Annotated in this window: 45 protein-coding genes and 1 riboswitch (2 of these 46 running past the window's edge); of the genes, 36 read left to right on the top strand and 9 right to left on the bottom strand. The window is 52.9% G+C overall.

The window, feature by feature from the left end; genetic code table 11:
- The 10 genes from PXC00_RS10505 to PXC00_RS10460 form a co-directional block, all read left to right on the top strand.
- On the top strand, window positions 1-432 hold the 3' end of the coding sequence (locus tag PXC00_RS10505; RefSeq protein WP_316934951.1) for a sensor histidine kinase. The gene continues 1,419 nt to the left of window position 1, outside the view; only the last 432 of its 1,851 coding nucleotides appear in the window; its start codon lies off the left edge, out of view; it ends in the stop codon at window positions 430-432.
- Window positions 425-1,936, top strand: a complete 1,512-nt coding sequence (locus PXC00_RS10500; RefSeq protein WP_275845495.1) for a response regulator transcription factor — start codon at window positions 425-427, stop codon at window positions 1,934-1,936. Before PXC00_RS10505 ends, PXC00_RS10500 begins: the two co-directional genes overlap by 8 nt.
- Before the next feature lie 246 nt (window positions 1,937-2,182).
- On the top strand, window positions 2,183-4,009 hold the full coding sequence (locus tag PXC00_RS10495) for a sensor histidine kinase (protein ID WP_316934950.1): 1,827 nt from the start codon (window positions 2,183-2,185) through the stop codon (window positions 4,007-4,009).
- 18 nt (window positions 4,010-4,027) lie between these two features.
- Window positions 4,028-5,596, top strand: coding sequence for a response regulator (locus PXC00_RS10490; RefSeq protein ID WP_275845491.1), 1,569 nt, complete (start codon window positions 4,028-4,030; stop codon window positions 5,594-5,596).
- Window positions 5,597-5,768: 172 nt separating this feature from the next.
- Complete coding sequence (locus tag PXC00_RS10485; RefSeq protein ID WP_275845489.1) at window positions 5,769-7,493, top strand: type 2 periplasmic-binding domain-containing protein; 1,725 nt, start codon at window positions 5,769-5,771, stop codon at window positions 7,491-7,493.
- Window positions 7,494-7,649: 156 nt separating this feature from the next.
- On the top strand, window positions 7,650-8,621 hold the full coding sequence (locus tag PXC00_RS10480) for an ABC transporter permease (protein WP_275845487.1): 972 nt from the start codon (window positions 7,650-7,652) through the stop codon (window positions 8,619-8,621).
- A gap of 12 nt (window positions 8,622-8,633) precedes the next feature.
- On the top strand, window positions 8,634-9,557 hold the full coding sequence (locus tag PXC00_RS10475; protein WP_275845485.1) for a carbohydrate ABC transporter permease: 924 nt from the start codon (window positions 8,634-8,636) through the stop codon (window positions 9,555-9,557).
- A 27-nt stretch (window positions 9,558-9,584) separates the two neighbouring features.
- Window positions 9,585-10,730: a glycosyl hydrolase family 8 gene (locus tag PXC00_RS10470; RefSeq protein WP_275845484.1), complete on the top strand. Its 1,146-nt coding sequence runs from the start codon at window positions 9,585-9,587 to the stop codon at window positions 10,728-10,730.
- A gap of 71 nt (window positions 10,731-10,801) precedes the next feature.
- Window positions 10,802-12,352, top strand: a complete 1,551-nt coding sequence (locus PXC00_RS10465; RefSeq protein ID WP_275845481.1) for a glycoside hydrolase family 43 protein — start codon at window positions 10,802-10,804, stop codon at window positions 12,350-12,352.
- Window positions 12,353-12,527: 175 nt separating this feature from the next.
- The gene (locus tag PXC00_RS10460; protein ID WP_275845479.1) at window positions 12,528-12,737 is read left to right on the top strand and encodes a rubrerythrin; all 210 of its coding nucleotides are present in this window, start codon (window positions 12,528-12,530) and stop codon (window positions 12,735-12,737) included.
- Window positions 12,738-12,859: 122 nt separating this feature from the next.
- Here the strand turns inward: PXC00_RS10460 and PXC00_RS10455 are convergent, their stop codons facing one another.
- Window positions 12,860-14,098: a C40 family peptidase gene (locus PXC00_RS10455; RefSeq protein WP_275845477.1), complete on the bottom strand. Its 1,239-nt coding sequence runs from the start codon at window positions 14,096-14,098 to the stop codon at window positions 12,860-12,862.
- A 316-nt stretch (window positions 14,099-14,414) separates the two neighbouring features.
- Here PXC00_RS10455 and PXC00_RS10450 point away from each other — a divergent pair, with 316 nt between their 5' ends.
- The 5 genes from PXC00_RS10450 to PXC00_RS14195 all read left to right on the top strand — a co-directional run bounded on the left by PXC00_RS10450 (window position 14,415) and on the right by PXC00_RS14195 (window position 24,403).
- Window positions 14,415-16,193, top strand: coding sequence for an ABC-F family ATP-binding cassette domain-containing protein (locus tag PXC00_RS10450; protein WP_275845476.1), 1,779 nt, complete (start codon window positions 14,415-14,417; stop codon window positions 16,191-16,193).
- Window positions 16,194-16,322: 129 nt separating this feature from the next.
- Window positions 16,323-17,618: a uracil permease gene (gene uraA / locus PXC00_RS10445; protein WP_275845475.1), complete on the top strand. Its 1,296-nt coding sequence runs from the start codon at window positions 16,323-16,325 to the stop codon at window positions 17,616-17,618.
- A 348-nt stretch (window positions 17,619-17,966) separates the two neighbouring features.
- The gene (locus PXC00_RS10440) at window positions 17,967-20,048 is read left to right on the top strand and encodes a methyl-accepting chemotaxis protein (protein WP_275845473.1); all 2,082 of its coding nucleotides are present in this window, start codon (window positions 17,967-17,969) and stop codon (window positions 20,046-20,048) included.
- A gap of 210 nt (window positions 20,049-20,258) precedes the next feature.
- Window positions 20,259-22,955 carry an SEL1-like repeat protein gene (locus tag PXC00_RS10435; protein ID WP_275845471.1) on the top strand — a complete coding sequence of 899 codons (2,697 nt, stop codon included), beginning with the start codon at window positions 20,259-20,261 and terminating at the stop codon, window positions 22,953-22,955.
- Between the two features lie 176 nt (window positions 22,956-23,131).
- Window positions 23,132-24,403: a C40 family peptidase gene (locus tag PXC00_RS14195; RefSeq protein WP_456064452.1), complete on the top strand. Its 1,272-nt coding sequence runs from the start codon at window positions 23,132-23,134 to the stop codon at window positions 24,401-24,403.
- A 43-nt stretch (window positions 24,404-24,446) separates the two neighbouring features.
- Here PXC00_RS14195 and PXC00_RS10425 read toward each other — a convergent pair whose 3' ends face one another.
- Window positions 24,447-25,352, bottom strand: a complete 906-nt coding sequence (locus tag PXC00_RS10425; protein ID WP_275845469.1) for an AraC family transcriptional regulator — start codon at window positions 25,350-25,352, stop codon at window positions 24,447-24,449.
- Window positions 25,353-25,472: 120 nt separating this feature from the next.
- On the opposite strand from PXC00_RS10425, the gene PXC00_RS10420 reads away from it, so the two are divergent.
- The gene (locus PXC00_RS10420; RefSeq protein ID WP_275845467.1) at window positions 25,473-27,452 is read left to right on the top strand and encodes a glycoside hydrolase family 31 protein; all 1,980 of its coding nucleotides are present in this window, start codon (window positions 25,473-25,475) and stop codon (window positions 27,450-27,452) included.
- 88 nt (window positions 27,453-27,540) lie between these two features.
- Here the strand turns inward: PXC00_RS10420 and PXC00_RS10415 are convergent, their stop codons facing one another.
- On the bottom strand, window positions 27,541-29,655 hold the full coding sequence (locus PXC00_RS10415; RefSeq protein ID WP_275845465.1) for a methyl-accepting chemotaxis protein: 2,115 nt from the start codon (window positions 29,653-29,655) through the stop codon (window positions 27,541-27,543).
- A 134-nt stretch (window positions 29,656-29,789) separates the two neighbouring features.
- On the opposite strand from PXC00_RS10415, the gene PXC00_RS10410 reads away from it, so the two are divergent.
- A complete protein-coding gene (locus PXC00_RS10410) occupies window positions 29,790-30,038 on the top strand; it encodes a hypothetical protein (RefSeq protein WP_275845463.1) in 249 nt (82 codons plus the stop codon).
- 243 nt (window positions 30,039-30,281) lie between these two features.
- Here PXC00_RS10410 and PXC00_RS10405 read toward each other — a convergent pair whose 3' ends face one another.
- Window positions 30,282-31,097, bottom strand: a complete 816-nt coding sequence (locus PXC00_RS10405) for a helix-turn-helix transcriptional regulator (protein ID WP_275845461.1) — start codon at window positions 31,095-31,097, stop codon at window positions 30,282-30,284.
- 105 nt (window positions 31,098-31,202) lie between these two features.
- Here PXC00_RS10405 and PXC00_RS10400 point away from each other — a divergent pair, with 105 nt between their 5' ends.
- From PXC00_RS10400 to PXC00_RS10370, 7 genes are all read left to right on the top strand, one after another.
- Window positions 31,203-32,762: a GH39 family glycosyl hydrolase gene (locus tag PXC00_RS10400; RefSeq protein WP_275845460.1), complete on the top strand. Its 1,560-nt coding sequence runs from the start codon at window positions 31,203-31,205 to the stop codon at window positions 32,760-32,762.
- A 51-nt stretch (window positions 32,763-32,813) separates the two neighbouring features.
- Window positions 32,814-32,929, top strand: a riboswitch (FMN riboswitch).
- A gap of 173 nt (window positions 32,930-33,102) precedes the next feature.
- Window positions 33,103-34,203 (top strand): bifunctional diaminohydroxyphosphoribosylaminopyrimidine deaminase/5-amino-6-(5-phosphoribosylamino)uracil reductase RibD, encoded by a 1,101-nt coding sequence (gene ribD, locus PXC00_RS10395; RefSeq protein ID WP_275845459.1) that lies wholly within the window; start codon window positions 33,103-33,105, stop codon window positions 34,201-34,203.
- Window positions 34,204-34,220: 17 nt separating this feature from the next.
- Window positions 34,221-34,826: a riboflavin synthase gene (locus PXC00_RS10390; RefSeq protein WP_316934949.1), complete on the top strand. Its 606-nt coding sequence runs from the start codon at window positions 34,221-34,223 to the stop codon at window positions 34,824-34,826.
- Window positions 34,827-34,837: 11 nt separating this feature from the next.
- Window positions 34,838-36,037: a bifunctional 3,4-dihydroxy-2-butanone-4-phosphate synthase/GTP cyclohydrolase II gene (locus tag PXC00_RS10385; RefSeq protein WP_275845456.1), complete on the top strand. Its 1,200-nt coding sequence runs from the start codon at window positions 34,838-34,840 to the stop codon at window positions 36,035-36,037.
- Window positions 36,038-36,052: 15 nt separating this feature from the next.
- Window positions 36,053-36,520, top strand: a complete 468-nt coding sequence (gene ribH / locus PXC00_RS10380) for a 6,7-dimethyl-8-ribityllumazine synthase (protein WP_275845454.1) — start codon at window positions 36,053-36,055, stop codon at window positions 36,518-36,520.
- Window positions 36,521-36,708: 188 nt separating this feature from the next.
- Window positions 36,709-37,629, top strand: a complete 921-nt coding sequence (locus PXC00_RS10375; protein WP_275845452.1) for an NAD(P)/FAD-dependent oxidoreductase — start codon at window positions 36,709-36,711, stop codon at window positions 37,627-37,629.
- 177 nt (window positions 37,630-37,806) lie between these two features.
- Window positions 37,807-40,080: a glycoside hydrolase family 3 C-terminal domain-containing protein gene (locus PXC00_RS10370; protein ID WP_407654333.1), complete on the top strand. Its 2,274-nt coding sequence runs from the start codon at window positions 37,807-37,809 to the stop codon at window positions 40,078-40,080.
- A 317-nt stretch (window positions 40,081-40,397) separates the two neighbouring features.
- Here the strand turns inward: PXC00_RS10370 and PXC00_RS10365 are convergent, their stop codons facing one another.
- From PXC00_RS10365 to uxuA, 3 genes are read right to left on the bottom strand one after another with little or no spacing between them, the layout of a single operon-like run.
- Window positions 40,398-42,014, bottom strand: coding sequence for a mannitol dehydrogenase family protein (locus PXC00_RS10365; protein WP_275845449.1), 1,617 nt, complete (start codon window positions 42,012-42,014; stop codon window positions 40,398-40,400).
- Between the two features lie 5 nt (window positions 42,015-42,019).
- Entirely contained in the window at window positions 42,020-42,721 is a 702-nt protein-coding gene (locus PXC00_RS10360) for a GntR family transcriptional regulator (RefSeq protein WP_316934948.1), read from the bottom strand.
- A 19-nt stretch (window positions 42,722-42,740) separates the two neighbouring features.
- Window positions 42,741-43,826, bottom strand: coding sequence for a mannonate dehydratase (gene uxuA / locus PXC00_RS10355; RefSeq protein ID WP_275845446.1), 1,086 nt, complete (start codon window positions 43,824-43,826; stop codon window positions 42,741-42,743).
- Window positions 43,827-44,083: 257 nt separating this feature from the next.
- On the opposite strand from uxuA, the gene PXC00_RS10350 reads away from it, so the two are divergent.
- The 9 genes from PXC00_RS10350 (at window position 44,084) to PXC00_RS10310 (ending at window position 53,471) form a co-directional block, all read left to right on the top strand.
- Window positions 44,084-44,944, top strand: a complete 861-nt coding sequence (locus PXC00_RS10350) for a YitT family protein (protein ID WP_275845444.1) — start codon at window positions 44,084-44,086, stop codon at window positions 44,942-44,944.
- 59 nt (window positions 44,945-45,003) lie between these two features.
- The gene (locus tag PXC00_RS10345; RefSeq protein WP_275845443.1) at window positions 45,004-45,588 is read left to right on the top strand and encodes an ArsR/SmtB family transcription factor; all 585 of its coding nucleotides are present in this window, start codon (window positions 45,004-45,006) and stop codon (window positions 45,586-45,588) included.
- A 21-nt stretch (window positions 45,589-45,609) separates the two neighbouring features.
- Window positions 45,610-46,404, top strand: a complete 795-nt coding sequence (locus tag PXC00_RS10340; protein WP_275845441.1) for an HAD-IIB family hydrolase — start codon at window positions 45,610-45,612, stop codon at window positions 46,402-46,404.
- Complete coding sequence (locus tag PXC00_RS10335; protein WP_275845439.1) at window positions 46,401-47,111, top strand: class I SAM-dependent methyltransferase; 711 nt, start codon at window positions 46,401-46,403, stop codon at window positions 47,109-47,111. The genes PXC00_RS10340 and PXC00_RS10335 overlap by 4 nt, the downstream gene beginning before the upstream one ends.
- Window positions 47,112-47,324: 213 nt before the next feature.
- Window positions 47,325-49,415: a glutamine synthetase III family protein gene (locus tag PXC00_RS10330; protein ID WP_275845437.1), complete on the top strand. Its 2,091-nt coding sequence runs from the start codon at window positions 47,325-47,327 to the stop codon at window positions 49,413-49,415.
- 609 nt (window positions 49,416-50,024) lie between these two features.
- Window positions 50,025-50,396: a hypothetical protein gene (locus PXC00_RS10325; RefSeq protein ID WP_275845435.1), complete on the top strand. Its 372-nt coding sequence runs from the start codon at window positions 50,025-50,027 to the stop codon at window positions 50,394-50,396.
- Window positions 50,393-50,872 carry a hypothetical protein gene (locus PXC00_RS10320; RefSeq protein WP_275845433.1) on the top strand — a complete coding sequence of 160 codons (480 nt, stop codon included), beginning with the start codon at window positions 50,393-50,395 and terminating at the stop codon, window positions 50,870-50,872. The genes PXC00_RS10325 and PXC00_RS10320 overlap by 4 nt, the downstream gene beginning before the upstream one ends.
- A 213-nt stretch (window positions 50,873-51,085) precedes the next feature.
- The gene (gene ftsH / locus PXC00_RS10315; protein WP_275845431.1) at window positions 51,086-53,113 is read left to right on the top strand and encodes an ATP-dependent zinc metalloprotease FtsH; all 2,028 of its coding nucleotides are present in this window, start codon (window positions 51,086-51,088) and stop codon (window positions 53,111-53,113) included.
- Window positions 53,064-53,471: a C-GCAxxG-C-C family protein gene (locus PXC00_RS10310; protein ID WP_275845430.1), complete on the top strand. Its 408-nt coding sequence runs from the start codon at window positions 53,064-53,066 to the stop codon at window positions 53,469-53,471. Before ftsH ends, PXC00_RS10310 begins: the two co-directional genes overlap by 50 nt.
- A gap of 58 nt (window positions 53,472-53,529) precedes the next feature.
- On the opposite strand, the gene PXC00_RS10305 is transcribed toward PXC00_RS10310, so the two are convergent.
- On the bottom strand, window positions 53,530-53,997 hold the full coding sequence (locus PXC00_RS10305; protein ID WP_316934947.1) for a hypothetical protein: 468 nt from the start codon (window positions 53,995-53,997) through the stop codon (window positions 53,530-53,532).
- Between the two features lie 73 nt (window positions 53,998-54,070).
- Window positions 54,071-54,247, bottom strand: a complete 177-nt coding sequence (locus tag PXC00_RS10300) for a DUF4250 domain-containing protein (protein ID WP_275845426.1) — start codon at window positions 54,245-54,247, stop codon at window positions 54,071-54,073.
- Window positions 54,248-54,453: 206 nt separating this feature from the next.
- Here PXC00_RS10300 and PXC00_RS10295 point away from each other — a divergent pair, with 206 nt between their 5' ends.
- The 3 genes from PXC00_RS10295 to PXC00_RS10285 all read left to right on the top strand — a co-directional run.
- A complete protein-coding gene (locus tag PXC00_RS10295; protein WP_275845425.1) occupies window positions 54,454-56,577 on the top strand; it encodes a sodium-translocating pyrophosphatase in 2,124 nt (707 codons plus the stop codon).
- A gap of 141 nt (window positions 56,578-56,718) precedes the next feature.
- Window positions 56,719-57,111: a secondary thiamine-phosphate synthase enzyme YjbQ gene (locus tag PXC00_RS10290; protein ID WP_275845423.1), complete on the top strand. Its 393-nt coding sequence runs from the start codon at window positions 56,719-56,721 to the stop codon at window positions 57,109-57,111.
- 251 nt (window positions 57,112-57,362) lie between these two features.
- Window positions 57,363-57,671 carry the 5' portion of an NUDIX hydrolase gene (locus PXC00_RS10285; protein ID WP_316934946.1) on the top strand. Its footprint extends 285 nt past the window's final position, so 309 of the gene's 594 nt are visible here — the first part of the coding sequence; it begins with the start codon at window positions 57,363-57,365; its stop codon lies off the right edge, out of view.

Genomic DNA, 57,671 nt, shown 5'->3' with positions numbered 1-57,671 from the left:
TATATCCAGAATATGCGGTTTGACGACTGCGTCCGCCTGCACTGTCTGGTGGATGCGGAAAGCAGGGATTGTCTTCTGCCGAAGCTGACGCTGCAGCCTTTGGTGGAAAATGCCATCACCCACGGAATTTTAGAAACGGACGCGGGCTGCGGCAATGTCTTGATTCGGACGTTTCATACAGGGGCAGTGCTGTACATCGCGGTGGTGGACGATGGCTGCGGCATGGAGGCGGAAAAGGCGCGGCATATTCTGCAGTACGCGACTTCCAGTCCGGTCACCGGCTCCGGCTACGGCATTAAAAATATCAACGAGCGCATCCGGCTTGCGTATGGGGAGGAATACGGCGTTTCCTTCATCAGTTACCCACAGCGGGGAACCGCTGCTGTTTTGAAGCTTCCATTTCAAAGAAAGGAGAAGAGTGGAAATGTATAAAGTGCTTTTCGCGGAGGATGAGAGCGCAACGCGCAGCGGCATCCTGGCCTCCATTGACTGGCAGTCGCTTGGCATTTCGGAAGTTCGGGCGGAAAAAAACGGGGCGCTTGCGGCTCGTGCGGCAGAAGAGGGCTTCTGCCCCGACATCCTTTTGACAGATATTAAAATGCCCCGCATGGACGGGATTGCGCTTTCTCACAGAATTCGTGAAGAGAATCCGCAGTGTTCCATTCTGATGATCAGCGGCTATACGGAAGTGGACTATCTAAAATCCGCTATTCAGCTGAAGGCGGTCAATTTTGTGGATAAACCCATTAAGCTGGATGAGCTGCAGGAGCAGCTGCGCCGCGCGGTACAGGAGCAGGACGAACTGCGCGAGAAAAAAGCGCTTTTTAAAACGGAGATCGGCTCCATGCTCCGCTACTCTGGCTTTTCCACACAGCGGCTGGAGTTGATTCTGCGGGAACTGTATCCGCAGATGCCGCGTGCGATTTTCTGCCAGGCAGTTCTGGTTCGGATTCTGACGGCAGAGGGCGGTCCGTTTGCGGATGCTGGTCTGCAAGGGGTCTTGGCGGCAGTGCAGGCGGCTCTGCCAAGAACCGGTGCCGTGTGCATTTCGGCGATTCACAAATCCTGTATCCAGCTTTCGTTGTTCGGGGAGCAGCAGCTGCCGCTGCAGGCAGTGTGTGATGCACTGACGGCGGCGCTGCCGCTGTACAGTCTGTATTTTTGCGCGGGTGCGGTTCTGCCGCTGCACGCTTATGAGCAGTCGCTGCAGCAGGCGTCTGCGCTGCTGCAGCAGATTTTTTACGACCGGAACAAACATCTGCTGACTCCCGCGCAGAGCATCAGCTTTGCCGAATCCGTGCAGCTGCCGGATTTGCAGCCGCTGTCGGAGCTGCTGAAAAGCAAGGAGAGGGAAAGTGTAAAAAAATACATATGCAGTCTGCTGCGGGAAACCATTTTCGGGGAAAAGGTTCTTTCTCCGAACAGCGCGTCTGAGCTTTGTTTTCGTATTCTGCTCAAGCTGCTGCCTGGCGAAAACACCCTGCCTGCCGACAATCGGGATTCGGCAGCGGAGTGGATGGCTTCCTGTGTCTTTTTGGAGCAGATGGAGCAGGAACTGCTGCAGGAGGTTGACCGGTGCTTCGACTCCATTGACCGGGAAGCGGGTGCCCCTCTTATTGACCGAGTGCTGGCTTATGTGAAAGAAAACTACCGGGATCGAGAGCTTTCGTTAAATTCGCTGAGCCGGCATTTTTATGTATCGAATGTGTATTTATGCATTCGTTTTAAGGAACGCGTCGGGCAGACCTTTGTGCGGTATTTAACGGAAATTCGGGTGCAGCAGGCCAGCCGGCTTCTGCGTGACAGTGACATGAAAATCAGCGCGATTGCAGAAAGCGTCGGGTTTGATAACGGAAGTTACTTTACAAAAATTTTCAAGCGCGAGGTGGGCGTAACGCCTGCAGAGTATCGGAAAGCCGCCGCACAGGAGGCGTGAGGACAGCTGTTAGAGAGGAGAACCGGCGCAAACGCTCAAACCGGTACCCTCTCTTTTTTTCTGAGAAAAAACCTTTTTTCCTTGCAGAAAGTCCGATGATACCTGGGGAAAACCGATTTTTGGCAGAAGCTGGTGCCGCTTCTGCATTTGAAATTTTTGCGGAGGTGTAGTAATATGATACTAATATTTTCAGATGAAAATAGAAAAACAGGATAATTTATTAGAATTGGAAGGACTTAAGGAAGCATGGGACTGAAGCGGTACATCAAAAGAGCAGTGGATTCCAGTAATGAGATTCTGGACAGCTTTCCGATTAAGAAAAAATTATACTATTTGTATATCATGTGCATCATAATCCCTATTGTTATTTTAGACAGTGTGTTTTTGTCGAATCTTGCGAACAGTGAAGTAAAGAGACAGGAAAACGAAATGGCAAATATCGCGCAGGCGGTGCAGTATAATTTAACGAAGACCATTGACGATGCGGTTTTTATCACAAAGGATTATTATCTCAATGAAAAAATCAGTGTCTTTTTAAATGAGCAGTATTCATCGCCTTATGTCTATTTTGAAAACTTTCAAAAACTTAAAGATAACTCTATCTTTGACGTGAGTTTAGTGGGACGTAACGCAACGTTAAAGATTTATGCAGATAACGACAGCATTATAGATGGCAGCGAATTTGGTAGTTTGAGTATGGTGGAGAATCAGAAGTGGTGCAAATACTATCAGGAACACAATCGAGATTTGGTCGTTTATCCGTATGTTTCCTATGATCGCCCGGAAGCTCCGACACGCAGCATCTGTGTCATACGGAGGTTAAATTACTATGGCGGTTGTGAAAAAATTATGAAACTCAATATTGATTACAGCGTGATTGAGAATGCTTTGCTTAATTCCAAATACGCGGTTCCGGTCTATGTATGTTCTGGAAAAACAATTTTATATGCGAATCGTGGCAATACTTCAACATCTGCGGAGTTTGGAGCTTTGAGTCTAAAAGATTTGGAGGATGTTGGATATACGCAGTCTGTCAGTTTTTATACGCAGGACTGGAATATCTATGTCATGCGCCCGCAGTCTAGTGTGATTTCGATGCTGCAGAATAATATCAGCTTAATTTTGACGATGCTTGCGCTCAGCATCTTTGTGCCCATCTTATTTATGTATTCTTTTAACCGCTCTTTTACACAGCGGTTAGGGGAACTAAGCCGACATTTTAGTAGTATTGATAAAAATGGTGACACGCTAAAACCCATTGGGTCGGTGCGTGGTAAAGATGAAATTGCGGATCTTATGCAGGATTACAATCAGATGGTGCGGCGTATCAATGATTTGATTCAAGTGGTTTATAAGGGAAAATTGAAAGAGCAGGAGGCAGATATTGCGCGGCAGAACGCGGAGGTTCTGGCATTACAAAGTCAGATTAACCCTCATTTTTTGTTTAACGCATTAGAAAGCATTCGTATGCACAGCGTGCTGAAGCATGAGGAAGAAACCGCGGAGATGATCTGTAAGCTGTCGGTGATGATGCGCCAGTCGGTGGACTGGGGGCAGGATGTCGTGACTGTTGCCGAGGAGGTGCAGTTTGCCGAGGCATACCTGCAGCTGCAGAAGTATCGGTTTGGGGAGCAGCTGTCCTATAAAATCAGCGTCGCGCCGGAGTGCCGGAACTGCTATATTCCTAAATTGACGATTGTTACGTTTACGGAAAACGCGTGCGTACACGGCATTGAGGGAAAAAGCGGCCCCGGGTGGATTTTTATTGAGGTCAGCCGCTCCGGTGACAATGTGGTGCTGGAAGTGGAGGATACCGGTATCGGTATGCCGCCTGACAAACTGCGTGCACTGCAGGAGAGTATGCAGAACGCCAGCATTCGCCGCTTGCACCAGGGCGGTCGCGTCGGCGTGGTGAATGCCTGCTTCCGACTCAGGGCTTTCACCGGCGGCAGGGCTTGCTTTCAAGTGGAAAGCGAGGAAAAGGTCGGCTGCACCGTGACCATTCATTTGCCGGTCGACTGTACCCGCAGGCGTACGTATCCGTCTGCAGATTCGGAGGAAACGAGTGGTTGAGAAAAGGAGAGAATACCAATGCTGAAAGTACTGCTGGTGGACGATGAGCCATTTATTTTGCAGGGAATGCGCGCCATGATTGACTGGGAAGCGGAGGGCTTCTGCATTGCCGGTACGGCGGAAAACGGACGGCAGGCCGTTGCATTCCTGAAGCGCGAACCGGTCAGTTTGATTATCGCAGATGTCCGTATGCCGGAAATGAACGGTCTGGAGCTACTGAAAACCGTGCGGGATGAACATCTTTCGGATGCCCGATTTGTGATACTGAGTGGGATGAGTGACTTTTCTTATGCGCAGCAGGCCATTCGCTACCAATGCCTGGAGTATATCCTGAAGCCGGTTCAGAAAGAAAAGCTGCTGTCGCTGCTGCGCAGCATTGCGGGCAGCATCAGCGAGGAACGCCTGCAAAGGCAGAAAAGCGCCCAGATGGAGGAGGCTTACTATGCACGCAGCATTGTGGCACTGCTGATGGGCAAATACGACCAGGCGGACCTTGCCGGTATCCGGAAAAAAGTCGGCCCGGCAAAAAGTTATCGCTACGTTGGGCTGGAAGCGAGAAATGCGGATTGGTCAGAAGAACTGAAACGCACCATGCAGCGCCGCCTGTACCGCACTTGCCTGGACTTTTCGGCAAAGCGCCCCGGCTGCACCTGCATTTTTAATGTATCGCCGCAGAAAGACTGCTATGACATTGGGCTGATCTGCTGCGATACGCAGAGTGACGACCACGCGTTTCTGCAGAAGCTGCGTGTGCAGGTGGCACAGGCCATGCAGGAACCGGTGTGGTTTTACGCCGGCTGCAAGGTGCATGATTTGGCGGAACTTTCAGAGTCTTTCCGCACAGCGGAAATTGCCAAAAGCTGTCAGGCATTTACCATGGAAAAAGATATTGTCTGGTATGAGGAAGAGATGAAGGAGCGCTCCGGCTCCGCATCGCTGCAAAAAGAGGAACTGGATGCGCTGATTAGCGCAGTGGCGGCCAATGACCGTGAAAAAATTACGGACAGTGTGCAGGCAATGTACCGGCAGATTCGCAGAATGAACTTGGAACCAAACCTGATTGACCTGGATATCGATTACATTCTATTTCAGTTTGTGCATCTTGCCACGCAGCAGGACAGCAACGTGAATCAGGAGGAAGTGCTGCATTACATCAGCAACAACGCGTTTATGATGCACGGCAGCGAAAGCCACTTCCGGCGACTGGCGCTGGATTATGCGGGTTACCTTGCTTCGCTGCGCAGCAAATCCGCCAAGGGGGTTCTTGCGGATATCGAGCGGGATATTGAGGAAAACTACGCGCAGGACATTAGTCTAAAGACGCTCAGCGAGAAATATTTTCTGAACAGCGCCTATTTGGGGCAGCTTTTTAAGAAGAAATTCGGCACGAGCTTTAAGAATTACCTCATCTCTCTGCGCATGGAAAAAGCCGCGCAGATGCTGCTTCAGACAGACAATAAAGTTTATGAAATCGCAAATCAGGTCGGGTACCGCGACATTGATTATTTCATTGACCGCTTTGTCAAAATCAAGGGCTGTACGCCGACAAAATTCCGCAGGCAAGCTTGTGAAAAACATAACGACTAGTAAACCATCTATTTCCGGGAGAAATTATAGTGACTTTGCAAAAACTATAGTTTCCCCCGCTTTTTTTAAAACTTTACCCTGTTGTGCAGGTTGCACAGTTTGAAGTATAATTTGTTTGTCAAAATAAAGAAAGTGATTACAATATCACAAAAACTTTTGGGAGGAATCAATAATGAGGCCAGCAAAAAGACTTTTGGCGCTTGCAGTTGCTGCATCGCTAATGGTGACGAGTATGTCTGCCTGCGGTGCCGGTGGAAGCGATTCTACAGGTTCCGGTGCAAAGACCGGCTCGACCGGTACTTCTAGCGTCAAACAGTTCAAGGCGTTTTTCACGGTTGCGGGAACGGAAATCAATGATGACAACGAAGTACAGCAGAAGATTACAGATCTGATTGGTGCGAAGTGCAAAGAAACATGGCTGACAGGTCAAAGTGATACAGAGGCTGTCGGCACAATGATTGCAGGTGGCGAGTATCCGGACTTTATCGAAGGCGGCGGTGCTACAAATGCACTGGTAGAAGCCGGTGCCTTGATTGAACTTGATAATTACATCGATAAATACCCGAATATTAAGAACTATTTTACACAGCAGCAGTGGGATCAGCTGAAGGCTGCACACGGTGGCCATATCTATTATTTGCCTCAGTTCAGCGTTACGCATGACAAGAAAACAAACACCATTCACAATGATGAGGCGTTCTGGATTCAGACTCGCGTGCTGAAATGGGCAAATTATCCGAAGGTCACTACAATGGATCAGTACTTTGACCTGATCGAGCGGTATCTGAAAGCTAACCCGACGATGAAAGATGGAACGAAGAACATTGGCTACACGACTTTGACCGATGGCGGCAAAATTTTCTGTCTGAACAATGCACCGATGTTCTTGGACGGTTATCCGAACGATGGTAGCTGTATTGTGGATCCGAAGACACAGAAAGTGATTGATTACAACACTTCTGATACAGCAAAACTGTACTTCAAGAAGCTGAACGGAGAGTACAAAAAGGGCGTTGTGGATCCGGAAGCTTTCACACAGAAATATGACCAGTATATTTCCAAGCTTTCCACAGGCCGCGTACTGGGTATGATTGATCAGTACTGGGACTTCAGCAGCAATGTGAATGCTTCCTTGAAAACACAGAAGCTGGATGAGCAGGGCTGTGAATATGTACCACTGCCGATTACGATTAAAGAGGGAATTCACAACCAGTGGCATACTACGTACTCGGTTATGAATGTTTCTTCTGGCGTTGGCATTACCACAAGCTGCCAGGATGTTGACGGCGCATTGAAGTTTATCAACGACCTGCTCAGCCCGGAAGTAGTTACTCTGCGTAACTGGGGTGTCAAGGGTGTTGATTACAACGAAGATGCCAACGGTATGTTTACCCGCACACAGGCGATGCGCAACAAGGCAAACGATACAAAGTATAAGGCGTCTCATCTCTGCTCTTACAGCTATTTCCCGAACTACGGCGGTATGCTGTTGGACAACAAAAATGCAGCAACTCCTGATGAACAGATTAGTGAGTTCCAGAGCGGCCTGAGCCAGAACATGAAAGATACGCTGAAGGCTTATGGCGCTAAGACATTTGTGGATATGATTGGCGACAATGACGCACCGGGTGCATGGTATCCTCTCTGGACATTTGCAAACACGCTGGCTTCTGATGATCCGGCTAAGACGGCCAGTGCAAAGATTGACGACACGCAGCATCAGTATTTGCCGAAGATTTGCATGGCGAGTGATTTCGACTCCGCATGGAATTCGTATATGACTGCCTACAAAGCCTGCAAGCCGGAAAACTACTTCAATGCAGCGCAAAAAGAAGTGACCAGCCGCGTGAACGCAGCAAAGAAATATGAGACATCCTCTTCTGCCTCTTCCAAGTAAGCATTACGGAAGGTTGCATGCATTGTTGTTAGCCTTTGGTTTTGGCGAAGTGATACAGTAAAAAAATTGTTTGAAGCAAGCGGCCGCGGCTAAGCAATATGAGATGCCGGGCCGCTTGCTTTTGAACAATGAGTAAAATAGCGTGAGGTGATTCCAATGGCTGAAAATGCCGGAGTATTAACAAACAAACAGCTAAAAAAGCAGCAGAAAAAGGAACGACGCGCTGCGTGGCGCAGGGCTGCGAAGAATCAGAAGATTCTCCTGATTCTTTCCGTACCGTTTTTTGTGTATGGTTTTATCTTCTGTTACCTGCCTTTGGTTGGCTGGATCATGGGTTTTGAACACTATACAGCAAGAGGCGGCCTGTTTGGATCTAAATTTGTAGGTCTGGATGTATTTAAGAAGTTATTTGACGACTCGGCATTTTGGCTCACCGTGCGCAATACACTGGCAATGAGCATTTTGAACCTCGTTTTGGGAACGTTTTTTGCAATCCTTTTTGCCATTCTGCTCAACGAAGTGCGTTGCCTACCCGGCAAGAAAGTTGTGCAGACAGTTTCTTATCTGCCACATTTCCTTTCCTGGGTTGTTGCTTGTGGAATCATCCTTGATACCTTAAGCGGAACAGGTATTATTAACGACTTGCTCGTCAAAATGCACGTAATTTCTTCACCAATCAACTTTTTCTCTCACCAGACTTGGTTCTGGTGGATTGAAGTGTTAGCGATGATCTGGAAAGAAACCGGTTGGAACGCAATCATTTATCTGGCGGCCATTGTTTCCATTGATCCAAGCCTGTATGAGGCCGTGGCAATCGATGGTGGCGGACGCTGGGCAAGAATTAAGTACGTCACGCTGCCGGGCATTGCCAACACCATTATCATTCTGTTGATTATGAATATCGGCAATGTTTTGAATGCCGGTTTTGAGGTGCAGTATCTGCTGGGCAATGATGTCATTCGGGATTATTCCCAGACGATTGATATCTATGTTTTGAAGTGGGGCATTGGCCAGAATGACTTTGCCCTGGGTACTGCGGCTGGCATTTTCAAGAGTGTGGTCAGCATTGTTCTGATTGTCATTGCAAACCGCATTGCCAAGCGTTACAGTGACACCAGACTCTTTTAAGGAGGGAGAAAAATGGCAGAGGAAGTTTTATCCTATAATAAAAAAAGAAAACATACAAAAGGTGACCGTGTATTTACCATTTGTAATACCGTTTACATGGTGCTATTCTTATTAGTAACCTTGTATCCTGTACTGAATACATTGGCGATTTCTTTCAACGATGCAACAGATTCTCTACGCGGTGGTATTTATCTGTGGCCGCGTGAATTCACGCTTTATAACTATCAAACCGTTTTGTCACAGCAGAATCTGGTTACCGGCCTTTGGATCAGTGTGGCACGTACAGTATTAGGTACGGTCTTGGGACTGCTTGTAACGGCACTGCTGGCCTTCATGTGCAGCCGCCCGAAGTATCTGCTCAAAAAGCAGATGAACCTGTTCTGGGTCATCACAATGTATGTTGGCGGCGGTTTGATTCCGGTTTTCCTGCTCTTTAAAGGTTTGCAGCTGACCAACTCTTTCTGGGTATATATTATCCCTGGACTGACAGGAGCATTTAACTTATTGGTCATCCGCAGTTACATGGAAGGACTTCCGGTCAGCTTGGAAGAGTCTGCGCAGCTTGATGGAGCCGGATACATGACCATTTTTGCGCGAATCACACTTCCGTTGTGCACACCAGTTTTGGCTACAGTGGCGCTGTTCATCGCGGTTGGTCACTGGAACAGTTGGTTCGATGCCATGCTGTACAACCGCATGAGCCCGCAATATACCACGCTACAGTACGAGTTGATGAAACTGCTGTCGGCAGTAACGACGATGAATTCCTCCAGTGGAGCGACCATTGATTCCATGAAGAGTTCTGCCAATGCCGTAACACCGACTTCCGTTCGGTCTGCTGCTTCCATCATCACCATGGTGCCGATTGTGTGTCTGTATCCGTTCCTGCAGCGGTACTTCGTCACCGGCATGACGCTGGGCGCGGTAAAGGAATAAAACAGAGAAAGAGGGAGGAAACCACCCATGAATGGTGCGTTTGCAACCGGCCACTACCCGAATGTCTTTGCACAGCTTGGTTATCCGCAGCAGGAGATTGAAGACCGATTGAACCGGATCTTTGAGATTTTGTTTTACGGTACGCCGGAACAACGGATCTATCACCCAGTTGGTGACGATATGGGCTATATGGAGGACACCGGCAATCACGATGCGCGCACAGAGGGAATGTCTTATGGCATGATGATGTGCGTACAGCTGAACAAAAAAGAGGAATTTGACCGCCTGTGGAAGTGGGCAAGAACCTATATGTACATGGAAACGGGCGCAAACGCCGGGTATTTTGCCTGGTCCTGCGCAACGGACGGTACCAAAAATGCTTACGGCCCCGCGCCGGACGGCGAGGAATTCTTTGCGATGGCACTGTTCTTCGCATCACACCGCTGGGGCGACGGCGAAGGAATTTTCAATTACAGCGCCGAAGCGCGCTCGCTGTTGCACACTTGCATCCACAAAGGAGAAAACGGGGAGCCCGGTCGTGCCATGTGGGATCCGCAGAATAAACTGATTCGGTTTATCACGGAAGTTGATTTTACGGATCCTTCCTACCATTTGCCGCATTTTTATGAACTGTTTGCGCTGTGGGCGGAGGAGGCAGACCGTCCGTTTTGGAAATCCGCCGCCGAGGCAAGCCGGGCTTACCTTAAAAAAGCCTGCCACCCGGTGACCGGTTTGTGTGCGGAGTATGCAGAGTTTGACGGCACACCACATCAGGACAATCCCGAAACCTGGGGTGGACGCCACGACTGGTATTTCAGCGATTCTTACCGCACTGTGGCAAACATCGCGCTGGATTACAGCTGGTTTGCTGTGGATGACTGGGCCTGTGCGGAAGCGGACCGCCTGCAGAAGTTTTTCTGTGAAACGGTGCAGGAACATCCCTTCGGCATTTATGAAGTGGACGGAACTGTGCTGGAAAGCAAAGCGCTGCATCCGGTCGCGATTACTGCGGTGAATGCACAGGCGAGCCTTGCGGCAAAAGGTACCTTTGCCGTGCAGTGTGTGAAAACCTTTTGGGATACACCGCTGCGCACGGGTGACCGCCGCTATTACGACAACTGCCTGTATCTGTTTGCGTTTTTGGCGCTCAGCGGGCACTATCGCATTTGGTAATCACATTTTGCAGAGTGTTCTCAGCGGAGAATGCTCTGCTTTTTTATACTTGGAAGGGTGGCTTAAAAAATATGCAGGAACAGAATAATACCGTTTGTCAGAACCCCATCCTGTGGATGGATTTTCCCGATCCGGACGTCATCCGGGTGGGCGATACATACTATATGGTCAGCACCACCATGCACTTTATGCCCGGCGCGGTGATTCTGCGTTCGTATGATTTGGCACATTGGGAAACGGCGTCTTATGTTTACGACACACTGGACAGCACACCGGCGCAGCGGTTGGAGGGCGAACAAACCGCATACGGCAAGGGAATGTGGGCGGCATCCATCCGCTGGCATAACGGAAAGTTTTATGTTTGCTTTGTGGCGAATGATACACACAAAACCTACCTGTATCAGGCGGAAAACGTGGAGGGACCGTGGGAAAAGCAGACGATTGCTGGATTTTATCATGACAGCTCTCTCCTGTTCGATGATGACGGCAGGGTCTATATTGTGTACGGTAACACCGAAATTCATTTGACAGAGCTGAATCGCGAACTGACCGGCCCCGAGCCGGGCGGGCTGGATCGTGTGATTGTTAGGGAACAGGAAAATGTCTGCCTGGGTTACGAGGGTTCGCATTTTTACAAAATCAACGGCAGGTATTACGTGTTTTTCATTCACTGGCTCAAGGACGGCAGCAACCGCCGCGTGGAGGCCTGTTTTGCGGCGGATTCACCGGACGGAACGTTCCGCGGCGGCAATGTGCTGGATGATGATCTCGGCTTCTGTAACTCCGGCGTGGCGCAGGGTGGTATTGTCGATACGCCGGACGGCAAGTGGTACGGCGTGCTGTTTCAGGACCGCGGCGCGGTGGGACGTGTGCCGGTTCTGGTGCCGGTCGAGTGGAAAGATGGATTCCCGGTGTTTGGCATTGACGGAAAAGTGCCGCAGCAGCTTTCTGTTTCCAGCACACGCCCCGGATACACCTACCGTCCGGTGGCTGGCGGAGATGATTTTCAGGTTCAGCCAGACAGGCAGGGGCGTATCCGTTTGAAGGATTTTTGGCAGTGGAATCATGAGCCGGATAACGCGCTTTGGTCTGTTACCGAACGTCCGGGTCACCTGCGTTTGACAACCGGCAAGTGCAGCAGCGACGTGGAGCACGCAGTCAACACACTGACGCAGCGGATGCACGGCCCTGCCTGCAGCGCCAGCGTTACGCTGGATGCCTCTCAGCTTCAGGAGGGTGACTTTGCCGGCTTGTGCGCTTTTCAGGGCTGCTACGGCTACCTTGCGGTAACCAAAGAAAACGGTAGGCTTTACTTGGTTATGACGGCAAAAGAAGCCCAGAACGCTTCTCTGCAGGCAGATCCTAAGCGGGCGCCGACCGAGTATGCGCGCGTTGCGCTGAACAGCACGGAGGTTCGCTTGAAGCTGTCCTGTAATTTCGCCGATGAACAGGACGAGGCGGCGTTTTTCTATGAGGACGGCGGCGCGTGGAAGCAGCTTGGCCCCACGCATAAGCTCTACTTCAAGATGGATCATTTTACAGGATGCCGCTTTGCGCTGTTCCAGTTTGCCACGAAAACAGCCGGCGGAACAGCCGATTTTTCCGCGTTTCAGTATGACTGAGTAACACGCAAATCTTTTCAATATAGCAAAGCAGGCAGACTTTTTTAGGGTTCTGCCTGCTTTGCTATATTTACGCCTAAAAAAGTAAAAGCACAAACGCTTTTGCACAAAGGGTATAAGAAACGGCGCGGCGGGGAAAACTGTTCCTACTTCAGTGACAATCAGGAGGCAGCTAATGCAACACGAAAAGGATATTTCCATTACCACGCACGACCGGCTTCTGCGCGCGTGGGAAAACTCGATGGAACTGGTACGGGACTTTGAGTCTTACGCCAAGGAGATCACGGACGACCCCAAAACGGCGGATGTGTTCGCAAAATTTGCGGAGGATGAGGGGCAGCACGCCTCCCGCCTGCGCGAGATTTTGCACCAATACCAGAATTGACCGGAGTGGAAAGCGCGGGCTTGCAGGCGTACATCGCTGTGTCTGGTGAGCTGCGTTTCCGTATCAAAAAACCGCGGGCCTTTTTAAAAAGCCCGCGGTTTTTATGTCTGCATGGTTACGGCTCACAGTCTGCCGTATGCGTAGAAATGCTGCAGATTATAGGAGGATTCGGTGGAGCATTCGGAAACGCCGCCGTTTTCTGCGTCAATCATCATGTTGCTGCCGATATAAATACCAACGTGCGTGACAGTGTCGCCGCAGTTATATGTACCGCTGAAGAAGATTAAATCACCGGGCTGTCTGTCAGAAACAGAAACCCGTGAGGATTCATTGTAAAGTCCCTGCGCTGTGGTACGGGAAATTCCGTAAGCCCAACAGATCAGACCGGAGCAGTCGAATGCGTTCGGCCCGGCGGCGCCCATGACATACGGTTTGCCGAGTGCGGACTCCGCTTTGGCAATTACACTGGAGAAAGAAGAAGAGGAAGCGGAAGAGGAAGAACCGGAGCCGCTGCTCTGGCTGTTGCTGCCGCTGTCATTGTCATCGGTTTCGCTGTTGTCACTTGCCGCAGCGGCTTGCTGACTGTTCTGCTTTGCAGAAGAAGACGAAGCGGAACTTTGTGACTGCGACCAGCTGGCAATTGCGGTAGAAAGTTTGGCAGTCTGCGCTTCCAAGGTTGTGCTTTGGCTCTCCAAATCAATCTCCTTCTGCCCGAGGTCAGCAAGAAATTGGTTGGTTTCTGAAAGTGTGTCAGTCAGCTGCTGCTGCTTGGTGTTCACATCCGCCTTTAAGGCCACTACTTGCTGCTTTTTTGCCTTGATGCTTGCGGCCTTTTTCTGTACGGCTTCTTTTTCCGCTTTCAGCTGGTTAATCAGCTGAGTGTCGTGGTCGGTCACAACGGAAACCGCTTCGGACTTGTCCGCTAAATCAATCAGACTTTTGGAGGAGAGCAGCACCTCCAGCCGGCTGGCACCGCCGCCTTTGTACAGGGCGCATAAACGCTCCTTCAGCTTATCGGTGTCCTGCTGGATGGATTTCTGCGCGGCGTTGATTTCGGTTTGTGCTTTCTGTGCCTGCAGATCCAGATCCGTAATCTGGTTATTGTAATTGTTGACCTGCTCTTCAATGGTGTCCAGCTGCGCCTGCAGGGCGGCCGCATAAGCGGTTTTTTCGGATTTGTTTTGCCGCAGCGCTGCCAGATCGCTGTCATTCTGCTTCTGCTGTTCCGCCAGGGAAGACTGCTTTGCCTTCATCGAGTCGGTGCTGTCTGCTGCGGAAACAGGGAGAAAAGAGGCCGACGCAGCAACGGCGAGTGCCAGCGTTCCGGTTAAGATGCGTTTTACCAGTGTTTTTGATTCCATAGTATCCTCTTTTGTCAAATCATTTTCTTTTTCATCAGTTTATTTCGAAACTTTTATGTCGAAGAATAAGACCGTTTCAAACTTGTAACGATTCGTTACACCTTTGTAATAGTATAGCACACTTGCTGTGTTTGTCAATTTTCAGAGGCACTTTTTTGTGAAGAGTTTGTAAATTTTCGCGGAAGTCGTCTTTTCTCGCCGCAGGCAAAAGTTGTGTAACTGCGCGCGGCTTGTTATAATAAAAAGAATAAGTATTTCGCAAACCCCAATCGGGCGGGCCTGCGCCGGTGAAAACGCGGGCTCGGAAGGAGATTTCATGTTACTGTCTGCAGAGCATCTTTTCAAGAACTACGGAACGAAGCAGCTTCTAAATGACGCTTCCCTTTATTTAAATGAAAAAGATAAAATCGGCATCATCGGTCTTAACGGAACCGGAAAAAGCACCCTGCTGAAGATTCTGGCGGGCATCGAGCCGCCGGACGCAGGCGCTGTTTCCGTGCAGCGCGGCGCCTGTGTTTCCTTTTTGCCGCAGAATCCGGAGATGAACGACCGCAGCACGGTTTTGGAGCAGGCGCTGCAGACTGCCTCCCGCAGCGGCACTGCGGGAAACGAATACGAAGTCAAATCTGCGCTGACCAAACTGGGCATGGCGGATTTCGGTGCGCAGGTTGGTACGCTGTCCGGCGGTCAGCGCAAGCGCGTGGCACTGGCTGCCGTGCTGAGCAGTCCGGCGGACATCCTGATTCTGGACGAACCAACCAACCACCTGGACAGTGAGATGGTTCTTTGGCTGGAGGAGCGCCTGACCCGCTTTTCCGGCGGCTTGCTGATGGTTACGCATGACCGTTATTTTCTGGAGCGCGTGGTCAGCCGCATTACAGAACTTTCGCGCGGCAGCCTGTATATGTATGAAGCCAACTATTCCCGCTACCTGCAGCTGCGGGCGCAGCGGCAGGACATGGCGCAGGCGAGCGAGCGCAAGCGGCAGGCGTTTCTGCGCCGGGAGTACCAGTGGATTATGCGCGGCGCCAAAGCGCGCGGTACCAAAAGCCGCGGCAGAATGGAAAAGTACAGCGCGGTGCAGGCACAGGAGGCTCCCGTGGCGGAAGAGCGCGTGCAGATGATGACGCTGTCCAGCAGGCTGGGCAAAAAGCTCATTGAGCTTTCCGGTGTTTCCAAGTCCTTTGACGGGAAGTGCGTGGTCAGTGACTTTTCCTATCTGATTAAGTGCAGCGACCGCATTGGCATCATCGGCCGCAACGGCGCGGGCAAGTCCACACTGATGAACCTGATTGCTGGCACGGTGCAGCCGGATACAGGCACCGTTTCCATTGGTACAACCGTGAAAGTCGGCTACTTCACGCAGGAGGGGCGCGAGCTTGACCCTGCCAAGCGAGTTTACGATTTTATCAGCGAAATCGCGAGCGAGGTCAAAACTGCCGAGGGTACGTTTTCCGCGGCGCAAATGTTGGAACGCTTCCTGTTTCCGCCTGAACTGCAGTATACGGAAATCGGCAGGCTCAGCGGCGGGGAGCGGCGGCGGCTGTACCTGCTCAGCGTTCTGATTGAAGCGCCGAACATCCTGCTGCTGGACGAACCCACCAACGACTTAGACATCGAAACGCTTTCGATTTTGGAGGATTACCTTTCCTCGTTTTCCGGCGCGGTGCTTGCTGTGTCGCATGACCGCTACTTTTTGGACAAAGTTGTCCATACCATTTTTGATGTGACTGACGGTGGCACGGTGGTTCCCTACAACGGCGGCTTTGCGGACTATCTGGAGCAGCGGCCCGCCGCCGCGCCGGAAAAACCGGCGGCTCCCAAACCAAAAAAGGCTCCCGCCGCGCCGCAGCCAAAACTGCAGAAGCTGACTTTTCGGGAACAGTATGAGCTGCAGCACATCGACGGCGAACTCGCCGAGCTGGAGGAAAAGGTGCGGCAGAAAGAAAAAGCAGTGCAGGACGCTGCAAGCGATTATGCAAAGCTGTTGGAGCTTTCGCAGCAGTTGGAGGAACTCCGGCGGCAGCTGGACGCGAAGAGTGACCGGTGGGTATATCTGAATGATTTGGCAGAACAGGAGCACACGCAGGGCTGACCGGCGGCTTTTTTCGCGGGCGGTGCGCTTGCCGAAAGAAACTGTATTTTTCGGTTGAATTTGAACAGACGCTGCGGTATAATTGCAAATGGTCTGTATTTGCCGAATTTTAAGAGAGTAGGTACCCGCATGAAAAAACACGTGATTCAAGTGGAGGAAAAGCCGCCTTTGCACCAGGCTGTTCCTCTTAGTCTGCAGCATTTGTTCGCGATGTTCAGCGCTTCGGTTTTGGTTCCGAATCTGTTGGGCATCAACCCCGCGGTTGTTCTGTTTATGAACGGCGTGGGCACGCTGATTTACATCCTCGCTACAAAAGGAAAAGCACCGGCTTACTTAGGCTCCAGCTTCGCGTACATCGCTGCGGCACAGGCGGTCATTGCCGCCACTGGACTCGGCTATGCTTACGCGCTGGGCGGCTTCGTGGTGACCGGCGCTTTGTTCTGTGTGGTCGCTCTGGTCATTAAGCTGTGCGGCACGAAGTGGATTGATGTCATTCTGCCGCCTGCCGCGATGGGCGCCGTCATCATGCTCATCGGACTGGAGCTTGCCGGCAACGCCGCGCAGATGGGCGGTCTGGTGCTGCACGACCAGTACCAGCAGATTGACGGCAGGCAGGTGTTCGTGTTCCTGCTGACGCTCTGCGTGGCAGTTTTCGGTTCCGTTTTATTCAAAAAATTCCTTGCTGTGATTCCAATTTTAATTGCCATCGCAGTCGGCTACGCTGCCTCCGCCGCCATGGGCATGGTGCGGTGGGACGTGGTGAGCGCCGCGCCGTTTTTCCAGCTGCCGCAGTTTCAGCTTGCCAAGTTTGACTGGAAAGCGATTTCCGTGATTCTGCCCGCCACCCTGGTGGTGGTTTCCGAGCACATTGGGCATCAGCTGGTCACCGGCAAAATCGTCGGCCGCGACCTGGTGAAAAACCCCGGTCTGCACCGCACCCTCATGGGCGATGGCCTTTCCACCATGCTTTCCGGTTTGGTTGGCTCTGTGCCCACCACGACTTACGGCGAAAACATCGGCGTCATGGCGATGACCGGCGTGTACAGCGTGTGGGTCATCGGCGGCACGGCGGTCATTTCCATCGTCATTGCCTTTTTCGGGAAAGTTTCTGCGCTGATTCAGCAGATTCCCGACCCGGTCATGGGCGGCGTCAGCTTTTTGCTGTACGGCATGATTGCCACCTCCGGCATTCGGCTGCTGGTGGAGCAGAAGGTGGATTACAGCCGCTCGCGCAACCTTGCCATGACCAGCGTGGTGTTGGTGACCGGCCTTTCCGGCGCGTTTGTGCAGATGGACCAAGTGAAGCTGTCCGGGATGTCGCTGGGCGCGTGCGTGGCGATGCTCATGGGGCTGGCGTTCTGGGTGATTGACCGCTTCCATGCCGCCAATGACTACGATGACGCACAAGCCGATAAAACCGAATAATCCAGCGGAAACACAAAAGGCGGGCGCAGTGCCCGCCTTTTTCTTTTGCAGAATTACGGAAAGAAAAACCAGAAAAATTCTTTTGCCTGTCTTTTGGAACCGCAAAGATAAGTACCGTCAAAATTAGAGGAAAGGAGGATTTTTGTGGGACGGGAAAGCAGAGTCCTGATGCAGTGTTTGACTTTATGCATTAAATTCGTATTAAGTAAATTTTAAATGAAAATTGTAAAATAAAAAATGAGATTCTCACTAAATGTATTGACTTTTCATACTGATAATGCTACTATTTTTATAAATGAAAGTGTACAGATACCGGGAAAATGAGCGAGCAAAGGGGCGGGAAAGGATATGAAAAAGGGTTCTCAAAACAACCGACGCAAAAGCCTGCTGTTTCAGATTCCACTGCGGGTGGTTTCCGCAGTGGTGGTGTGCGTGTTTATCATGTGCGCGGTTCTGGCGGTGCGGCAGTCTGCCGCCACGAAGCAGTCTGTGGAAGAAAAAATCGACTACCTTGCGGAAAATAACGCATATACGGTTACAACCTACTTAAACGCCATGCAAACCATGTCCAGCTCCCTGGCAAATGAGGTTTCGCGCATCGATGTGCTGGACGACCAGAAAAAGGACACGCTGCTGCGTGCCAGCCTCAAAAAGCTTTCGGAGGATGACCGCATCTTTTCCGCCTATGTGGCGTTTGAGCCGAACGCCATGTTTGCAAAAACTCCAAACGGTCTGTCTTATTATGAATACAAAGACGGCAGCTCCAAAAAAATGGATGTCAACAACGATTACAGCGATTATGAAAAGGCGGACTACTATGCAACCACCAAGCAGACGAAAAAGGCGCATATCACCGAGCCATATTCCTATAAATTGTCCAACGGTGAAACAGTCTGGCTGATAACCATCAGCAATCCGATTCTGAACGCGAGCGGCAAGTTTTTGGGCGTTGCCAATACGGACATCAAAACCAGTACGCTGAACCAGCTGACCTATAACGTCGGCAAATTCCAGACTGCCCACAGCTACATCCTGACCGGCAATTCCATTTGCGTAAACGATACGGCAGATAAGACGAAAACCGGTAAGAAATATACGGACAGCGTTGCGGACAGTCAGGTTTACCGCGTGACCAAGCTGCTGCAAATCAGTGGTCTGGAAAATTCGTGGACCAGCACATTCAGTGTGTACCGCAGTGAGGCGCTGCAAGAAGTTTTGGTTACCACACTGCTGGTCGCGCTGCTTGGCGCGGCGGGTACAGCCATCGTGGCGGTGTTCATTGTCCGCCTGCTGCGAAAGTCTCTGTCACCGATTCGGGACGTTGTCACGCTGACGCAGGACATGGGGCGCGGCAAGCTGGATACAGCCATCCGGGTTACCACCCAGGATGAGTTGGGCGAGCTTGCTTCGGTGACCCAAAGGACTGCCGCAGGACTGCGGAAGTATATACAGGAGATTTCCGAGGTGCTTGGCAAAATTTCCGAGGGCGATTTGTGCGCTTCGGTCAAACTGGAGTATCTGGGCGATTTTGCACCGATTAAAAAGGCACTTCAGGAGATTCTGGACGCTCTCAACGGACGTTTTTCGGAAATTTCGGTTTCTGCAGACGAAGTTGCGGGTGGTTCCGGCCAGGTGGCAAGCGGCGCGCAGGCACTGGCGCAGGGCGCCACAGAGCAGGCCAGTACACTGGAGGAACTCTCCGCAACCATTACGGATATTTCCAGTCATGTGAAAGCAAATGCGGCGAATGCGGCGAACGCTAATCAGAACATGGAGCGCGTCCGCGAAGAACTGGAACGCAGCAATGCCAGTATGCAGGAAATGGTTGCTGCAATGGAGCGCATCCACACTTCCTCTCAACAGATCAGCAGCATTATCAAGACCATTGATTCCATCGCTTTCCAGACCAATATCCTTGCGCTGAATGCGGCTGTAGAGGCAGCCCGCGCCGGTGAGGCGGGCAAGGGCTTCGCTGTTGTGGCAGACGAAGTGCGCAATTTGGCAGGCAAGAGTGCGCAAGCCGCCAAAAATACTACGGAATTGATTCAAAGCACCATCCAGCAGATTGGTGATGGCTCCAAGATTGCAGAACAAACCGCACAGGCGCTTGCCGCGGTGGATGAAAGCGTACAGGAAGTTTCCGGCGGCGTTCGGCAAATTTCCACTGCATCACAGCAGCAGGCCGCAGAGATTGAGCAGGTCACTACCGGTGTGGAGCAGGTTTCTGCTGTGGTGCAAACCAACTCCGCAACAGCAGAGGAAAGTTCCGCGGCAAGTGAGGAACTTTCGGGGCAGGCACAGATGTTGAAATCTATTGTCAGTAAATTTCATTTGCGGGAACAAACCGCCGAGGCACAGCCATCCCAGATGCCGCAGGCAGCAGCACCGCAGGTGGATTTTAACCAGCCCGACCGGACAGATAAATACTGAACCCGTGTGAACCGAAGATTTTCTGTATTTCGGTTTTGACGAACAGCCGCAGGTGCCGCCGAGCCCTGCGGCTGTTTCTGTACCGAAAGTTTGCGGTAACAAAAATAGTGGAAGAACTTGCGTGACAGACCCCTGAATTTATGCGATACTGTGTGATATAACCGAAAAAATACAGCGGCGTTTTGCCGCCGGAAAGGAGCCGGTTTCAACATGAATGAAAAGGATATGCATCCTGATAAGGATGCTGGTCCAAACGATGCGGCAACCGTGTTCTTTCTGAACCCGAAACTGGTTGCCGAAGCAGCCGCCCTTTTGAATCGCCGGCGGGAGGCTCTGCAGGAACTGACAGCGCGTGCGGAGGGCAGCGACCTGCAGGCACAGTACGAACTGGCAGTCCGCTGCTATACTGGTGATGGTGGAAAGCGGGACTTTTCCCAGGCGGCATATTGGTTTCGCCGAGCGGCCGAGCAGGGGCACGTGACCGCCCAGTATTATCTGGGTCTCTGCTATGAAAATGGCTTTGGCGTGGAACAGGACAACGCATTGGCAATTCAGTACTATCAAGAGGCAGCGGAGCAGGGCTTTGCACCGGCACAGTGCCTGTACGGTTGGCATTTGGAACTGGGTGCAGGCATTGTGCAGGATCAGGAGCAGGCGGCGCAGGAATATTTGCTGTCGGCCGAGCAGGGGTTTGCGCCGGCACAGTGCAATCTGGGTTTCTTTTACTATCACGGCATCGCGGTGGAGGCTGACGACGCGCAGGCGGTATATTGGTTCTCTAAGTCTGCAAAACAGGAATACGCGCGGGCGCAATTTCTGCTGGGCGAATGCTATGATAACGGGTACGGCACAGAGCAAAATCCGGTGAAAGCTGTTGAACTGTACCGTCTGGCTGCCGAAGGGGGCTTTCCTTCGGCGCAAAGCCGTCTGGGATTCCTGTTTTTGCAGGGAGAAAAAGTAGAGCAGAGCGACAAACAGGCTTTTTTCTGGCTGACCAAGGGCGCCGGGCAGAAAGAAGCTTCTGCACAGTACCTTTTGGGCGAATGCTATGAATTTGCGTACGGAACTGAAGCAGATCCGAAAAAAGCGCTGGAGATGTACCGGCAGTCCGCCGCGCAGGGATACGCGCCGGGTCTGTGCAGCGTGGGGGGCTGTTATTATTACGGGGTTGGCACCGAAGAAGACGACGCCGAAGCAGTGCGCTGGTTTACGCTGGCGGCAAAGCAGGAGCACGCCCACGCGGAGAGTCTGCTGGGCGAGTGCCTGCTGAACGGCCGCGGCATTGAGCGGAACTTTGAAAAAGCGGTGGAATACTTCCGCAAAGCGGCGGTGCAGCAGCACCCGCAGGGGCAGTATGACCTGGCGTGGTGTTTGGAGCACGGTGTTGGTACGGAGCAAAATGCAGAGCAGGCATTCGCGCTGTACCGACAGTCTGCAGAACAGCAGTATGTTCTGGCTCAGTGCAGCCTGGGAATCTGCTATGCAAACGGCATTGGTACGGCAGCAGACGACACCGAAGCGGTACGGTGGTTTGCACAAGCGGCAGAGCACGGATATGCGCGTGCTCAAAGCCTGCTGGGCGAGTGCCTGCTGAACGGCAGCGGCACCGCGCGAAATCCGGAGCAGGCGGTGGAATGTTTCCGAAAGGCGGCGCAGCAGAGCCCGCAGGGGCAGTATGACTTGGCGTGGTGTCTGGAGCACGGTGTTGGTACGGAGCAAAATGCAGAGCAGGCATTCGTGCTGTACCGGCAATCCGCTGAGCAGGGATATGTACCGGCGCAGTGCGGTTTGGGCTTCTGTTATTACAACGGTATTGGTACCGAAGAAAAGAATGAAGAGGCCGCGAAGTGGTTCACGCAGGCGGCGGAGCAGGCGTATCCGCGTGCGCAGTTTCTGCTGGGGGAATGCTTTGAAAACGGCTTCGGTGTTGAGAAAAACGGCGAAAGGGCTGTGCAGCTGTATCGGCAGTCCGCTGAGCAGGGGTACGCGCCGGCGCAGAATCGGCTTGGCGATTGCTTCTTTTACGGCGATTTGGTGGAGCAAAGCTTTTCGGAAGCAATGCAGTGGTTTACGCGGGCGGCAGAGCAGAACTATGTTCGAGCCCTTCACAATCTCGGCAAATGCTATGAGTTTGGTCACGGCGTGGCAAAGGACGATGCTGAGGCGGCGAAGCACTATCAAATTTCCGCCGAACAGGGGTATGCGCCGTCACAGGTGGACTTGGGCTACTTTTATGAAACCGGCCGCGGCGTTCCGAAAAATTCGGAAAAAGCATTTCAACTGTATCGCAGTGCGGCAGAGCAGGGCTATGCCATCGGGCAGTTTGACACCGGTAACTGCTACCACCATGGAATCGGTGTGGCGCAGAACTACGACGAAGCCGTCAAATGGTACCGACTTGCCGTGCGTCAGGGTGAAGTTTCCGCCTGCGTTCATTTAGGTTTCCTTTATGAAAACGGCTTCGGTGTTGCGCGGGATCAGCAGGAAGCGCTCCGCCTGTACCGCTTGGCGGCAGATAAAGGCAGCGATACGGCGCTGTATCATCTGGGTCATGCGTATCGGTACGGCCGCGGCGTGAAAAAGGATTTGCAGCAGGCAGCGCAGCTGTACCAGCTTGCCGCAGAGCAGGGAAATCTGTGTGCGTTTAACGAATTGGGCGACTGCTACGAAACCGGCGAAGGCGTGGAGCGGAATCCGGAAAAGGCGATGCAGCTGTACCAGCAGGCGTTCCGCGGCGGCTATGCATTTGCGGCTTCCAGTATCGGTTTTTTATATGAAAAAGGAACCGGCGTTCCGAAAGATTTGGACGAGGCGGTTCGCTGGTACCGGTTAGGGGCGGAACAGGGCGATGAAGACTGCCGCACGGCTTTAGAGAAACTGCAAAAACGAAAAAGGTGGAGCAAATGACTGCCTGCAGCAGCGCAGCAAAACAGTCTGCTATACGCGCGAAAAATGCCGGATTCTGCAGAATCCCGTGTGGACAATTCTGTCGATCAGTAGTACAATAAAAGAAAATTGTGGCGGAAAAATGAGTTGTTTGCGGCGTGCGGCGGAAATAGGAAAAATGGGAAAGGGAGATGTGCGTGAAGCAGAAGAAAACGGCGGCAAAGCGGGCAGCTTTGACGCTCTTTGCGGTGCTTTTTGCGGCTGTGTCGGTTTTGGCGCCTGCTTTTGCAGAGGACGACGTGAATACGCTGAAAGAGAAGCAGGCACAGTATGCGCAGCTGCAGCAGGAAAACCAGCAAAAGCTGGCGTCCCTGCGAAATGACCAAAGTAAAAAAGAAGCTTACGGCGCGGCGCTGCAGTCACAGCTTGCGGTTATTGAGGAGCAAATCAATGACTGCAGCAACCAGATTACCAGTTTGGATTTGCAAATGCAGAAGGCGCAGAATGAAATCACCGAAAAGCAGAAGCAGATTGATGCGGACAACCAACTGCTCAAAGAACGCCTGCGCGCTTTGTATATGTCCGGCGAGGCGCGTAACCTGCAGATTCTGCTTTCTTCACAGACGCTTTCTGACCTTTCGGATAAGTCGGAAGCCCTGCAGATGGTTGCGAAGCACGACACCGCGCTGATCAACCGGTTGAAAGCCGACAAGGCGGCGGTGCAGCAAGCACAGGAAACCATCCGACAGAAGCGCACGCAGGCGGAGGAGATTCAAAGCAGTGTGGCAGGCAAGCAGCAGGAGCTTGCGGCGGCACTTACGGAAACGAATCAGTTTTTAAAAGAACTGGGGCAGCAGGAAGTGAACCTGCAGGACCAGAATGCCTCACTGGATGTGCAGGCTGCCAAAATTGCCTCGGCAATAGATGCCTGGACGCAGAAACAGGAGCAGCAGAAAAAGCAGCAGCAGGCGGCAGCGGCTGCCAGCCGTGCGGAGCAATCATCAGAAAGTTCCAGCCAGTCTGCGTCTGACAGCAGTTCCACAGACAGCGGCAGCAGCCTTTCCTCCATCGGCTCCTCCGCCTCGCAGTCCAGTTCCGGCTCCTTCTCCAGCTTGATTGCGGAAGCGGAAAAACATTTGGGAACCCCGTATGTGATGGGTGCCAATGGCCCAAGTGCGTTTGACTGCAGCAGCTTTGTCTGCTGGGTTTTCACCCATTCCGGTGTACATAATCTTCCGCGAACAACGGCGCAGGGAATTTATGACCAATGCACGCCGATTTCCGTGTCGGAAGCGCGGCCGGGCGATATCATTTTCTTTACCGGCACCTATGACTGCGGAGAAACGGTGACACACGTCGGCATTTACGCCGGCAGCAACACCATGATTCACGCCGGAAATCCGGTGCAGTATACGTCGATTGACACCGCGTACTGGCGGCAGCATTTTTATGCGTTTGGTCGTCTGTAAAAGGGACAAGCAGTTATTTTCAGCGCGCGCAGGCGCGCTTTTTTTATGCCTGTTTTACGTTTTCTTCCTTTTCCGCGTGTTCCCGCCGAAAGGCAGAGGGGGAGCAGTGCATATACCGCCGAAACACTTTGTTAAAGTAGCTGATGTTGTTAAAACCGGAAAGCCCGGCGATTTCGCCGATTTCCTTGTCAGTTTCCTGCAGCAGCAGTCCGCTTTCTCGGATGCGGCAGGCGTTGAGATACTCCACAGCGGACATTTTCATCATGGACTTGAAAAAACGGCAGAACTGCCCCTCACTCATTTGAAAGGCAGTTGCCAGTTCCGGCAGGGTGATCTTTTGGCGATAGTGCCGCTGCAGATAGCTTAAAATCGCCTTCATGCGCGCCACGCGATAGTCGCACTGTGCGGCGGATGGTTCCTGTACAGTTTCCGCGTGCAAGTACAGCAGGTACCACAGTTCCTGCAGCTTTGCTTTAATTAGCAGATCAAACGCTTTTTCCTGCTGTACATAAGCGTCACGGATTTGTTCCAGCAGCGAACAGACCTGCTGCCCCCACACGGTGTCCGGCCGGATGTGTTCGGGAAAGCAGGTGCGCCCATCCAATACCGGCGCAACGTATTTTTGGGAAATACCGTCCTCCACGCAGCTGCCCAGAACCACAGGCTGAAACACCACAGCGAAAAAGCGAAAGGGCTTGTTTTCTGCTGTGGTGGCTGCGTGCAGGCAGTTGGAGTTGACAAACAGCGCATCGCCTGCTTGGACGGGATAGCTGCGCGCGTCAATGCGGAAAGCGGCGCTGCCTGCCGTCACTACCAGCAGCTCCACTTCCTCGTGCCAGTGGCAGACCAGCCGTTCGCGCAGGCGGGTGTCGGTGTCAATGATATGAACCATCAACGGAAACAGTGCGTCACCGTGCGGAATTTTTTCTTTCAGGATATCCGGATTCATGCGGCGGTTTCCTCCTTGCAAAGGTCAGGATTGTGTTAAGAGTCGTCAATTTTCTTCAAGAATCCCTTGCGAAAAATCAGTATAGTATCAGTATACTGTAAAAAGGATTGGGGTGCAATCATGTCTTTCTCAGAAGAAAATCATGCGCTTGTTTTTACCAAGCAGGGAGAAACGCTGCGCATTGAGGCGTGGGGCAAAAATGCGCTGCGGGTGCGCTGTGCAAAATTCGGACGCTTCAGCAGCCGGGACTGGGCGCTGGGCGCGCCGCCCGCGTCAGAACCGCAGGTGACCATTTCACAGGAGCAGGCGGTTATTCAAAACGGAACGCTGCGCGCCTGCGTCAACTTTGCCGGTGTCATTACGTTTTACAGCGGCGACCGGCAGATTCTGCAGGAGTTTTTCCACTGCTATGGCGGCACCATCAGCCGCGAAAGTAAGTGCACGAAAATCATTGCCCGCGAGTTTGTGCCGATTGTCGCCGGGGAGTATCAGCTGCACGTCCGTTTTGAAAGCAACGACGGTGAAAAGATTTTCGGCATGGGGCAGTATCAGCAGCCCTATCTTAATTTAAAAGGTTGTATGCTGGAGCTGGCGCAGCGGAACTCACAGGTGACAGTGCCGTTTGCTGTTTCTAGTTTGGGCTATGGCTTTCTGTGGAATAATCCGGCGGTTGGGCGGGTATCGTTCGGCAAAAACTGCACCGAGTGGGTTGCGGAAATGACCGACCAGATGGACTACTGGATGACAGCGGACGACACACCGGCGGCGATCCTGAAAAATTACACGGAAGTGACCGGCCGCGCGCCGCTGCTGCCGGAAAACATCATGGGACTTTGGCAGTGCAAGCTGCGCTACCGCACACAGGAAGAGGTTTTGTCCGTTGCCAGAAAGTACAAAGAACTCGGCATTCCACTGGATGTCATTGTCATTGATTTCTTCCACTGGATTCGGCAGGGAGACTGGGGGTTTGACCCGGAATACTGGCCCGACCCCAAAGCTATGACGGACGAACTGCACGCAATGGGCACCAAGGTGATGGTTTCGGTTTGGCCGTCGGTAGACCGCAAATGCAGCCACTTTGCCGAAATGTATGAGCGCGGGTTGCTGGTCACCACAGAGCACGGCACTATACAGACCTACGACTTTAACGGCGATTGTGTCACCTTTGATGCGATGAATCCGGAGGCGCGGGACTTCATCTGGGACGTCTGCCGCGAAAATTATGTTCAGTACGGCATCGACTTTTTCTGGTTGGACAATGCGGAACCGGATTACTCTGTGTACGATTTTTCCAACTACCGCTATTACCTCGGGCCGGCGCTGAAAGTCAGCAACGTTTATCCACTGCTGTACACCAAGGCTTTTTTTGACGGTCAGAAAAGCACCGGACAAGCCGATTTTGTCAATCTGGTGCGCAGCGCTTGGGCAGGCAGCCAGAAGTACGCGGCACTGGTGTGGTCCGGTGATGTTCCCAGTACCTTTGAGGCGTTCCGCGACCAGGTTACGGCAGGCTTGAATATCGGCTTGGCGGGCATTCCGTGGTGGACTTCCGACATCGGCGGCTTTATGGACGGCGACGGCAGTGACCCGGCGTTTGTGCAGCTGCTGCTGCGCTGGTTCCAATTTGCGGTGTTCTGTCCGGTTCTGCGGATGCACGGCGACCGGGAACCGCACAATATTCCGCCGCTGAGCGACAAAGACTATGGCGGCGGATACCTGTACACCGGCCAGCCGAACGAACTGTGGAGCTACGGGGAGAAAGCCTTCTCCATCATGAAAAAGTACCTGCAGATTCGTCTGGAACTCAAGCCGTATCTCCTTAAGCTTTCGCAGGAAGCGCACGAAACCGGCGCACCGATGATGCGTACGATGTTTTACGAATTTCCGCAGGACAAGGTCTGCTGGGAGCTGTGTGACCAGTATATGTTCGGCTCTTCCTACCTGGTGGCGCCGGTTCTGTATCCGGATCAGACCTCCAGAAATGTTTACCTGCCGGCGGGGCAGTGGCAGGCGCTGTCTGACGGGCAGAAATACGAAGGCGGCCGGCGTATTTCATGCGAAACGCCAATGGACTGCATTCCTGTGTTCCGCAGACTGTAAGAAAGATTTTTTGAGTGCAAAAAAGACGGGCAAAACCGGAAGACCGTGCTTCCGATTTGTCCGTCTTTTTCTGGCATTTTTGTTTGCTTTAGAAGCTGTATTTGCCGCTGTCGCTACTGTTGATGCAGGCAGTGTGCGGGGCGGCAGGTGCCGGTGGAGCCGCTTGTGCGAAAGCGGCCGGTGCGGCAGCCGCTTCGGCGTCCTCCTTGAGGCGGAACTGCTCTACCAATTTTTTCAGCATCTGTGCCTGCCCGGAGAGTTCTTCGGAAGCGGCGGCGGATTCCTCCGAGGTGGCGGAGGTCGTCTGCACAACACTGGAAATCTGGTCGATACCCTGCGTAATCTGCGCGATGGAATCAGACTGGCGGTTCGAATTTTCTGCGATCTGATTGATACCGGAAGCAATCGCCTTTGTGCCGTCAACGGCGGTCAGAAGCGACTGCGCGGTTTCATCTGCAATGTTGGAGCCGCGTTTGACTGCCTGCAGCGAACGTTCAATCAATTCAGAAGTGCTCTTGGAGGCGTCCGCAGACTTGCCGGCGAGGTTGCGTACCTCATCAGCGACAACGGAGAAGCCCTTGCCTGCTTCGCCGGCGCGTGCCGCTTCGACTGCGGCATTCAGCGCGAGGATGTTTGTCTGGAACGCGATGTCCTCGATGGTTTTGATGATTTTGCTGATTTGGTCGGAGCTGGTTGTAATGTCGCCCATGGCACGAACCATCTCCTGCATCTGGCTGTTGCTTTCCAATAGCTGCTGCTCCACCGTTTCCATGCCGGTGTTGGCCTGTGTGGCTTTGTCGGCGTTCTCGCTGACCTGTTTGGAAACTTCGTCGATGGTTGCGGCAAGCTCCTCAACAGAGGAGGCCTGCTCCGTTGCACCTTGGCTCAGGGACTGTGCACCGGCGGCAACTTGGTCAGAACCGGCGGCAACCTGGTCGGCAGACTGCCGGATGGCACCGATGGTTTCGCTCAGAGAAGCGGAAATGTGCTGCAGGGCGGCTTTGACTTTGGCAAATTCGCCTTCATAGTTGTACTTGAGCTGATAATTCAGATTGTTCGCGGCGATTTCGTTGAGTATATCCGCGATTTCATCAATGTAGTTGACGTAATCACGCAGGCGGGTTACGGTTTTGCTGAAATTATCTGCCAAAGTGCCGAATTCATCGCGGGAGTGGAACGTGATTTGCTCGTCCAAATGGCCGTCTGCAATTCGTTTGGCAACACCGTCCAGTGCTTTGACGGGTTTATTGACCATGCGGTTAATCGAGAACGTGATGAGTGCGCCCAGAACCAAGATGGTGACAATCGCCATAATCAGCAGGGAACTTGTGAGGGAGCTCATTGCGCTTAAAATTTCACTTTTCGGTACATAGGAAAGCGCAATCCAGTTGCTGCCCGAAATTTTCTGCAGGTCGATGTACATACTGCTGCTGCCGTTTTCATATAGGAAAATGCCCTGCGTGCCCTGTTTGACTTTACTGGCGGCAAACTGGTAAAGGCCGTTCGACTCTTTATCCAGTGTTTTACCGACCACAGAACTGTTTTTGGAGCCGATGACCATGTTGGTGTTGGCGTCAATTAACGAAACGCCGCCGGTTTTTTCAATGGTAATGTCCTTGACGATTCCTGTAATGGAGTCCAGAGAAATGTCAGCGGCAAGCACACCTGCCTTTGCGCCGTTCGCTCCCGTTAAGGATGCAGAGGCGCTGACAATGTACTTTTTTGTGCTTGCGTCCATGTAAACGGGCCCAAGGGTAAACTTGTCTGTGTTAATGCCGGTTTTGTACCAAGAACGCTCGCGTGCGTCGTAACCGGCAGGCGGCGTGTAGGTAGGATCCACCAACGCGCCGGTTGGCAGACCCATGTAAATGCCGTTTTTGAAGGTGTCATAGCGGTTTGTGGTGTGTTTCAGAAAGCGCAGAGTTTCCGCGCCGTTTTTGGGATTCACATACTCCAGTGCAGACCGCTCCGCATCCAAAGCGGTCAGGTTTTTCTGAATCCATCCGCTGGTTTCATTGGTGACACTTTCGCTGCTCTTACTCAAAATGGTTTCACTGCGGGAAAGCAGAATGTTGCTGGTGCTGTTAAAAACGAGCAGCAGCATGATCACCACGGATGCAGCGACCGGTGTCAGCAGTACGGCCAGCAGTTTGGTCAGGATGCCTGCACCCTCCCGTTCCTTGTTTTTGTGAGTTGCCTTCATGTTAGAACCTCCTAAAAATCATAATCATGCCCAAATAAGCAGATATAAAAAAGCCAGTTTATTCGTGATATGATTCATTATATATCTATAGTGCGAAAAAGTCCATCATTCAGCAAAATATATAAAGATATAATTTGAAAATAGGCGTAATAAACATAAAGAAAATACAAATTGCGAACTTTATGTTTGAAAATTCTAAAAATATTTCTCTATTTTCCGCGGCAGCGGCAGGCGGAAAACGGCAAAACTGCGCAAAAAAGGGCGGACACGCAGCAGAAAAACGCCGTGTGACCGCCCTCAAACGGGCAATGGAACAAACATCGAAATTTAATGAGCATTTAACCCAAACGAAACACAGCCGCCGTCCTGCAGGACTACAATAAAGATAAAGAAGAAAGGGATGCCTGCAAAGGAGGATGCTGAAGTGACTGAACACGCCGCCCTCAAAGTTTTTCTGATTTCCATGGCTGCGACCGCACTGGTGGTGTGTGCCATTGTGGCTGCAGCGGTTCTGCGAAGCGTTTGTTGATGTGTGCTTTTCCTGTGAAAGAAAGACCGGCGGCGGGGTGCCCTGCTGCCGGTCTTTCTGCGAAAAGAAGAATCCGTCAAAAATGCGTGGGGATACATCATTGTGCCGGCGGCGCAAGTTGTATATCATGGTACAGGAAGGTTTGTTCCGAAGCATCCGCCTGCTTGCGGAACGCGGTGGGAGAAAGCCCAGCTGTTTTTTTGAACTGCCGGCAGAAATGCTCCAGGTTGCTGTAGCCGCACTGCTCTGCCACTTCTGAAACGGGTTTGTCTGTGTACAGAAGCTGGTCTTCCGCCATGCGGATGCGCCCGTCAATGACATCCTCCATGCAGGAAGTACCGAAGATTTTTTTGTACAGCACCTGCAGGTATCCGGAGCTGAGGTGCAGCTGTTCTGCCATGCGGGGAACCGTCCAGTCGCCCTGCGGATGGTTGTAAATCTCTTTGCGCATCAAAAGCAGGCTGTGGTAGTGCGGAAACGAAGACTTCAGCGAACAGGCTTCCAGCAGCTTGGTAAACAGCACACGCAGCAGCTGGTCTACGGTTCGTTCGCTGTTCAGCCCGGGCATGGTGTGCTCCCACGTCAGCAGCTGAAACAGGCTGTGGCAGTATTCGGGGTCCGGCAGCAAAAACGGCCGCCCCTGCACCGGCAGAGTGGAAACGTACGTTTCCGTAGAGTCAAAGCGGATCCAGTCGTTTTCGTATGTGCTGCCGCAGGCGCGGTAGTAGATTTTTTGCCGTGGTGCAAACAGCACCGCGCACTTGGCGGGGTATTCCCGCAGGGTGCCGTCCACAAAGAACAGCGCCGGCGTGTGTGTCAGCAGCAGCAGCCAGCAGTCGTGCCCGCCGGGAACGTCGAAGATGAAGTTTTCAGTATGCACCGCACTGTAGCCGATGTAGCGGATATGATTCATGTGGCAGACTTCCTTACATAAAAGAAGAATCGGTCAATTTCAGTCAGTATACCACCCGGCCGCACAGCGGTCAAGAAAAAGTGGAGAACGGAGTGTTTTTTTAGGATGCAGGAAAGCAAAAGTTACCGGATCCTTCCGGCAGATACGGTGCCGTTTCACAACGGCGCAGACGAATGCGTGGGTACCGGACGTATGGGTCTGGCGCTGCAAAAGGAATATCAGGACCAGCTGGCGCTGGTACAGCGCGAAATCGGGTTCAAGCACATCCGCGGCCATGGCCTTTTCTGTGAGGACATGGCGATTTACCAGGAGTACAAGGATGAAAACGGCAACGTGGTGCCGGAGTACAATTTCACCTATTTGGATATGGTGATGGACAGCTATCGAAAAGTAGGACTGCGGCCGTTTTTGGAACTTGGCTTTATGCCGAAGGCACTGGCGTCCGGTGAGCAGACCGTGTTTTATTGGAACGGGAACGTAACTCCGCCCAAAAGCTACAATGCCTGGTGTGCGCTGGTGCAGGCAACGCTGCGCCACCTAATGGAGCGTTACGGTGCGGATGAAGTGGTTACATGGCCGGTGGAGGTTTGGAACGAGCCGAACCTTGCCGGATTCTGGAAGGATGCCGACCAGAAGGAATATTTTCATCTGTTCGAGCGCACCTTTGCCGCTGTCAAGGAAGTGGACGCGCGCTTTCAGGTGGGTGGCCCGGCGTGCTGCGGCGGTACCGACGAAATCTGGATTCGCGCTTTTCTGGAGTTCTGCAGCGATAAGAAGATTCCGGTGGATTTCATTTCACGCCATCACTATACCATTGACCAGCCGGAGTTTGTGGGTCACTGCGGCTATGCGAAGCTGAACGAGCCGGATGCGGGGCTTGCCAATCTGCATACCACCCGCGAAATCACGGACAGCTTCCCGCAGTACCGTGGTCTGCCGATTCATGTAACGGAGTTTAATACCTCGTATAATCCCAGAACGCCGCTGCACGACACCAACCAGAATGCCGCTTACATTGCCCAGCAGCTTTCCCGTTTGGGCGACGACAACGAAACCTACTCTTACTGGACGTTCGGCGATATTTTTGAGGAATCCGGTGTGCCGTTTACCCCCTTCCACGGCGGTTTCGGTTTGGTTGCGAACGGCTGCATTCCCAAGCCGACTTTCTGGACTTTCCGGTTTTACAAAGATTTGCAGGGCACGTGCGTGCACCGTTCGGACGATGCGGTCATTGTGAAAAAGGCAGACGGCCGATACTGCGGCGTGGCGTGGAACCTTTCACTGTACCGCACCGGACGCGCGCTTTCCCTGCAGTTCCGGCTGCCGGCGGACCGCGCGGAGGAATGGTGCCTGCTGACCAAAACGGTGGATGAAACAACCTGCAATCCGCTGAAAATGTGGCACGACATGGGCGAACCGGCCAGCCCCTCCGAAGCCCAGAACACGCTGCTGCGGCAGGCGGCTGTACCGTTTCTCGCTACCGAGCAGAAGTTTGCAGAAAACGCGGAGCTTTTCCTGCAGCTTTCCCTGCAGGAAAACGCCGTGGTGTACTTTGAACTGACACCGGTTAAACGGCAGAATGACCGCGGATTTTCCTATGCACGCACCATGCGCGGCGAAGCGCCGGAGTCGGCAAAGCAAGATGTTGCTGGCGCCAAAGCCTGAAAAATGGCTTGACAGGTTTTGTAAAATCACCTATAATAACAGCAATTGAATAAGAATCTTCGGGGCAGGGTGAAAGTCCCTATCGGTGGTAAAGCCCACGAGCCGTAAGGCATGATCCGGTGTAATTCCGGGGCCGGCAGTTACAGTCTGAATGAAAGAAGATTGCAGAAGCAGTTCTGCTGCGTTTTAATACCTGTATTTTCTGTCCTGAAATGATGTTCTTTGTCGTTTCAGGACTTTTTGTTATATTTCCATACAGGAAAACCGCCGCGGCTCCGCTTGGAACAGATCCCCTGAAGTATTCGGATTCAGGGGATTTTTTCTGTATGGGAGGTTTTTTATGACGGACGAAACGTATATGCGCCTGGCACTGGAGCTTGCCCAAAAGGGCTGCGGGCGCGTCAGCCCCAACCCGATGGTCGGCGCCGTGGTGGTTAAGGACGACCGTGTCATTGGCAGCGGGTACCACCGGCAGTTCGGCGGCCCGCACGCGGAGCGGCAGGCGCTGGCGGACTGTCGGGAATCGCCGCGCGGCGCGACGCTGTATGTCACACTAGAACCGTGCTGTCACTGGGGAAAAACACCCCCGTGTACGGATGCGATTCTGGAAAGCGGCATTGCGCGGGTGGTGGTCGGTTCCGGCGACCCCAATCCGCTGGTGGCGGGCAGGGGAATCCGCATTTTGCGGGAACACAGCGTGGCGGTGACGGAACACGTTCTGCAGGCGGCGTGCGACCGGCTCAATGAAGTATTCCTGCACTACATCCAGAGCCGAACTCCGTTTGTTGTGATGAAGTACGCCATGACGTTGGACGGAAAAATCGCCACAGCTGCCGGATTTTCCAAGTGGATTACCGGCAGGGAGGCGCGGCTGCGAGTGCAGCAGGACCGCAGCCGGTACACGGCGGTTTTGGCAGGTGTGGGTACGGTGCTGGCAGACGATCCGCTGCTGACCTGCCGCCTGCCGGGCGGACGCAGTCCGATTCGTGTGATTTGTGATACGCACCTGCGCACGCCGCTCACTGCGCAGGTGGTGCGCACAGCCAAAGAGGTGCGCACCCTTTTGGTGTGCGGCAGCACAGCGGAAGCGCATCGCCAGCCGTATCTGGAAGCGGGCTGCGAGGTGCTGCCCCTGCCGGAGCAGGCGGGTCACGTGAATCTTTGTGCCCTGATGCAGGAACTGGGGCGGCGGCAGATTGACAGTGTCCTGCTGGAGGGCGGTGCGGCGCTCAACTGGTCTGCGCTGCAGAGCGGCATTGTGCAAAAGGTGCAGGCGTACCTTGCGCCGAAGCTGTTTGGCGGCGCAGCTGCCAAAGGGCCGGTGGGCGGCAGCGGCGTTTCCACCGTGCAGGATGCATATCGCCTGACGGTATCGGAAGTGACACCGCTGGGGGATGATTTGCTGCTAGAAAGCCGGGTGATTCCGTGTTTACCGGCATAATTGAGGAGGTTGGCACCGTGCAGGAAATCCGGCACGGTGCAGCGTCGCTGGCATTGTCCGTTTGCGCGGCAAAGGTGCCGGACGAGCTGCAGCTGGGGGACAGCGTGGCAGTCAACGGCGTGTGCCTGACGGTGACAGAGCGCCGCCCGGACGGCTTCACGGCGGACGTGGTGCATGAAACACTGCTGTATACGGCACTGGGGCGGCTGCACCGTGGCAGCCGCGTGAATTTGGAGCGTGCCCTGCCAGTGGGCGGGCGTTTGGGCGGGCACCTGGTTGCCGGACACATTGACGGCACCGGAACGGTGCTTTCCGTGCGCCGGGATGGCAGCGCCGTCTGGTACATCATTCGCTGTGACGCGGCGCTTCTGCGCTATCTTGTAAAAAAAGGTTCCGTTACGGTGGATGGCGTCAGCCTGACCGTGGCGGAAGTCAGCGGCGAAACTTTTTCGGTTTCCGTCATTCCGCACACCGCCGCGAGCACCACGCTTAGCGAGCGCAGGGCGGGCGATTTGGTCAATGTGGAAACGGACTGTGTCGGAAAATACATCGAAAAGCTGCTGGGTCTGTCGGCACCGGAAAGCGGTGTCACGCAGGCGTATCTCAAAAAATTTGGATTTTAGGAGGGATTCTGATGGACGCGTTTCATACCGTAGAAGAGGCACTGGAGGATTTGCGGCAGGGAAAAATCATCTTGGTAACGGATGATGAAAGTCGGGAAAACGAAGGGGACTTTATCTGTGCCGCACAGTTTGCGGCAACAGAAACGGTGAATTTCATGGCGACCTATGCAAAGGGGCTGATTTGTCTGCCGATGAGCGGCGCGCTTTGTGACCGGCTGGGGCTGCCGCCGATGGTGGCGGAAAACACTGACAACCACGAAACCGCTTTTACGGTTTCCATTGATTTTGCCGCAACCACTACGGGTATTTCTGCACAGGAGCGCGCGGTGACTGCACGTGCCTGCGCCGCCGAGGGGGCAAAGCCGTCTGACTTCCGCCGCCCCGGCCATCTGTTTCCGCTGCGTGCGCGGGAGCATGGTGTGCTGGAGCGCGCCGGCCACACGGAGGCAACGGTTGACCTCATGCGCCTTGCGGGTTTGCAGGAGTGCGGTTTGTGCTGCGAGGTGATGCGGCAGGACGGCACCATGATGCGGCAGGCAGAGCTGCAGAAACTGGCGGAGAAATGGAACCTGAAAATGCTGACCATTCGGGCTTTGCAGGCGTACCGCAAAACACACGAAACCTTTGTAAAGCAGGAAGCTGCCGTTCAACTGCCGACTCGGTACGGGCAGTTTACGGCTTACGGCTACCAAAATCAGCTGAACGGGGAGCACCATGTTGCTTTGGTGAAGGGAACGCTTGGCAATGGAGAAAATGTGCTGTGCAGGGTGCACTCCGAGTGCCTGACCGGCGATGCCTTCGGCTCCCTCCGCTGCGACTGCGGTCAGCAGTTTGCCGCCGCTATGCGGCAAATAGAGCAGGAGGGGTGCGGTGTGCTGCTGTACTTGCGGCAGGAGGGGCGCGGCATTGGCTTGCTCAACAAACTGCGCGCGTATGCCCTGCAGGACCGCGGCATGGATACGGTTGAGGCCAACCGGGCGCTCGGTTTTGCGGACGACCTGCGCGATTATACGGTCGGTGCGCAGATTTTGCGCGATTTGGGGGTAAAAAGCGTGCGCCTGCTGACAAACAATCCGGACAAGGTGCGGCAGCTTTCTGCCTGCGGCGTCACGATTGCCCGACGGGTGCCGCTTGAGGTGCCCGCCACAGCAGACGATTTGTTTTACTTGAAAACCAAGCAGGAAAAAATGGGTCATCTGTTACACTACTGAAAAAGGAGAAAGAATATGCGTATTTATGAAGGAACTCTGGTCGCGCAGGGCGCCAGAATCGGCATTGCCGTTGCCCGCTTTAATGAACTGATTACCACAAAACTTTTGGACGGCGCGCTGGACGGCTTGCGCCGCCGCGGGGTTGCTGAGGAGCACATCGACGTGGCGTGGGTGCCGGGCGCGTTTGAGCTGCCGCTGATTGCATCCAAGTTGGCGGAAAGCGGGCGCTATGACGCGGTCATTTGCCTGGGCGCGGTCATCCGCGGCAGCACGAGCCACTACGAGTATGTCTGCAATGAGATGTCCAAAGGCATTGCGCAGGTGTCGCTGGCGACCGGCGTGCCGGTCCTGTTCGGTGTGCTTACCACAGAAAATATTGAGCAGGCGGTTGAGCGCGCGGGAACCAAAGCGGGCAACAAAGGCTTTGCGTGCGCGGCGGATGCCGTGGAAATGGTAAATTTGATTCACGAACTGAAGAACTGAACCGAAACGCATCAAAAAAGGGCGTCCAAACAGCCTGCGGCTGCGCGGACACCTTTTTTGATGCGGCTGAAGCAGCCGCTTAGTAATAGAGCTTTTCGGACATGGTTCCGGAAATTTCCGGCTCAAAACGGTTCCAGTATTGCGCCAGCTGCTGTTCCAATTCTCCGGCAATTCGCAGCAGGCTGCGGATGAGCCAGTCCTTGGCGGCAGATGTTCCGGCGTCCTTCACCGCGAAAGCGGTCATTCTGGCAACGGGTACTTCTGCCCGTATCCTCGGCATTCCGGGGGAGCGCGAGCTGACCGGGCAGGGAGTTGCCTACTGTGCAACCTGTGACGCGGCGTTTTTTCAGGACCAGCATGTGGTTGTGGTGGGCAGCGGCGACCAGGCGATTGAGGAAGGTTTGTTCCTTACAAAATACGCGAGTCGTGTCACCGTTGTGGTGTTGCATGAGCAGGGAGTTCTGGACTGCAACCGCCAGTCAGCGGAAAAGGCACTTGCACACCCTAAGATGGAGTTTCTTTGGAACAGTACAGTGGTGCGCGTTGAAGGCAGTGACCATGTAACCGGTGTGACCATACGGGACAGCCGCACAGGCAGCGTCTATAAATATCCCTGCAACGGTGTTTTCTTTTTTGTCGGCATGATTCCGGCGACCGGCTTTTTGCAGGACAGTCTTCCGCTGAACCGGCAGGGATGGATTGTGACAAATGACCGGATGGAAACCACCGTGGGCGGTGTGTTTGCAGCGGGAGATGTGCGGGAAAAGTATTTGCGGCAGATTACAACGGCAGCAGCCGATGGTGCGACCGCCGCGACCGCCGCTGAACGGTATATTGAAGAAATGAACGACTTTGAACAGATTTTAATGCCGTCTGAAAAACCGGTGGTGCTGGCGTTTTGGGACCCTGCTCGCACCGGCAGTCTGGAGGCTGTGATGCAGCTGAAAGCTTCGCTCACAGACGAATCCGTACAGTTTATGGAGGTTGACGTCAGCCGCAAAAAGTTTTTGGCGTCCCATTTTGGCGTGGTGCTGTCAGAGAAACAGCCCGCCGCCATACGAACACTGCACGGTCAAAAGGAAGCAAATCTGCCTTTATTTGCATCCTGACCAAACCGGTGCTGTACGGAGGTCCGCCGCAGGTGTGAACTTTTGTTGAATTTGTCAGGAACCCTCTTGCATATTTCATCTGAAAATATTAGACTGAAAATATCATTTTTGTTAGGATGAAATAATATTCCGGAAAGGAAGAAAAAGAGCGTGACCATAAAAGAACAGATTCGCGAAATGACACTGGAAGAAAAGGCGGGTTTGTGCTCCGGCGCAGACTTCTGGCACACCAAGGCGGTGCCGCGGCTCGGCGTCCCCTCTATGATGGTGAGCGACGGCCCCCACGGTCTGCGCAAGCAGGATCTGCAGGCAGACCATTTGGGCATCAACGAAAGCATCAAGGCCGTCTGCTTTCCGGCAGGCTGTGCAGCAGCAGCTTCCTTTGACCGCTCGCTTTTGCGGCATATTGGGGAAACACTGGGCAATGAGTGTCAGGCTGAGGGCGTCGGCGTGATTCTCGGCCCAGCGGTGAACATCAAGCGCTCCCCACTTTGTGGGCGCAACTTTGAGTATTACTCGGAAGACCCATACCTGGCTTCCGAATTGGCAGCCAACCAGATTGCCGGTGTGCAAAGTAGGCACGTTGGCACCAGCATCAAGCACTTTTTTGCCAACAGTCAGGAGCACCGCCGCATGAGCTCCAGCTCCGAAATGGACGAGCGCACCGCGCGGGAGATTTATCTGGCGGCTTTTGAAACAGCGGTGCGGCAGTCGAAACCGTGGACGGTGATGTGCTCTTACAATCGGATTAACGGTGTATATGCTGCTCAGAACCGCCGCGCGCTGACGGACATTCTGCGCGGCGAGTGGGGATTTGACGGCTTTGTGGTCAGTGACTGGGGTGCGGTGAATGACCGTGTGCCCGACCTGCAGGCAGGTCTGGATTTGGAAATGCCGACTTCATTCGGCATGAATGACAAAAAAATCGTACAGGCGGTGCAGGATGGCACCCTGCAGGAAGAGGTGCTTGACCGGGCGGTCGAGCGCATTCTGACACAGGTACAGCGGTTTGAAGCGCACCGCGATTCCACAGCGGTTTTTGACCGTGAAAAAGATCACCAAACCGCACGGGAAGCGGCGGGGCAGTGCATGGTTCTGCTCAAAAATGAAGATGCACTTCTGCCGCTGAACCGCAAGGCGAAGCTTGCATTTATCGGCGAGTTTGCCCAGAAGCCGCGCTTTCAGGGCGGCGGCAGCTCCCACATCAACTGCAGCCGGGTGGACGCCGCATGGGAGCTGGTTCAGCAGAATCCATCGGCTTACCCGCAGACGGTTTATGCGCAGGGGTACCGTACCCAAGAGGACTGTGTTTGCGCGCAGATGCAGGAAGAGGCGGTGCAGGCAGCCAAAGCGGCAGACACAGCGGTCATTTTTGCCGGTCTGCCGGATGCCTATGAGTCGGAAGGCTACGACCGTACCCATATGCGCCTGCCGGAAAACCAGACCGCGCTGATTGAAGCCGTAGCGGCGGTCAATCCGAATATGGTTGTGATTCTGCATAATGGTGCGCCGGTGGAAATGCCGTGGCTTGACCATGTGAAGGCTGTACTGGAAGCTTATCTGGCCGGTCAGGCTGTGGGCGGCGCAGTTCTGGACATTCTGTTCGGCGACGTTAATCCAAGCGGACATCTGGCGGAAACTTTCCCACGGAAGCTGGAGGACAATCCGTCTTATTTGTATTATCACGGTGAGGGGGACAAAACCGAGTACCGGGAAGGTGTCTTTGTCGGTTACCGGTATTATGACACCAAAAAAATGGATGTGTTGTTTCCGTTTGGACATGGGCTGAGTTATACCACTTTTACCTGCGGCAACGTGCGTCTGAGTCAAGCCCATCTGACAGATACGGATACGCTGACGGTACAGGCAGAGGTGACGAATACCGGCACGCGCACCGGCAAGGAAGTGCTTCAGCTGTATGTGGCGCCGCCTAAAGGGGACGTCATCCGTCCGGTACATGAGTTGAAAGGTTTTGAAAAGGTAGAGCTTGCGCCCGGCGAGACCAAAACCGTGACGTTTCGGCTTGGAAAGCGCGCCTTTTCATATTATGATATGGATTTGCAGGACTGGCGCGTGGAGCCGGGCGTTTACACGTTGGAGCTTGGCGAGTCGAGCCGAAACATCCTGCAGACCGTGCAGGTGACTGCGGCGGGAACGCCGAAGAAACCGGCGGAGATTACGCTGGATACGACCATCGGAGATGTGCTGCAGATGCCCCGAGGCAGAGAAATTGTTCGTCCGCTGATAGAAGCGTATGGTATGATGTCGGCCGATTCCGGAAATGCGGATTGTCTGGGTGAGAGCACGGCGCAGATGATGGAATCCATGCTGCGGTATATGCCGCTGCGTGGTTTGGTTGCTTTTGGAAACGGGAAAATTACAGATGCGGATGCACAGAAAGTAGTAGAGCAGCTGCAGGCTGCGGGGAAGCCCCCGCAGGCGGTGTGCTGAAGTTCCCGGAGTGTGCTCCCGCTTCTTTTTCAGTCTGTGTCAGGGTAAAGTCAGCGCTTTGTTACCTTTCATCAAAAGTTCCGCCCGCCCTTTCAAGGGCGGTAGGGTTTGGGGCAAAGCCCCAAGGTCTTTATCAAGGAAGCGAGTTCGGGCTGTAAGCCTGGGTGAAAAGGAAAGTATCTTTTGCCTTTCAAATGCTCCAGCGGAGCATTTGAAACAGCGCGGGGAAGCCCGCCACGACCTTTGCTGTTGCAATAGAAAAGGACAGGAATCGTACCCCTGTGGGGCGGATTCCTGTCCTTTTTACTTTAGTATCTTTAGGCGTTTACATATTTTTGCAGGGTGCTTCTGACTGCACCAGTGCCTGTGGTCAGTTCGGCAAAGTACGCTTCGGTCTGCGCACCTAAACCGGCTTCGTAAAGGTCAACGCCAAAAATGGACACGTTGGACAGAATCGGCTGCAGGGCTGCATGGAACGGGCCCTTGCTGCCCAACTTCACACCGGCAAGGTGCGCCTGATTTTCTGCCAGCAGCGGGTCAGCAGACGGCGTAAATGCCTGTCCGTTGTCATCCACACCCAGCAGATAGCGGCACCAACCGGCCAGCACCAGCGGAATCAGCTTGAGGTCTGTCACTTGCAGCGTTGGCGAAGCAAGGTACGCTTTGATGGTTTCACCAAAGCGGATGCCGAGCTTCTGCGAGGTGTCAGTCGCAATGCGCTGCGGCGTGTCCGGCATAAACGGATTCGGAATCCGCACACGCAGCACCGTGTCCAGAAATTCTTTCGGGTCGAGAATGCCGGGATTGACGACAACCGGCAGACCCTCTTTGTACCCAATGGTTTCTACCAGCTTTTTTAGCTCCGGGTCCTGCATTTCTTTGGAAATCAGCGTGTAGCCGAGCAGACAGCCGTAAATTGCGAGTGCGGTGTGCAGAGGATTTAAGCAGGTGCACACTTTCATCTTTTCCACTTTGTCTACTGTTTCGCGGTCAGTAAAAATCACCCCGCCTGCATCCAGATTGGGGCGGCCATTGGGGAACCAGTCTTCAACCACCAGATACTGCGTTTCTTCCGCATTGACGAACGGCGCCACATAGGTATGCTTGGCGGTAATTTCCGCCTCTACGTCCTCAAAGCCGTCTTTCACGAGTATTTCCTTGACAGAATCATCCGGCCGCGGCGTGATTTTGTCAATCATGCTCCACGGGAATGAAACTTTCATGCGGTCATTCACATAAGCATCGAAGCCGGCGTCGGTCAGACCGGCTTCCGACCATGTTTTAGAAAAGGTGCTGACCGCGCTGTACAGTTTGCTGCCATTGTGCGAGCAGTTGTCCATGCTGACCAGTGCAAGCGGAAGCCGGCCGTTTTGGTAGCGGGCATATACCAGAGCTGCCAACTTGCCGATGTAGCTGACCGGCGCGGCAGGACCCTTTTGAAAGTCCTGCAGAACCGCATCGGTAAAGCTGCCTTTTCCGTTGACCAAGCTGTATCCTTTTTCTGTGATGGTGAAGCTGACCATCTGCAGGGACGGGCTGCAGAAAATTTCTTTGAGCCGGTTCCACTCGGCTGCATCAGCGGAGTCAACTTTTAAAGACTCGGTAATGCTGCCGACAACGGTTTTTTCAATGGAACCGTCTGCCTGCAGTGTCACCAGAACGGAAAGGTTGTCGTGCGGGCGGTACATTCTGTCGATGATTTCATAGTCAAAGCCTTCGGCAACAATGATGCCGGTGTCTGCTTTGCCTGCGTTCAAAATTTGCTGCTGTATATTTGCAGGAAATGCCCGGAAAATGTTGCCGGCACCGAAGTGAATCCATTTCGGTGCTTTGCGCGTCTGTGCACACACTTTTTTTCGGTCAAAGTGCGGCAGGTCAAACCCGGCTTTTTCCCAGGCGGCTGTATTTTGCAGCGCCGCTTCCTTTAGCTTCATAGCTTTTATTCCTTTCTTTCTGTAAAGAAGTCCGGATACTGCTGAAACAGATCCAGCTCCTGTATGTTGATTTTGCGGCAGTGGTTTTCTTCAATTTCCGTCAAGCGGTCGGTCTGTCCCTGTCGGATGCATCGGAGCATTTCTTCATGCTCGCCAATGGCGCCGCTGACGATTTTTGCGTCCCATAAGGTCATCAAGCGGGCGCGGCGGTAGTGGCCGGACATTTGCTCAATCAAGTCCCAGCAGAGCGCTTTGTCTGCCGCGCGGAAGAATACACTGTGAAACGCTTCGTCATAATCCAGAAAGTCAGACATCCGGGTCTCCCGCAGGCAGCGATTCTGTGTTTCCACCAACTGCTCCAAATCGGAAACGTCCTGCGAAGTGTGCTGCTGCATGAAAAGGCTGAGCAGGCGGATTTCCAGACTTTCGCGCAGAAAGCGTTCTTCCTCAACCCGGTGGGGGTCAATACGGGAAACCCGGGTGCCCTTTTGCGGCAGAACGTCTGCCAGACCTTCTTTGGCAAGGCGCATGACCGCGTCGCGCACCGGACTGCGGCTGACCCCCAGCTTTTCAGAAAGCGACTTGATATTCAGTTCCTCGCCGGGGTGCAGCTGCAGAAGCATAATGGCCTCCCGCAGATCGGCGTAAATCCGGTCGCCGGTGTTTTGAATCCGGTACTTTTCAGATTTTAGCGGCGTAAACGGCACATTTTGCACCTCCGTTTCTTCAGTTTGCGGCTTTTGCGTTTTTGCCGATGGCCTCCCATAGACCGTTCAGGTAGGCGACACCCAGCGCACGGTCATAAAGGCCGTAGCCGGGGCGGCCGACTTCGTCCCAGATCATGCGGCCGTGGTCAGGGCGCACATAGGTGTCCGGGCAGGTTTCGTACAGGGCTTTCATAATTTCGTACAAATCCAGCGAACCGTCGCTGGAAAGATGAGAAGATTCCCGGAACTTGTGAGGGCCGAGGAACTTGATGTTCCGGACGTGCGCACAGCCAATGCGGTGCATTTCCCCAAAGTGACGGATGATGGCGGGAATGTCGTTGGCAGGGTCGGAACCCAGCGAACCAGTGCACAGGCAGACGGTGTTGCAGGGGCTGTCGTGCAGTTTGACGATTTTATCAAAGTCTGCCTGCGAGTGGGCAATGCGGGGCAGACCAAACACCGGCCAGGCAGGATCGTCCGGGTGGCAGGCCAGCACCATGCCGACTTCTTCGCAGGTCGGGATGACGGCATCCAGAAAATACTTGTAGTTTTCGCGCAGCTTGTCTTCGTCAATCAGTTTGTACTGCTCCAGAATGCTCTGCAGCTCTGCAAGGCGCTCCGGTTCCCAGCCGGGCAGGGAAAAACCATTGGAGCTTTTTGCGGTGTTTTCCACAATCTGCACCGGTGTCATGCCTTTAAGCTCCGCTTCGTCAAAGTAGAGGGAGTTGGAGCCGTCTTCGGGAATCACGTGTGCAAGGTCGGTGCGCAGCCAGTCAAAAACCGGCATGAAGTTGTACACAATGACTTTGACACCGCACTGTGCCAGACTGCGGATGGTTTTGATGTAGTTTTTGATATAGCGGTCGCGGCTGGGTTTGCCCAGCTTGATGTCCTCGTGGATGTTGACGCTTTCAATGACTTCTACTTCCAGACCTGCGTCGTGTACGTGCCGGACGTAGTCCTGAATCACGTGGAGCGGCCACTCCTCACCGGCGGCGTACTGGTCCAGCACGCCCATCAGACCGGTGCAGCCGGGAATCTGTTTGATTTGCTTCAGGCTGATGCTGTCGCGACCCTCGCCAAACCATCGGAATGTCATTTTCATAGGGAAGTTGCTCCTTTCATGCCTCAATGTTTTCTTTTATACTAGTATATTAGTATATCAATTTACAAATGTAAAGAGGAAATGATGAAAAATTGAAAAGAAAGTGCGGCTTACTGCGGTTGGATGCTGCCTTTTTGCTTTTTTTTGCGGGAGCAGGTTCCTTTTTGCCGTTCAAGCGTCTATAATAACCTTTGGTCAAACAGCCCGCTGAAAGACAGCGGCGCATTAAAAAGTTTTTGGTTGAGGGGATTCGTTTCATGGACAAGGCAAAGGTGCGCCAGACGGTGCGGGAGTACGCTTTTTTAACAGCAGCAACCATGATTATGGTGGTTGGCATTTACTTTTTTAAGTTTCCGAACAATTTCTGTTTTGGCGGGGTGACCGGTTTTGCCGTGCTGTTTAGCAGCTTTACGCCATTTAACGCTTCCGACCTGACGTTTATCATGAATATGGCGCTTTTGGTAGTGGGGTTTCTGTTTGTCGGCAAATCTTTCGGAGTGAAAACGGTGTATGTCAGTGTGCTGATGTCGGTGGCACTGAGCGTTCTGGATAAAGTGTACCCGCTGACAAAGCCTATGACCAATGAGCCGGTGCTGGAGTTTATGTTTGCGGTGTTTCTGCCCGCGCTCGGTTCCGCCATGCTGTTTGATGCGGACGCCTCCAGCGGCGGCACGGATATCCTTGCGATGATTCTCAAGAAATATACCAGCTTCAATATCGGCGTTACGCTGATGCTGGTTGATGTGCTGATCACGGTGCTTGCCTTTGTAATTTATGGGCCGAAGACAGGGCTTTTCTCCATCGCGGGGCTGCTGGCGAAAACCCTGGTGATTGATACCGTGATTGAAAACATGAATCTGTGCAAATACTTCACAGTGGTCTGCGATGTTCCCGCCCCCATCTGCGACTTCATTCATCAGGAGCTTAATCGCAGCGCAACGGTGTTTGAAGCGCAGGGCAGCTACGGCCACAGCCAGAAGAAAGTGATTCTGACTGTGATGAAGCGCAATCAGGCGGTGCGCCTGCGCCGCTTTATCCGCGAGCAGCAGCCGAACGCATTTATCATGATTACCAACAGCAGCGAAATTATCGGCAAGGGCTTTCGTGGAATGAACTAAATCTCGTTTCAGCTTTGCACAGCGGGCAGGGCTATGGTATAATCTTCAGCAGGAAGGGGATGCAGCCAATGGGCCTGCGCATTCTGGAAATTCAGGATGAAGAAAGCTTGAAAATTTATATGGACCCGCTGCGGCAGCGCATTGTTTTGAAGCTGGCGGCGCTGGGGGTGCCGGTCACTGCGAAAAAATTAGCGGATCTCTTGGAAATCTCGCCGTCTTCCGCCAAGCATCATCTGCAGAAACTGCAGGGCATCGGCCTGGTGGAAGTGGACCATACCGAACTGATTCACGGCATTGTCGCCACCTTTTACCGAGCAACACCGGTGGAGGTGCATATTGGCCTTGAGAACGACACAGCAGAAAGCAGAAACCGCAAACAGATACTCGGCGAAAACATGGTGCGCATGGTGTACCACGATTATTTTGAAAATGCACTTGCGTATGCCGCAAAGAGCGGCGGCGCGGCGCCTGTCGGCAGCCAACTGGGCGTGGGAGGTGTACTGTACCTTTCACCCGAGGAAATGGAAACGCTTTCACAAAAGGTGATGGAATTTGTACGGGCGCATTCTTCAGCAGAGGGCGAGCGGACGGTGCCGATCGAGTACAGCCTGATTGCGTTTGATGCGCGCGGCAAAACGGAATGAACGGTTAGAAAGGGCGCAAATGTGAAAAAACTGCTATGCTTTGATTACGATATGACGCTGCTGGACCACGCCACGGGGCAAATTCCGGCGAGCACACAAGAGGCTGTCCGCCTGCTGCGACCAACGTGGAAAATTGTGCTTGCCACCGGTCGCGACATGGAACAGCCGGAAAGCACTTATGGCATGGAAACTGTGCAGCCGGACGCAGTGGTGCAGATGAACGGCGCAAAGGTCTGCGCCGAGGGAAAGGTGCTGTACGAATACTTTCTGCCGCAGGAGCTGATGCAGCGAATTTTTGCATTTGCACTGCAAAAGGATCTGTGCGTCAGCTGCCTTTTGGACAATGTCTATTATACGACCAAGCCGCAGCCGCTGCGGGATTTCGTTTACACCTGCGTGCGGCAGACACCCATTACGGTGCGCCCTGCGCAAGAGGCATTCGGGCGGCAGGTGCGTGCGCTGGCGCTGGTTGGAAACACTGCGGATGCGCGGCTTCTGGAGGCTGCGTTTCCAGAAATCAAAGTGCCGCTGTTTGCGCAGAAGCGCGGGGCGGACATCATTCCGCGCGCGCTTTCCAAGGCGGAGGGGATGCGCCGCGTACTGGCGTATTACGGCAGCGACTTTTCGCAGGTGGTCTTTTTCGGGGACAGCGGCAACGACTTGGAGTTGATTGCCGAGGCGAAGCTGGGCATTGCGATGGGAAATGCCATTCCGCAACTCAAGGAGGCGGCGGACTACGTGACCGATGCGGTGGGAAAAAACGGCATTTGGAACGCACTGGTGCACTTTCACTTTTTACAGGGGGAAAAACGATGAAAAAAGGAAATTACGGTATTGATGCGCCGCTTGCGGTTTTTGTTCTGCTCGCGGCAGGGGTACTGCTGATGCTGGCTGCGGGCGTGCGGGCGCACACCTTTTCGTGGGTGGGGCTTCTTTTGCTGGCAGTCGGCTTTTATATGCTTTACGGCAGCAAATGCGGCAAGTATAAGCTGCGCGAAAAGATTTTGCAGCGCACGATCGTGCGGGAAAGTGACACGGTGCTGGATGTCGGCTGCGGCCGCGGGTTGCTGCTGAACGGGCTTGCGCAGAAGCTCAAAACCGGAAAAGCTTATGGGGTTGACCTGTGGAGCGGCAAGGATCAATCCGGCAACGGCGCCAAAGCGGTGCAGGCAAACGCACAGCTGGAGGGGACGGCAGACCGGATCGCGGTGCAAAGCGGGGATATGCGCAGCCTTCCGTTTGCAGACGAAACATTTAATGTGATTGTTTCCAGCCTTGCGATACATAACATCCACGGCGCGGCGGAACGGGAAAAAGCCCTGCTGGAAATGGCGCGCGTGGCAAAAAGCGGCTGCCGCCTTGCAATTTTGGACCTTGCCCATATACAGGAGTACGCACAGGTGCTTTCCGAAAACGGATTTTTGGTTGAGGAAGTGAGCGGTCTGCAGGCGCAGATGTTTCCGCCGGTTCGGATTTTATATGCGCGCAGGCAAAGAATCGGTGCAGGTGCTTCCAAAAAATAAGTCAAAAGGCGGAAAGCGGTGCATTTTTGGCTCGCTGCACAAAAGAAGTGAAAGAAACCGGGCGGATTTTTGCGCTTCTCCGCTTTTCTGCCGTTGACTTTTCTATCCGGAGAGAATATAATAACGATAACGACAGTAAAGGCGCTGTGGGGCTAGTTCCCTATAGCGCTTTTTGTCTATCCACACCGATTATTACTGCATGGAGGGAATTGCATGAGTAAAGTACCAGAATTGTTCAGCAGCTTGGTGTTCAATGAAACAGTCATGAAGGCACGGCTTCCGAAGGATACCTTTAAGGCACTGATGAAAACCCGGAAAGAGGGGCAGCCGCTTGTTCCGGATGTTGCAAATGTAGTGGCGAACGCAATGAAAGACTGGGCAGTGGAAAACGGCTGTACGCACTTTACTCACTGGTTCCAGCCGATGACAGGTATTACCGCCGAAAAGCATGACAGTTTTATTTATCCGATAGACAGCGAAAAAGTCATCATGGAGTTTTCCGGTAAAGAGCTGATTAAAGGAGAACCGGACGCAAGTTCCTTCCCGTCCGGTGGCCTGCGCGCCACGTTTGAAGCCCGCGGCTACACCGCGTGGGACCCCACCAGCGATGCGTTTATTAAGGACGATACCTTGTGCATTCCCACCGCGTTCTGTTCTTACGGCGGTGAGGCACTGGATAAAAAGACGCCGCTGCTGCGCTCTATGAACGCCATTAACAAGCAGGCACTGCGGATTTTGCGCCTGTTTGGCAACACCACCGCACAGCGGGTCAACACCACCGTTGGCCCGGAGCAGGAGTATTTTCTGATTGACCGTGACCTGTACCTCAAACGGCGCGACCTGGTTTACACCGGTCGGACGCTGTTCGGTGCTAAACCGCCCAAGGGGCAGGAGATGGAAGACCACTACTTCGGGGTGATTAAGCCGCGCGTCAAGGCATTTATGAAGGACTTGGACGAGGAACTCTGGAAGCTGGGGATTTTGGCGAAAACAGAGCACAATGAAGTGGCGCCTGCGCAGCATGAACTGGCACCGATTTTTACCGGCACCAACATCGCCGCCGACCACAACCAGCTGACCATGGAAATCATGAAAAAGGTTGCTGCCAAGCACGGCCTTGCCTGCCTGCTGCACGAAAAGCCCTTTGACGGGGTCAACGGCTCCGGCAAGCATAACAACTGGTCTATTGCCACTGACGACGGCGTTAACCTGCTGGATCCCGGCGACTCTCCGCGGGAAAACGCGCAGTTCCTGCTGTTCCTGGTTGCCGTTATTGAAGCGGTTGACGAGCATCAGGACTTGCTGCGCCTGTCTGTTGCCAGCGCGGGGAACGACCACCGTTTGGGAGCAAACGAAGCACCGCCTGCGATTATTTCCATCTTCCTTGGCGATGAGCTGACCGCGATTCTGGATTCCATTGAGCAGGGTAAGCACTATGCGCAGAAAGACAAAGAAGTGCTGACCATCGGCGTGGATGAGCTGCCGCCCCTGCCGAAAGATGCCACAGACCGCAACCGAACCTCGCCGTTTGCCTTTACCGGCAACAAATTTGAGTTTCGGATGCTCGGCTCCACCGTTTCGATTGCCTGTCCGAACATGATGCTAAACACCATTGTGGCAGACGTGCTGGAGAAATATGCCGACCGTCTGGAAAAAGCGAAGGACTTTACCAAAGAACTGAACACCATTGTGCATGACGCATATCATGCGCACAAGCGCATTGTCTTTAACGGCGACGGCTATACCGACGAGTGGGTGAAAGAAGCGAAAAAGCGCGGCCTGCTGAATCTGGCGTCTACTGCGGATGCACTGCCGTACTACACGCTGCCGGAAAATGTGAAGCTGTTTGAGCACCATGGCGTGCTGGCTAAAGACGAAGTGTACTCTCGCTGCGATATTCAGCTGGAGAATTACACCAAGCAGCTGCACATTGAAGCACTGACGATGGTAGATATGGTTTATAAAGATATTCTTCCGTCTGCAGGCAAATACATGAAAGACCTGAGTGAGGAAGTGGTCACTAAGGCGGCTGCGTGTGCGGAGGTTACCTCTGCATTTGAAAAGGATACTTTGAAAGAGCTGTCTAAACTGAGCGATGCACTTTACAAGGAAGTCAAAGTCCTGCAGAAAGCGATTGACGGCGAGGGCAAAGGGTCTGTTCAGGAGCAGGCGCAGTATTCCCGCAATACCCTGTTTGCGCAGATGGAGAAAACCCGCAAAGTTGCGGATGAAATTGAGCAGATTGTCGGCAAATCCTACTGGCCGTACCCGACCTATGGTGACCTGCTGTTCAGTGTTCTGTAAAAGAAAATGCCTTTTCAAACTGCCGTGGTGCTTGCACTGCGGCAGTTTTTTGTGTTTCTGTACAGGGGATTAAGAGAACTAAGATAGAAATTCAACGAGACTAGTCGTTTACAAAATTTTAAATAAATTGTATTATAATTATGGAAAAATATAAAACATAACAGGAAATTAAACTTATGAAAAGAATTAAATCAATTGCAACTGTGTGCTTGACAAGTGTGCTTTGCATAAGTACACTACTTGTGCAACCAGCACATCCTGAAAAGACAGATGAGCAAGAAAGTTGTGGGGGCTGAGGCTATAGTTTAAAGCTCATTTTGGAGACAGATGGCATAGTGGTATGAATGTAGCAAGTCATTTTACAGAATGGACAAATCAACTCTACACGAGAGGTGGATCTGTAATCGGAAAAAGTAGGAGTGACAACAACCATGATCATCATCTTGCCTATGTTGTAGCAAGAAACAACACCATGTACACAAATCCTAATGATGGTGTAAGATATTATGATTTTAAAGTGGCACAACATTCATCTTTCTATTGTAGTTGGGTTTCACGCGATAGTAGCAATGGTTGGCAGCACGGGAACGATATTTACGGCATACTCTCATGATGGATTCTGAAGGGAGACTTTTATTTATGAGACAATCTGTAAAAGTTCGGTTGGCGGCTTGCGTATTAACAGTTGGGGTTGTATCAGCGGTTGTTTTTTGTACAGCCGGACGCAGTGTGCAGGCTGCTCCAACAGGCGGGGAAAAGACTGCCTCTTTGGCCTCTTCTGCTGCATCCTCAAAAACTCCCGCAAATTTAAAATTAGTGACGGATATGAAGCCGTATGCCGGGGATTGTTACGGCAAAACCAGTTATGCAATCATGGTTGGGGACCGCAGCTTTCCAATGAGCAAAATGCAGCAATTTACACAACAAAACCAATTGAAATTTATGCCTGTGCGGAAGATGTTCCGCAGACGGTCTGGGTGAAAAACTACGGGAATCTGAATCCGCTTACGGTGAAGTGGCAGCTGAAGATTAACGGTAAGCTTTATAAAGCGTCTTATACTTTCCAGGATAGTACGATTGCGCTGGAAAACCTGAAAAGTAAGTGCGGCAGATATTTGAAGCTGCTGCAAAACCAGTATCACCTGCAAGATTTGTCACTGGATACCTACGAAAGCTACTACTACTCCATTTTTAAATTCCGCAGTACCGCATCCTATGACAGCAGCGTGAAAGATGCGGAAACAGAACTTACGGACGAAGAAAATCTGACGGAAGCAGCGCTGTCTTGGGGTGTGGGGATGTATACCAACCAAAAAATCGTACTGAGTTGGGTAGAGCAGCAGAACAAACTGCTGAAAGCGGGTAAAGAGAAAAAGATTGATTTGGAGCCGGTGATGCACATCCTCTCCGATATGAGTGACCCTGCATTTCAAGCGGTTTCCAGAGCACAGCACTAGGGATTTTTTACCTGAATTTCTGCAGAAAAAGCACCTGAACACCCTTGTTCAGGTGCTTTTTCTGTCTGCAAAGCATTGACACATTGGCGCAAAGATTTATTCATTTAGATTTCATAGTAATCTGGCGTAAAATGTGGTATGATGATTACAAAGAAAAAATAACGCCGTTCTCCACTTGCGTGCTGCTTCAGCCACCGCGGGAAAGGAAACAAAATGAAAGAGCAAAAAAATCCCAAAAAACAAATGATTATTTTCTATGCAGTGACAATCGTCCTGATTGCCCTGCTGAACATGGTTGTGTTCCCGTCCTTTACACAGACACGCACCACAAGTGTGGACTATGCCACGTTCCTGAAAATGGTAGATAACGGGCAGGTCAGTAAAGTGAACATTGACCGGCAGAACCTGAAGATTACCTTTGTGGCGAAGGGCAAAGTGCCGGTGGTCAATTCCAAGGCTTCCTCCTCTGCTTCTTCTTCGCTGGAAGACCAACTGCAGAAGGCAGTCCAGCAGCCGTCGAACCCCAATGCAGACAATACCTATGTGACCGGTGTGATGCCGGACGAAAAGCTGACGGAACGTCTGCTTGCAAAGGGGAATATTCAGTTTACAGCGGATATTCCCCAGCAGACTTCACCGTTGCTCAACATTTTTGTCGGTTTGATTCTGCCGATTGGTCTGACGTTTTTGGCAGGTTGGCTGCTGCTGCACATGATGCAGAAAAAGATGGGCGGAACAGGCCCAATGTCCTTTGGCAAGAGTAATGCCAAAATCTATGTGGAAGCGCAGACCGGAAAAACGTTTCACGATGTTGCCGGTGAGGATGAGGCAAAAGAAGCCTTGGTGGAAATTGTTGACTTCCTGCACAATCCGCAGAAATATGCGGACATCGGTGCAACCCTGCCGAAGGGTGCTTTGCTGGTGGGGCCGCCCGGCACCGGCAAAACTCTGCTGGCGCAGGCGGTTGCCGGAGAAGCGCACGTGCCGTTTTTCTCGATTTCCGGTTCGGAGTTTGTGGAGATGTTTGTCGGCATGGGCGCGGCGAAGGTGCGCGACCTGTTTAAGCAGGCACAGGAAAAAGCGCCCTGTATTGTGTTTATCGATGAGATTGACACCATTGGCAAAGCGCGTGATACCAGCATCAATTCCAATGACGAGCGCGAGCAGACGCTGAATCAGCTGCTGACAGAGATGGACGGCTTTGACGGACGCAAAGGCGTGGTCATTCTGGCAGCCACCAACCGGCCGGACAGTCTGGATAAGGCACTGCTGCGGCCGGGTCGTTTTGACCGGCGTATTCCGGTGGATCTGCCTGACCTCAAGGGTCGCGAGGCGATTCTGAAAGTACACGCGAAGGATATTAAAATCGGGCCGGATGTGGATTATCACGCAGTCGCGCGCGCAACCGCCGGTGCTTCTGGCGCGGAACTTGCCAATATCATGAACGAAGCGGCATTGCGTGCCGTGAAGTGCGGGCGCAGGTCGGTCACGCAGGAAGATATGGAAGAAAGCGTGGAAACGGTCATCGCCGGTTATCAGCGCAAGGGCGCGGTGATTCCGCCCAAAGAAAAGGAAATCATTGCCTATCATGAAACCGGCCACGCACTGGTTGCAGCTATGCAGAAAGGCTCCGCACCGGTTACGAAGATTACAATTATTCCCCGCACCAGCGGCGCGCTGGGCTATACCATGCAGGTGGATGAGGACGAAAAGTCCCTGATGAGCAGAACGGATTGCCTTGGCAAAATTGAAACGCTTTGCGGCGGCCGCGCTGCGGAGGAATTGATTTTCGGCGACTTTACCAGCGGCGCAAGCAACGATATTGAGAAAGCCACCAAAATTGCCCGTGCCATGGTGACACGCTTCGGCATGAGCAGCCACTTTGGCATGGTTGCCATGGAAACCGTGCAGAATCAGTATCTCGGCGGCGACACTTCGCTGACCTGTTCGCCGGATACTGCCGCGCGAATCGACGATGAGGTGCGGCAGATTATTCAGGAGCAGCACGGGAAAGCCCTTGCTGTGTTGCAGCAAAACATGGCGAAGCTGCATGAGATATCCCATTATTTACTGGATAGAGAAACAATCACCGGCGACGAATTCATGGAGATTCTCAACCGGAAACCAGCATTAGAAGCAGAGCAGCCCGCCGACGATGCGGCTGCAGGTAGCGGAAAGGGGAATGCGGAACATGGAGAGTCGGGTTCAGCAGGCGCTGGAGCGCCATCACAAGGGGTATAACTGCGCACAGGCCGTTGCCTGTACGTACGGGGATTTGGTGCACAATTCCGAAGATCAGATGTTCCGCATGGCGGAAGGCTTCGGCGCAGGAATGGGCGGGATGCAGTCTGTATGCGGAGCTGTCAGCGGTGCGGTGCTGCTGGCAGGTTTGGCGAACAGCGGCGGTCTGCAACAGCGCACAAAGGGCGTCACTTATCAGCTTTCTAAGGCAATTATGGAGGGCTTTGTCCAAAAAAACGGAACAGCTGTGTGCGAACAGCTGAAAGGAATCGGCACCGGAAATGTGCTGCGCAGCTGTGACGGCTGCATTGAAGATGCCTGTAAGCTGGCAGAACAGACGCTCTTTTCTGAAAAATAAGCGAACGATCAACAAAACGGCGCCCCGTTTAAAAGGGGGCGCCGTTTTTTGTTTGTTTTTAGTTTGCCTGCCGCATTTCCCAGTCGTCCAGACGGGGATGCTGGCGGGGGTCGTTGGCCCACGCAGCAAGCTGCTCCACACCCGCACGGGTGACTTTTCCGTCTTCCCGTATCTCATCTAGCTGCTGTTCAACAGTTCCCAGACGCACATCTACACCATCCAAACGGGTATCGATGCCGTCCAGACGCACATCTACACTTTCCAAGTGGGTTTCGACGCTGCTTAGACGCGTGTCCATGCTGTCCAGACGTGCATCTACACTTTCCAAGTGGGTTTCGACGCTGCTTAGACGCGTGTCCATGCTGTCCAGACGTGCGTCTACACCATCCAGTCGGGTTTCAACGTTGTCCAGGCGGATGTCCATTTTGTACAAATGCTGATCAATCGCTTCCAGATGTTGGTTGACCGGACTCAATTTCTGATCAATCATTCCGGAAAGGCTTTGCAGAAGTTCCTCGTTTGTCATTTGTCCGGTTCTCCTTTCCCCTGTGTAAGCATAGCATGAGAGTGTGGAAGTGTCAAGCAGATAGGAGTGACTCCTATACGAATTGGTTTATCTCTGCATTATATGCATAATCAATGGAAGAAAGCTTCTTCTGCAGGGTGGCTTGGTTAATCTCCAGTGTGCGGCAAAGCTCATCAAGATCTGCAAACTCATCACGCAAGCGGGTGTTGATAAAACTGAGTAAAATGGCAGGGTCATTTGGCAAATGCATGGGTTCGACTTCCTTTCTTCTAAAAAAGTATAGCGAATTTCCGTGCAGGTTGCAAGTGTGGACCTGCGACGTTGCAGAAAAAGTCAAAAATTGTATGAACGAATAAAAGTTTTCAATAAACTATTTACTTTTTGTGAATAAATTATTATACTAAGAGAAGAAGCTGCAGGAAAGTGCAGCAAATTGAGAAGCAGGGAGGTCCTTATATGCTCACGTTTTTAGCACCGGTGGGTTCTGTGATTGCACTGTTGTTCGCTGTGTATTTGACCCAACAGGTGCGGAAAGCTGAAGAAGGCACGGAAAAGATGCAGCAGATTTCCCAGGCGGTTCGCCGCGGCGCCAATGCTTATCTAAAGCGCCAATACACCGGTGTTGCCATCTTCTTCGCGGTCATGTTTGTGGTTCTGTTCATCATGGCGGGATGCGGGTTCCTGACCTATTTTGTACCGTTTGCGTTTGTGACAGGCGGCTTTTTTTCCGGACTTTCCGGATTCATCGGGATGCGCATTGCGACCTCGGCCAACGCACGCACGGCAAATGCCGCCGGCAAGAGCCTGAATGCCGGGCTGCGGGTTGCTTTTTCGGCTGGCGGCGTCATGGGATTTGTCGTTGTCGGTTTGGGACTTTTGGACATTTCTTTCTGGTTTTTCTTCCTGAAGTGGTTTTACGCCAACCCGGCTAACTTGGGTTTGTCTGCAAATGTCAGCGCAGCGGCTTTGGAGTCAGCGCAGGTGCAGGCCATTACCAGCGCGATGCTGACCTTTGGCATGGGTGCTTCCAGCATGGCGCTGTTTGCGCGTGTCGGCGGCGGCATTTTCACTAAAGCTGCGGATGTTGGTGCAGACCTGGTCGGCAAAGTAGAAGTTGGTATTCCGGAAGATGACCCGCGCAATCCGGCGGTCATTGCAGACAATGTTGGTGACAACGTCGGTGACGTGGCCGGCATGGGTGCGGATCTGTATGAGTCGTATGTGGGTTCCATCATTTCCACAGCTGCGCTTGCCGTTGCTGCGGGATACGGCTTTAAGGGAGTTTTCATCCCGATGGCGATGGCTGCCATTGGCATTCTGGCTTCTATCATTGGCAGTTTCTTTGTACATACGGAAGAGGGCGCATCGCAGAAAAACCTACTGACAGCGCTTCGCCGCGGCACATGGATTAGTGCGGTCATTATTGCGGTGACCGCGTTCCCTCTTATTTGGTTCGGGCTGGGCAGCGATCATATCGGGCTTTACGCCGCTATCCTTTCCGGTTTGGTTGCCGGTATTTTAATTGGCATTTTTACAGAATATTTTACCAGCGACACCTACAACCCGCTGAAAAAGCTGGCAGAATCCAGCCAAACGGGAGCAGCGACCATCATTATCAACGGCATGAGTCTTGGCATGAAGTCCACGGCTGCACCCGTTGTCATTGTGGGTATTTCCATTTTAGTTAGCTACTTTGCCTCCGGCGGTGCACAGGCTTATGACAATGGCCTGTACGGAATTGGGCTTTCCGCAGTCGGTATGCTTTCAACATTGGGTATTACCCTTGCAACGGATGCGTATGGACCGGTTGCAGATAACGCCGGCGGCATTGCAGAAATGGCGGGGTTGGACGCATCTGTGCGGGAGCGCACGGATGCGTTGGACAGTCTGGGCAACACAACGGCAGCCACTGGTAAAGGCTTTGCCATTGGTTCCGCCGCCTTGACCGCATTGGCGCTGATTGCTTCATACATCAGCGAAGTTAAAGTGCGCGACCCGCATTTTGCATTCAATCTGAATATCACCAGTCCGGCGGTTTTGGTTGGACTGTTTGTGGGTGCGGCGCTGCCGTTTATGTTTGCAGCGCTGACCATGGCGGCGGTCGGCAAGTCGGCGCAAAGTATTGTACTGGAAGTTCGCCGTCAATTCCGGGAGATTAAAGGTCTGCTAGAGGGGAAGGCAGAGCCGGATTACGAAACCTGTGTGGATTTGTGCACGCGCGCCGCACAGAAGCAGATGATTGCACCGGCGCTGATGGCGGTTATTGTGCCGATTGTGGTCGGACTGCTGCTGGGCGTAAACGGTGTGTGTGGGATGCTGGCGGGTGCAACTGCATCCGGTTTCACTCTGGCAGTGATGATGGCAAATGCCGGCGGCGCTTGGGACAACGCGAAAAAGTACATTGAGGCGGGCAATTACGGCGGAAAAGGCAGCGACTGTCACAAAGCAGCTGTTGTGGGCGATACGGTCGGTGATCCGTTTAAGGATACCAGCGGCCCCTCCATCAATATTTTGATTAAGCTGCTGTCTATGGTTTCCATTGTGTTCAGTGGCCTGATTATGAGTTTTCACCTGCTGTAAATCGGAGCTAACGATTGGAAAAGCGGTGTCTGCATTTGCGGACGCCGCTTTTTGCTGCCTTGCGTTTTGTGCAGGAATGCCCTATACTGAGAGGAGCAAGTTGTTCAGTCAGCAAACACGGAAAGAAATGGAGGATTTGCGATGCTTTATTCCTATGAACTGGAAACCGGACAGGAAGGATTTTATGAAATTACAGAGCAAGTACAGGAGTCCCTGCAGAAAAGCAGTGTAGATTCCGGCATCTGTCTGGTCTATTGCGTGCATACCACGGCTGCTGTCACCATCAATGAGAATGCGGACCCCGATGTGGTGCATGACTTGCTTTGGGCGCTGGACAAAACCTTTCCGAACAGACCGGAGTTTCGGCATCGGGAGGGAAATTCGGCGGCACATCTGAAGTCTTCTGTCATCGGGTGCAGCGTTTCGGTGCCGATTTTAGAGGGACATCTTGCACTCGGGACGTGGCAGGGCATTTATTTCTGTGAATTTGACGGCCCGCGGCACAGGCATTTCACCGTACAGATTTTATCCTAAAAATGCTTGCAGACAACAGAAAATTGCAAGAATCGCACCCGCTCAGGCACTGAGAAATGCAATGCTTCAGCACGAAATTCTAACAAACAGACATAGACTGATAAAATATTCCATAAAATTCTCAAGTGCTGTAAAGCGAAACGAATGAAATGTGTCAAGATAAATAGCTTTACAATACTCGAAAGAAAATCCCATAAAATTAGGATTTTCTCGAATGTATAGGAGTATACTTTACAGAAAGAAAGAAAAACATGACGGAATTACTTACCGTATACGATCAAAATTTCAATAAAATAGGAGCAGAAGAACGCGCAAAAGTGCACACATTAGGCCTGTGGCACGCGGTGGTGCACTGTTGGGTGGTTTCCAAAAGGGAAGACGGTGTGTGGCTTTGGTTTCAGAAGCGTGCGCACAGCAAAAACGCCTTTCCGGATTATTACGATACAGCGGTCGGCGGGCACATCAGCGCGGGAGAAACGCCGCAGCAGGCTTTGCTGCGTGAAACCGGAGAGGAGCTGGGGCTGCAGCTGCAACCGGAGCAGGTGGAACTGCTCGGCATG

It is taken from the genome of Caproicibacterium argilliputei, from assembly GCF_029211325.2.
GTDB classification, from domain to species: Bacteria; Bacillota; Clostridia; order Oscillospirales; family Acutalibacteraceae; genus Caproicibacterium; species Caproicibacterium argilliputei.
Note: the sequence above shows the minus strand (reverse complement) of the source record. Positions and strands in the feature narration are given on the sequence as shown.

Bases quoted from the DNA above. Each gene is read 5' to 3' on its own strand.
- PXC00_RS10305 (WP_316934947.1), bottom strand. From the start codon at position 53,997: ATGACAAACGAGGAACTTCTGCAAAGCCTTTCCGGAATGATTGATCAG.
- ribD (WP_275845459.1), top strand. From the start codon at position 33,103: ATGACGGACGAAACGTATATGCGCCTGGCACTGGAGCTTGCCCAAAAG.
- PXC00_RS10365 (WP_275845449.1), bottom strand. From the start codon at position 42,014: ATGAAGCTAAAGGAAGCGGCGCTGCAAAATACAGCCGCCTGGGAAAAA.
- PXC00_RS10480 (WP_275845487.1), top strand. From the start codon at position 7,650: ATGGCTGAAAATGCCGGAGTATTAACAAACAAACAGCTAAAAAAGCAG.
- PXC00_RS10400 (WP_275845460.1), top strand. From the start codon at position 31,203: ATGCAGGAAAGCAAAAGTTACCGGATCCTTCCGGCAGATACGGTGCCG.
- PXC00_RS10490 (WP_275845491.1), top strand. From the start codon at position 4,028: ATGCTGAAAGTACTGCTGGTGGACGATGAGCCATTTATTTTGCAGGGA.
- PXC00_RS10290 (WP_275845423.1), top strand. From the start codon at position 56,719: ATGCTTTATTCCTATGAACTGGAAACCGGACAGGAAGGATTTTATGAA.
- PXC00_RS10455 (WP_275845477.1), bottom strand. From the start codon at position 14,098: ATGGAATCAAAAACACTGGTAAAACGCATCTTAACCGGAACGCTGGCA.
- PXC00_RS10470 (WP_275845484.1), top strand. From the start codon at position 9,585: ATGAATGGTGCGTTTGCAACCGGCCACTACCCGAATGTCTTTGCACAG.
- PXC00_RS10300 (WP_275845426.1), bottom strand. From the start codon at position 54,247: ATGCATTTGCCAAATGACCCTGCCATTTTACTCAGTTTTATCAACACC.
- PXC00_RS10415 (WP_275845465.1), bottom strand. From the start codon at position 29,655: ATGAAGGCAACTCACAAAAACAAGGAACGGGAGGGTGCAGGCATCCTG.
- PXC00_RS10345 (WP_275845443.1), top strand. From the start codon at position 45,004: ATGCAGCCAATGGGCCTGCGCATTCTGGAAATTCAGGATGAAGAAAGC.
- PXC00_RS10375 (WP_275845452.1), top strand. From the start codon at position 36,709: ATGAGCCAGTCCTTGGCGGCAGATGTTCCGGCGTCCTTCACCGCGAAA.
- PXC00_RS10335 (WP_275845439.1), top strand. From the start codon at position 46,401: ATGAAAAAAGGAAATTACGGTATTGATGCGCCGCTTGCGGTTTTTGTT.
- PXC00_RS10370 (WP_407654333.1), top strand. From the start codon at position 37,807: ATGACACTGGAAGAAAAGGCGGGTTTGTGCTCCGGCGCAGACTTCTGG.
- PXC00_RS10330 (WP_275845437.1), top strand. From the start codon at position 47,325: ATGAGTAAAGTACCAGAATTGTTCAGCAGCTTGGTGTTCAATGAAACA.
- uraA (WP_275845475.1), top strand. From the start codon at position 16,323: ATGAAAAAACACGTGATTCAAGTGGAGGAAAAGCCGCCTTTGCACCAG.
- PXC00_RS10295 (WP_275845425.1), top strand. From the start codon at position 54,454: ATGCTCACGTTTTTAGCACCGGTGGGTTCTGTGATTGCACTGTTGTTC.
- PXC00_RS10425 (WP_275845469.1), bottom strand. From the start codon at position 25,352: ATGAATCCGGATATCCTGAAAGAAAAAATTCCGCACGGTGACGCACTG.
- PXC00_RS10435 (WP_275845471.1), top strand. From the start codon at position 20,259: ATGAATGAAAAGGATATGCATCCTGATAAGGATGCTGGTCCAAACGAT.
- PXC00_RS10405 (WP_275845461.1), bottom strand. From the start codon at position 31,097: ATGAATCATATCCGCTACATCGGCTACAGTGCGGTGCATACTGAAAAC.
- PXC00_RS10385 (WP_275845456.1), top strand. From the start codon at position 34,838: ATGGACGCGTTTCATACCGTAGAAGAGGCACTGGAGGATTTGCGGCAG.
- PXC00_RS10465 (WP_275845481.1), top strand. From the start codon at position 10,802: ATGCAGGAACAGAATAATACCGTTTGTCAGAACCCCATCCTGTGGATG.
- PXC00_RS10475 (WP_275845485.1), top strand. From the start codon at position 8,634: ATGGCAGAGGAAGTTTTATCCTATAATAAAAAAAGAAAACATACAAAA.
- PXC00_RS10420 (WP_275845467.1), top strand. From the start codon at position 25,473: ATGTCTTTCTCAGAAGAAAATCATGCGCTTGTTTTTACCAAGCAGGGA.
- PXC00_RS10460 (WP_275845479.1), top strand. From the start codon at position 12,528: ATGCAACACGAAAAGGATATTTCCATTACCACGCACGACCGGCTTCTG.
- PXC00_RS10310 (WP_275845430.1), top strand. From the start codon at position 53,064: ATGGAGAGTCGGGTTCAGCAGGCGCTGGAGCGCCATCACAAGGGGTAT.
- PXC00_RS10325 (WP_275845435.1), top strand. From the start codon at position 50,025: ATGATGGATTCTGAAGGGAGACTTTTATTTATGAGACAATCTGTAAAA.
- ftsH (WP_275845431.1), top strand. From the start codon at position 51,086: ATGAAAGAGCAAAAAAATCCCAAAAAACAAATGATTATTTTCTATGCA.
- PXC00_RS10500 (WP_275845495.1), top strand. From the start codon at position 425: ATGTATAAAGTGCTTTTCGCGGAGGATGAGAGCGCAACGCGCAGCGGC.
- uxuA (WP_275845446.1), bottom strand. From the start codon at position 43,826: ATGAAAATGACATTCCGATGGTTTGGCGAGGGTCGCGACAGCATCAGC.
- PXC00_RS10450 (WP_275845476.1), top strand. From the start codon at position 14,415: ATGTTACTGTCTGCAGAGCATCTTTTCAAGAACTACGGAACGAAGCAG.
- PXC00_RS10485 (WP_275845489.1), top strand. From the start codon at position 5,769: ATGAGGCCAGCAAAAAGACTTTTGGCGCTTGCAGTTGCTGCATCGCTA.
- PXC00_RS10495 (WP_316934950.1), top strand. From the start codon at position 2,183: ATGGGACTGAAGCGGTACATCAAAAGAGCAGTGGATTCCAGTAATGAG.
- PXC00_RS10350 (WP_275845444.1), top strand. From the start codon at position 44,084: ATGGACAAGGCAAAGGTGCGCCAGACGGTGCGGGAGTACGCTTTTTTA.
- PXC00_RS10440 (WP_275845473.1), top strand. From the start codon at position 17,967: ATGAAAAAGGGTTCTCAAAACAACCGACGCAAAAGCCTGCTGTTTCAG.
- ribH (WP_275845454.1), top strand. From the start codon at position 36,053: ATGCGTATTTATGAAGGAACTCTGGTCGCGCAGGGCGCCAGAATCGGC.